This is a genomic window from Sulfitobacter sp. SH24 (genome assembly GCF_965641895.1).
GTDB classification, from domain to species: domain Bacteria; phylum Pseudomonadota; class Alphaproteobacteria; order Rhodobacterales; family Rhodobacteraceae; genus Sulfitobacter; species Sulfitobacter dubius.
Genome location: NZ_OZ282575.1, coordinates 335087 through 389205 on the forward strand (window position 1 = coordinate 335087; position 54119 = coordinate 389205).

Here is a 54119-nt window from a genome sequence, read left to right on the forward strand (position 1 = left end):
GCTTTACTGGATCGACGCAGGCTCAAGCGATTTCTTTACCGATTGGGAAGCGGGTCCAGCTCAGACCGAAGGCGGTTTTTGGACCGCGCCGGGGGTTTTCTCGGCGGATGGGGTTGATCTGGCCTCGGCGCTGCTGGTCGATGTGCTTCCTGACAACCTTGGGGCCGAGGTGGCCGATTTGGGTGCGGGCTGGGGCTTCCTCTCGGCGCATATCCTGACGCGGCCCAAGGTGAAGACCGTGCATTTGGTCGAGGCCGGGCATCTGGCGCTGGAATGCGCGCGCCACAACGTGACGGACAGCCGGGCAGTGTTTCACTGGGAGGACGCGACCCATTGGGAACCGCCACACCGGATGGATAGCGTGGTGATGAACCCGCCGTTCCACACAGGCCGCGCGGCAGAGCCGCAGATCGGGCAAGCATTCGTCGCTGCCGCCGCAAGGATGCTATCGGTGCAGGGCGACCTATGGATGGTTGCAAACCGGCATCTTCCCTATGAGGCGGAACTGAAAAAACGCTTTGCGCAGGTGGCGGAACTGGGGGGCGATGCGCGGTTCAAACTGTTCCATGCCACGCGCCCGCTGACCCGCCGCCGCTAAGCCTTTAGGGGGTATCCCGATGTCTTTCTCGATCTCTGGTAAAACAGCCATCATCACCGGCGCGGCAGACGGCATCGGCCTTGCCATTGCCCGGCATCTGGCCGACCGGGGCGCCAATGTAATGTGCGCCGACTCGAATGAGAAAAAGCTCATGGAAGAGTTGGGCGATACCCCTGATGAGGGCAACATCCGGGTCTTTGCCGGTGATCTGCGTCAGCGTTTGACCATTGCCAACCTCGTCTCTGCCACCATCGATGCCTTTGATGAAGTGGATATCCTTGTGAATGCCTCGCGGCAGGTGATGCCCACCGATCCGCTGGATATCGATGACAGTTCGGTGGAAACGCTGCTGCAGCAAAACCTGATGACGGCGCTGCAATTGTCGCAACAGGTGGCGCGGCGCATGATGAAACAGGCCGAAGGTCAGACCGAGGGACAGGTGGGGTCCATTATCAATCTCAGCTCCATCGCTGCGCGGCAGCACCAGCCGGATATGATGGGCTATTCCATCGCTTCGGCAGCGGTGCAGCAGATGACCCGTTCACTTGCGCTGGTTTTGGCACCGCATCGGATACGCGTGAACGCGATCTCTTTTGGATCGGTAATGAGCGCCTCTCTGCGCGCGGCTGTCGCGGAAAACCGTGACTGGCGCGATAACATCCGCGCCCATACGCCGCTTGGCCGGATCGCAGGCCCGAATGAGCTTTGCGAAGCGGTGCAGTTCCTTGCGGCGGAGAGTTCAGGTTTTATGACCGGCGAGATCATGACTATTGACGGCGGACGCACTCTGCTCGACGTGGTGTCGGCTCCGGCGCATTAAGACGGGGCGGCACTTTTCTTGGGCAAAAACGGAATGATCCGGTTTTCGCCCTTGACCCCAATGCGAAGCTGCCTTATCCGACGCGCCACGGCGTTATAGCTCAGTTGGTTAGAGCGAACGACTCATAATCGTTAGGTCCCTGGTTCAAATCCAGGTAACGCCACCATCCTCCTCCTTGTTTACAAAATGAATTCAGCATTTTGCGGCCGCATGGGCGTTGCTTCATCGGAGCAAGCCCGTGGGTTGCACGCAGGGCTGGAAGGGGTAGAACTGGCGCAACGCCCCAGCGGGCTTGAGCAGTTGAAAGCAGCCTTATGACCACGGAAAACTTCGTTCACGAGATCAACGTCACTTGGGGTGATTGTGACCCGGCGCAGATCGCCTATACGGCGCGGCTGCCCTATTTCGCGTTGGATGCGATCAACGCGTGGTGGGAGGCGCATTTCGATGGCGATGGTTGGTTCCAACTGCAGATCGACCGCAACATCGGCACGCCTTTCGTGAACCTTTCCATGGATTTCCGCAGCCCGGTCACGCCACGGCACAAGCTGATGTGCGAAACCTATCCGACGCGGCTCGGCAACAAATCCATCACCTTCGGCATGAAGGCGCGGCAGAACGGGGCGCTGTGTTTCGAAGGGTCGTTCACCTGCGTCTTTACCATCGCGGATGTGTTCAAAAGCCAATCCGCCCCCGAAGAGCTGGCCCGTGTGATTAAACCACTGGTCCGCGCCGACCTCGGCTGAGGCTATCGCCCCGCAAGCAGTTGAAGTTCCCCTGATTGCAGCGTCTTATCGCGCGGCATATCGAGGGAGACAGAGATGACGATCAGGACTGCGGTAATCGGATTGGGGATCATGGGGCGGCGCATGGCCGAGAACATGGTGCTGCACCCCGACTTCACGGTCACCACCATGTGGGATCCCGACCCCGCGGCCTGCGCCGCCGCGCAAGAGGTCGCGCCGAGTGCGACAGTGTCTGCCACGGCGTCCGAGGCGATGGCCGATGTCGATCTGGTCTACCTCGCCTGCCCCCCGGTGCCGCGCAAAGCCTATGCGCTTGAGGCCGCGGCAGCGGGCAAGGCGATCTTCCTCGAAAAACCGCTTGGCGTGGACATCGCGGAAAGTCGTGCGTTGGTGGCCGAGTTGCAGGCTGCAGGCGTCCCGGCGGCGGTGAATTTCACCCAAGCAGCAGGGGCGGCGCTGACCGATCTGACGCGGTCGATCAAAGAGGGTGCGCTAGGGGATCTCTGTGGTATCGACATCATCGTGACCTATCCGGCGTGGCCCCGCGCATGGCAGGTGGATGCGGATTGGCTGCGCTTTGCCGCTGAGGGGGGAATGACCCGCGAGGTGATCTCGCATTTCCTCTTCCTGAGCGAGCGGGTATTGGGGCCGTTGACCCTGCAATGGGCCCATGCGGAATACCCTGACGACAAGCTCTGCGAGACCCATGTGGCGGCGCGGCTGGTCAATGCAGAGGGCTTGCCGGTTTCGATCCTCGGCAGTATCGGCGGCGCGCAGCCGGACCGGCAGGAGGTAACGGTGAAAGGTGCGAAAGCCAGCCGCCGCATCTCGGAATTCTCCATCGACACCGTCTCGACCGGAGAGGCATTCGCGCCGACCAACAGCAGCCCCACCGACACCCGCGCCACCAGCCTCAAAGCGCAGCTTGACGACATGGCGCTTCTGATGCACGGCGGCCCGAGCCGACTGGCCACACCAGAGGAAGCACTGCGGGTGCAAGAGCTGATCGAAGGCATCTTGGCCAACCGGGGGGCGCAGTCATGACCGTCACGCTGCAGTCTTCACCCGAGACCTGCCATTGGGGCTATTTCGAGGCCAGCCGCCCGCCCGCGCTGACCATCCAAAGCGGCGAGGAGGTGGTGATCGAGACCGTCTCGGGCGCGCCCAACTGCCTGCCGCCTGAGGGCTTTCACGTTCCGCCCGAACTCTACGACATCCACAAGGCAGGCCCGCCGCCGATGCCGGGCCATATCCTGACGGGCCCGGTGGCCGTCGAAGGCGCGATGCCCGGGGATGTGCTGAAGGTCGAAATCCTCGGCGTCGCGCTGCGGCAGGACTGGGGGTATAACTTCATCCGCCCCTTGGCGGGCACGCTGCCGCAGGATTTCACCGAGACCTATCACAGCAACATCCCGCTCGACGCAGAGCGGGGCATCGCCCGCCTGCCTTGGGGGCTGGAACTGCCCTTGGCGCCGTTCTTTGGCGTCATGGCCGTGGCACCGCCGCCGGAATGGGGCCGGATCGCCACCATTGAGCCGCGCAAACATGGGGGCAATCTGGATAACAAGGAACTGGTGGCGGGCAGCACGCTTTACCTACCCATCTTCAACGAAGGGGCGCTGTTTTCCTGCGGGGATGGGCATGGCTCGCAGGGCGATGGCGAAGTCTGTGTCACGGCGATTGAAACGGCGCTACAGGGGCGCTTTCGTCTGACCGTGTTGAAGGACCGCACACTCAGCTATCCGCAGGCCGAGACGCCGACCCACGTTATAACCATGGGCATGGCCCCCGACCTTGACCGCTGCGCTGAGATGGCCTTGCGGGACATGATCGCATTGGTGTCTGAGCGCGCGGGGATCAGCCGTGAAGACGCCTATGTGCTCTGTTCGCTGGCCGGTGATCTGCGCATCACCCAGACGGTGAACCGCGAGAAGGGCGTGCATATGATGATGGCGAAAGAGTTGATTGGCGGGTAACTGCGCCGCCGCGCAAAGAAAAAGGGCCGCATCGCTGCGGCCCTTTCGCGTTTCTACCTAGTGGCAGATCACTCTTCTGCCCAGGCCATCCGCGCCGGGTGGTATTCAAACCCGATGTGGTGCGCGGCACCCACCAACCCTTCGCGGGTGTGGTTGTAGAGCGAGCGCCAGTAAGGCTGGATCGTGACGCCATCGTCTTGCAGCATCTTCTCACCCTTCGCCATGATCTCGCGGCGCGCGTCGACATCGGCTGTGGCCAGCGCCTCAGATAGCAGGGCGTCGAACTCAGGGTTGGCATAGCCAAACTCGTTCCACGCCTCGCCTGAGCGGTAGGCCAGCGCCCAGATTTGCACGCCCAGAGGCCGCGCGTTCCAGTTGGTGGAGGAGAAGGGATATTTCACCCAGTCGTTCCAGAACGTGGAGCCGGGCAGGATGGTGCGTTTGACCTTGATACCCGCGTCGCGCAGCTGTGCGGCCACGGCATCGGTCGTGTCCTTGCGCCACGCATCGTCGATCGAGAAGAGCTCATGCTCGTAATCCGCCATTCCGGCCTCTTCCATCAGCGCGCGGGCGGCTTCGGGGTCGGTCTTGGGCGGTTCAATCTCTGCATATTCGGGGTGCATCGGGCCGACATGGTGGTTTTCGGCCACAATCCCGCGCCCGGCATAGCCCAGTTCCAGCAGCACGGCATTGTCGACCGCCAGTTGCAGCGCGTTGCGCACGCGCTTGTCCTCGTAAGGCTTAATGCCGTCGATTTCGGCCAATTGGTTAGGGCGGATCACGATGGTCGCCGCGGTGGCAATCTCGTTCTCGATCCAACCGTCGAGCGTGCTCATCACGTCGATGTATTCGCCTTCCATGGAGTAGAAGGCGTCGACCTCTTCGGCCTCGGCGGCGGCGATCCATGCGGAAGGGTCGGTGCCGTAGTCGATGTATTCCAGACGGTCGATGTAGGGCCCGCCGAAGATTTCAGTGCCCCACCATGTGTGGTCTGGGTTCTTCACTAGAACGCTTTTCACGCCGACTTCCAGCGATTCCGGCAGGTAGGGGCCGGTACCCTTGGGGTTGTCCAACATGGTGTCGGGGTCGAACCCTTCGGGTGTGATCGCGGCCGGGTAGTCGGCCATGCCGGGGATCAGCGTGATGTCGGATTTGGGCAGCTTCAGCTTAACGGTGTGATCGTCGACCACCTCGATCGCGCCCTCGATGGCCTTGCCGGCTTCTTCGTCCACCAGCGTGGCGAAACGGCCCGCCATGGAGTTGCCTTCGAGCGATTTGTCGCACCAGCCTTCGATGTTGCGCGCCACGTCCTGCGCGGTGAAGGCGGTGCCGTCGTTCCATGCCACGCCCTTGCGGACGTTCAGCGTGTATTCGGTGGCATCGTCGTTGATCTCCCAGCTTTCCAGCAGGCCGGGGGTGAAGGTGCCGTCATTCTCCCAGATGGCGAGGTATTCCAGCCAGCCGCGGCTGAAGTTGGCGATTTGCGACCAGTCATAGGTGCGCGGGTCTTTCAGGGCACGCACCTCCATCTGCATCCGCACGGTGCCGCCTTCCTTGAGGTTGGCATGGGCCGCCGCACGCGCGGGCGCGGCCATGCCCAGCATCCCGTAAGCTGTGGCGGACGTGGCCCCGAACGCACTCGCAATCGCCAGAAACTCGCGTCTGCTGACGGGGTCTTTCTTGGCGTTCTCGGCTGATGTCAGCACGGATTGCGGCAGCGGTTTTCCGGTGCGTGTCAAAAATTCCATGATTTTCCTCTCTGTTGGTGCGCTGGCCGGGCCATCGCGAATCCCCACTTTTCACGGTGGGGCAGGTGATGCAGTTGACCTGCTTTCAACGCCTCTTGAGGTGGGCGCGGGGTGTTTAGTCTGCCGATCAGGCGCGTTGCGTCAAGCCTGCCGCGGGAAGTTGAGCAGCAAGCTAGCGCAGGAAAACGGCCCGGCAAGCGCAGGCATGGAGGAAAAGCGCGGTGAGGCTGGCGGGTTAGGCTAGATCGCGCGCAGCTTTGAAAAGCGCCGCAAGCCGCGTCGTGTCGCCGAGTTCATTGGCCAGCATCAGAACCAATCGGGCGTTGAGGGCGTGGCTTTCGGCCTCGCTCAGCCCTTCGTGCGCGGCCATGAGGGCGGCATAGACGCTGTCGCCCTCGGCGCCGAGGTTGTCTTCAAGGATCATGCGGTGGCTCCTTTCGCACGGTCAAAGGCGCGGGCAATCGCGGCGCTGTCGGGCTGGTCGAAGACGGCGCAGACATGGCCATCGGGGCGCAGCAGATAAAGGAACCCGCTGCCATAGCGCCGCTGCGCGTGGCCGTCCTTGCCTTGAAAACAGGGGTAGGCCTCCTGCGATTGATCGATACCGATCCGGGCAAGGCCTGGGAGGTCGGGGGCGGTGATCTCGCCCACGGCGAGGAGGGTGAACTGACCCTGAACCGCGCCCAGCAGCCAGCTATCCCCCGCAGGCCCCGTCAGCGGCGCGTCGATCAGTGCGCTGCCGGGGCGCAGGGGCGCGTCGCCTTCGGTTTGCAGCGGGCTATGGGCCAGCGTGCAGGGTTGTGACAGGCGGCCTGAGTTAATCAGTTTGCGGGCGAAAGGATGACGCGCGGCAAGGGTTAGCACCTCATTGCGAAACAGGGTCTCGATGGCGGATTTCGGCGTCATGAAATTGGTCGCGCGGGCGGAGTTGCGCATGTTCTCATCCGCGCCATGGCCGCGTTCGCTGTCATAGGTGTCGATCAGGCTTGGCGGCGCTTCGCCCTGCACCACAGCCGCCAGTTTCCAGCCAAGGTTGTCGACGTCCTGCACCCCGCCATTGCCGCCCCGCGCCCCGAAGGGGCTGACCACATGGGCGCTGTCGCCGACAAAGACGACGCGATCATGCACGAACCTCTCCAGCCGCGCGCAGCGGAACTTATAGACGCTCATCCAATCCAGCCGGAACGGCGCATCGCCCAGCATTTGGTTCAAGCGCGGTACAACCTTTTCTTCGGTCGCCTCGGCCTTCGGGTCGGTTTCTGGCCCCAGTTGCAGGTCGATGCGGTAGATATTGTCAGGCTGTTTGTGCAGCAACGCGGATTGGCCGTTGTGGAAGGGCGGGGCGAACCAGAACCAACGCTCGGGCGTGTCATGGTCGCCGAAGGGGGAGGTTTCCATCTCTACGTCTGCGATCAGGAAATGTTCGTCGAAGGTTTGGCCCTCGAAAGGCAGGTTCATGCGTTTGCGGGTGGCGGACCCCGCGCCATCGCAGGCGATGTACCAGTCGGTCTCAAGCCGGTAGGGGCCATCCGGCGTCTCGACCGTCAACTCAACATGGTCGGTATGGCCCTTGTGATCGGTCACCTTGTTGAGAAACCGCAGGTCGATCAGGTCGGGGAAATCTTGTGCGCGTTCAACAAGGTACTCTTCGACATAGTATTGCTGGAGGTTCACGAAGGCCGGGTATTTATGCCCCGGCTCGGGCAGCAGATCGAAGTTATAGACCTCCTGTTCCCCGTGAAACTGGCGGCCCACTTTCCATGTCACGCCTTTTTCCAGCATTCGCTCACCGATGCCCAATCGGTCAAAAATCTCCAACGTCCGTTTGGCCCAGCAGATCGCGCGTGAGCCGAGCGAGACGACGTTGTTATCGTCCAGTACCACGGATTTCACGCCCTTCAACGCCAGATCCACCGCCATAGACAGCCCGATGGGGCCGGCGCCGACGATCACCACTGGGTGCCGTGCCTCGGGTGCGGTCAGACCGGGCGGGGGGCTGTAGGGGAAGGGAGTATAGGCATAGGCCATGGTGGTATCCTCAGAGAAAGGCGCGCAAGAGCAGCAGGGCCAGCAAGGCCAGTGTCACCAACGCCACCCTTCGGCGCGCACCGCGGTACTCGGGCGCGCGCAGCATCTTTGTCCAAACCTGCGACGCATCGCGCAGCCCGGCGTAGGGCTGCCCGCTGCGGCGTGCCGCGTGGCGGCGGTGCTCCATCACTAGCGTGAAGACCAGATAGAACCAGAGTGCCAGCGCCAGGACGATCAGGGCAGGAAGAAGCGCAGGCAGGGACATCAGTCCGCCAGCGCCTCCCACATTTCCTTGTCGCGGGCCGCCGTCCAGATGCGCGGCGTGTCGATGTCGAGCGCCTCGTCATAGGCGCGGGCGACGTTGAAGGGCAGGCAGTGCTCATAGATCGCATAGTCCCCGAACTTGGGGTCGCATTCGGCGCGCACGGCGTCCCATGCCTCTTTCAAGGTGCCGCCGCGCAGGGCCACGCGGGCCGCCGGACGGTAGGTTGAGCGCACGAAGTCTGCAGTGCTGTCGATCGCCGCGTTGACCATCTCGCGGCCAATCAGCGCGTCGCCGCGACCGGGTGCAATGGCATCAAGGTCAAAGGCGCGGATGCGCTCCAGCGTGCCGGGCCAGTCGTGGAAATGCCCGTCGCCGCAGTAGCAGGCGGAGTGGTATTCGACGATGTCACCGGTGAACATGACGTTCTGATCGGGCACATAGATCACCGCATCCCCCGCCGTATGGGCGCGGCCCAGTTGCATAATGTCGACCCGACGCTTGCCGAGGTAAACGCTCATGCGGCCGTTAAAGGTGGTGGTGGGATAGGTCAGGCCGGGGATGCTTTCATGGCCTTCAAACAGGCGGGGGAAGCGTTCAAATTCGCTGTCCCAATCTTCTTGGCCGCGCTCGGCGACCATGGCACGTGCTTTCTCGGACATGATGATTTGCTGCGCGCCAAAGGCCGAGGCCCCCAACACGCGCACCGCGTGGTAGTGGGTCAGCACCACATGGCTGATCGGTTTGTCGGTGACGGAGCGAACGCATTCGATGACCTTATTCGCCAGACGCGGGGTGGCCTGCGCTTCGATTATCATCACGCTGTCGTCGCCGATGATGACGCCAGAGTTTGGATCGCCCTCGGCGGTGAAGGCGTAAAGTCCCTCGCCCACCTCGGTGAAGGAGATTTCCTTTTCGGTCATGTCGCCTTGGGATGCGAATTGCTTGGCCATGTGATGTCCTTCTGTCTTGGTTTGCCTGCGATGCCGCAGGGCGCGTTCATGTGTTCAGGAAAAGTCGATTGCCGGGCGAATTTTGCCGGTGCAACTGCCGAAACCCACGCGGAAGCCGTCGCCCTGCGCGTGGCCGGTAAGGGTTAGCGTGTCGCCGTCTTCGACAAAGCTGCGGCGGCTGCCGTCTGCGAGGGGGATCGGCTCCTTGCTGCCCCATGACAGTTCCAGCAGCGACCCGCGTTGTGATTTTTCGGGGCCGGAGATGGTGCCGGACCCGAGCAGATCGCCCGCGTTCATCGCGCAGCCTGAAGAGGCGTGATGGGTCAACTGCTGCGCGGCGGAATAGTACATCTCGCGGTAGTTCGTCCGCGCAATCTCCTCGGCCTCGCCGCCTTCGGGCTGGATCAGCACCGACAGGTCGATGTCATAAAGGCCGGGTTTACTCTCGCGCAGGTAGGGCAAAAGGTCTTTCTCCCTCTCAGGTGTCGAGGTGCGGAACGGCTCAAGCGCGTCGCGGGTCACGATCCAAGGAGAGATCGAGGTGGCGAAGGCTTTCGCCTGAAACGGGCCGAGGGGTTGGTATTCCCAAGCCTGAATGTCCCGCGCCGACCAATCGTTGAGCAGGACGTAGCCAAAGATCATCTCGTCTGCTTGGTCGATGGTGATGGGCTGGCCCATCTCGGTCGAGGTGCCGACGATCGCGCCCATCTCCAACTCAATGTCGAGTTTCTGGCAGGGACCGAAATGGGGCATCTCGGCGTCGGGAGCTTTCAACTGGCCATTGGGCCGCGTGATCTCGGTGCCTGAGACGACCACGGTGGAGGCGCGGCCATTATAGCCAATTGGAATGTGCAGCCAGTTCGGCGGCAGGGCATTCTCGGCCCCGCGAAACATCGTGCCGACATTGGTCGCGTGATGCTTGCCGGCGTAGAAATCCGTATATTCCGAGACCATCATGGGCATGTGCAGCCGCGCTTCGTCCATCGGCACCAGATGCGGTGCGACGGCGGCCTGATCCGGGGCATCGGCGCTGAGCAGCTCCACCAGCCGCGCACGCAACGACGCCCATGCCGCAGGGCCAAGGTCCATCACATCGTTCCAATAGGGCACATCGAACACCGGCTCTTCGGCGAGGGTAATCAGCCCCTCTTCCTCCAAAGCGGCCATGTCGAGGATCTGATCGCCAATCGCCACGCCACAGCGCGCTTCCAGCCGATTGGTCGTGAAAACGCCATAAGGCAGGTTGTTGAGGGGGAAATCGGTATCAGCGCTGTTGGCGCTTTCCACCCAAGAGTTCATCAGGGTCATGTCGGTCCTTTCAGGGGGCAGGCGGGTCACTTCTTGCCCGGTGTGCCGTCGAATTTCTTCTCAAGGCTCTCCCAGCAGTCGATGTAGTCATCCTGCAGGGGCGCTTCTTTGGCGGCGAATTCGGTCAGATGCTGCGGGAAGCGAGTCTCGAACATGAAGGACATCGTGTTGTCGAGCTTATGCGGAGCAAGCTCGGCGTTTGACGCCCCTTCGAAGGCATTCCGGTCCGGCCCATGCGGCAGCATCATATTGTGCAGAGACATCCCGCCGGGGATGAAACCCTTGGGCTTGGCGTCATACTGACCGTGGATATTGCCCATTAGCTCAGACATGATGTTCTTGTGGTACCACGGCGGGCGGAAGGTATCTTCGGCCACCATCCAACGGTCGCGGAACAGCACGAAGTCGATATTGGCAGTGCCTTCGACGCCCGAAGGCGCGGTCAGCACGGTGAAGATTGACGGGTCTGGGTGATCGAACAGCACGGCGCCCACGGGGCAATAGGTGTTCAGGTCGTATTTCACCGGCGCGTAATTGCCATGCCATGCCACCACGTCGAGCGGCGAATGCCCGATATGGGTCTCGTGGAACTGGCCGCACCATTTGATGATGACGGTGGAGGGCACCTCGCGGTCTTCAAAAGCCGCCACGGGAGTCTTGAAATCACGCGGGTTCGCCATGCAGTTGGCGCCGATCGGGCCGCGGGCTGGCAGGTGGAATTTCTGGCCGTAGTTCTCACAGACAAAGCCGCGCGCGGGGCCGTCCAGCACCTCGACACGGTAGACCAGCCCGCGCGGGATGATGGCGATCTCCTGCGGGGCGACGTCCATGACACCCAACTCGGTGCAAAAGCGCAAGCAGCCCTCCTGCGGGACGATCAAAAGCTCGCTGTCGGCAGAGTAGAAATAGCTGTCCACCATGCTCTCGGTCACCAGATAGATATGGCTTGCCATGCCGACTTGGGTGTTCACATCCCCCGCCGTGGTCATCGTGCGCATGCCGTTCAGCCAAGTCAGCGGCGTGTCGGAATGCGGCACCGGATCCCAGCGGTATTGGCCAAGGCTGGTCACATCCTGCGGCTGATGCGGCGCGGACTTCCAATAGCGCAGGTCGATCCGCGTGTAGCGCGACGAATGTTTGACCGAGGGCCGGATGCGGTAGCACCACGTACGCTCGTTCTGATGAGAGGGCGCGGTAAAAGCCGTGCCGGAAAGCTGTTCGCCATAGAGCCCGTAGTTGCATTTCTGCGGGGAGTTCATGCCCTGCGGCAGGGCGCCGGGCAGGGCTTCGGTTTCGAAATCATTGCCGAAACCGGGCATGTAGCCCGGATGCGTACCCGAGGTGGTGGCCGCGGTTGTCATCGTCGATGGCTTTGAATTGTTGGTCATCTGCACCCCCTTGCGGAATCTGTTGCAACTGTAATAGTTGTATTTGTAACTAACAAGCGGCGTGATATGAAAACTGACGAATTTCAATTGCAGCAATTCCTGCCCTATCTTCTAAACCAAGCGGCAGAGGCGTCCTCTCTGGAGTTTCAGCAGATCTATAAGGATCGCTACGGCATGCTGCGTACAGAGTGGCGGGTGCTGTTTCATCTTGGCCTCTATGGGCGTCTCACGGCGAGCGACATCGGCCAGCGTGCACGGATGCATAAAACCAAGATCAGCCGCGCCGTGCACCGTTTGAATGAGCGCCGCTTCGTTGACCGCACTCGCAATGAGGATGACCGCCGGGTTGAATATCTGTCGCTGACCCGGCAGGGCCAAGCCGCTTATGACGATCTGCGCGCAGTGGCACGGCGCTATGATGCGGCATTGATGGATGCACTTGATCCCGCCGAGGCCGAGGTGCTGCGGCGGGCGCTGCTCAAATTATCAGAGGCAGGTCCGGGGGGCTTTACTTAGGCGGCGGAAAACGCCACCGATGGCGCATGACCGATCAAACCAAAGGCCTCCTGCTCACCTTTCTCGGGGTGATGTGCATCGTTCCCGAAGCGCTTTTCGTGCGGGTCATCGATGCGCCTATGCTGACGCTGGCTTTTTGGAAGGTCACATTGGTGGGGCTGGCAATTGGCACGGGGCTGTTGTTGGCGCAGGGCACCGCCCCCTTCCGCGCTTTGCGGTGCGCCGGATGGGCCAGTGCGATCTATGTTGGCGGAGTCGCCTGCGCAGGCGTGGGGTTCGTGTTGGCGGTGCGGCTGACGTCGGTGGCGAATGTGGTGTTTATCCTTGCCTCCCTCCCAGTCTTTGCCGCGATCTACAGCAGGGTCTTTTTGGGGGAGCCGATCACCCGCCGCATGTTCTTTACCATTGCGGCGGTGCTCGCCGGGCTGGCAGTAATCGCTTTTGGATCAGGCGAGACCGAAAATGCGTCGCGCGCGGGCGATCTCTTGGCATTGGCGATCTCGGCAATCTTCGCGGGTGCGCTGACAGCGGCGCGGCATGCGCGGGCGGTCTCCATGGTGCCGGCGGTTGCGCTGGCCTATCTGCTGGCGGGGTTGGCGCTGCTTCCCGTGGCACAACCTTTGCAGATGCCGGTAGAGGAACTGCCGCAGATGCTGCTCTATGCTATCTTCATGGCGGCCAGTGCTGGGCTTATCGCGCTTGGCCCGCGTTATATTTCAAGCGCCGAAGTGGGCCTGCTGGTGCTTTTGGAATCCGTGCTTGCTCCGCTGCTCGTCTGGGCCGTGCTGGACGAAGACCCGGGCATCTATGCATTGATTGGCGGGGTGATTGTGGTGGGCGCTCTGTTTTTATCGAACCTCGTCGCCCTCGCGCGCCGCCGCCGCGTGGTGCCGCCGCTACCTCACCACTAACCTTAAAAGTCGGCGGTGACGCCCGGCAGATCCAGCGCTTTGATCAGATCGCGCAGTTCTTGCCGCGCGGCGATGTTTGAGATGTTCAACTGCTTCACCCCGATGTCTTTGAGGTCAAGCAGAGTCAACCCGCGCGGAAACAGCTCGCGGAAGATCACACGCTCATTGAACCCCGGCGCGGTGCGGAATCCGATCCGCTTGCTGAGGTTGCCAATCGCCCGCTCCATCTTTTCCTTGTTGACCATGCGCTGCGCACCCAAACGGTTGCGCACTACGACCCAGTCAATGGCAGTAAGCCCCGCCTGCGCACGCAATTGCCGCGCATTCCAGACCATTTCGGAATAAACAGACGGCCCGGTGATTTTTTCCCCATTGGCGTCGATATGAGCCAAAAGGTCAAAATCGATGAAACTGTCGTTTAGCGGCGTGATCAGCGTATCGGCGAGCGAATGAGCGACTTGGCTCAGGCGCGTGTGCGAACCAGGGCAGTCGATCAGGATGAAATCATTGTCCGGTTCCAGCTCCGCCACGGCGGCGCTCAGACGGTGATCATACATGTTCTCACCGGGGCGTAGGGTGCTGGCCTCTACATCCGGTAGCTCACACAATGTAGGGCTTGCCAGCGTCAGACCAGACTCGCGCATGAAATCGCGGCGGTTCTCAATATAGCGGCCAAAGGTCCGTTGCCGCAGGTCAAGGTCCAACCCGCTGACCTTATGCCCAAGTCGCGCCAGCGCCGTTGCCACATGCATGGAAACGGTCGATTTGCCTGCGCCGCCCTTTTCGTTACCGACGACGATGATATGCGCCATACTGCTGTCCCTTCGCGCCTGCCGTTCATGCAGAATATTGTTGAACCGCACTATATGTAGGGTTCACAACTTTGGAAAGTGGTGAGGCCGCGAGTTCGGCCCGACCGTGGCCGCACTGCCGCTTTTGGACATCACGTACATTTACGCTATTTTCAAGGTAGGACCGGCGGTGTACCACCGCTCTTCGCTGCCCCTCAGGGGTGGCCCCAAGCAAGCGTTAAGGCGAGGCACCCCATGGTAAAAAACACTCCCGGCAAACCAAGCGCCCCCAAAGCTGCCCCCGTCCGCGGCGTATTGCCCTCGCTGGGCGCGGTATTTGCTGAATTGGTGCTGGTCTGCGTTTTGGTGGCGCTGGTGCCGGTCACTGTCTACCTTGATACAGCGGTATGGGGCGAAGGTGTCACCGAAGACTCCCTGACCGAGCATCTGCACAATACCCTTTTGGCCATCGCCGCGGGCATTTTTGTGTTGGGTGCCTATCAAAACATTGCGATGCGGGGCTATCTTGCATTGGCGGCAACCCTCTTTGCCTGCATGTTTCTACGAGAGTATGACGCGGCGCTGGATCGAATCCGGCATGGTTTCTGGCTCTATCCCGCGCTTGCGACGCTGGCGGTCGGCACCTTCGTGGCTTGGTGCAACCGGGGCACCACGCTTCTGCCGATGCTGCATCATCTACAAACCCGTTCTGCCACCTTTGTCTATATTGGCGTGGTGCTGTTGCTGTTCTTCTCGCGCACTTTCGGTACCAGCACCTTGTGGGAAGCAGTGATGGGAGCGGCCTATGATCCGCAGGTCAAAACCACTGTCCAAGAAGGTACTGAACTTCTGGCCTATCTGCTGATTGCCTACGGCGCGGTGCTGTCCCATCTTCACGGCTTTGGTGCCCAAGCCGCCCTGCAAGAACGCCGCCTGTAACCCACGCAACCAAACACGCGCCTGCTTTATTCCGCACGCTGTCCCCCCTCCATTCATCCTTTCACAAATACCGTGCACAACCCTAGCCCCAAACGCCCGGTCTCGCCCCCATCCCAACAAGATCTTTAGAACGCAAAAGGCGCGACCCGCAGGGGCCGCGCCTTTGTTTTCGTAACGACGGAAAAGGTTTAGAAGCCCAGACCAGCGTATTTGTTCTTGAACTTCGACACGCGGCCGCCGGTGTCCATGATACGGCCAGTGCCGCCTGTCCACGCGGGGTGCACGGAGGGGTCGATGTCAAGCGACAGCTGGTCGCCTTCTTTGCCCCATGTCGATTTCATTTCCACAACAGTGCCGTCGGTCATTTTGACGTTGATGATGTGGTATTCGGGATGTGTATCGGCTTTCATCGACCTGTCCTTTAAGCTTTCGCGCCCGAGAGCGGCTTGTAGTGGGCGTTTTCGACAATACGTGCGGATTTGCCGCGACGGCTGCGCAGGTAGTACAGCTTGGCGCGACGCACGCGGCCACGGCGCACAACGGTGATGCTGTCGATGTTGGTCGAATGCAGCGGGAACACACGCTCCACGCCTTCGCCAAAGGAAATTTTGCGCACAGTGAAAGACCCGGCAATGCCGTGGCCGTTTTTGCGCGAAATGCAGACGCCTTCGTAGTTCTGCACACGGGTGCGGGTGCCTTCGGTGACTTTAAAGCCAACACGAATGGTATCACCGGCACGGAAGTCGGGGATCTCTTTCCCCAGTTCGGCGACTTGTTCCGCCTCGATCTCTGCGATCAGGTTCATCTGACCTATCTCCTATGATGTTCGCGGTATTCCACGAAATTATGTCGCGACCCAGAGCTTCGGGTTCTGTCGGGCAGCGCTGTGATCGTAAGATGACAGGGCCCCCGCCGGAGGTATCGTCGTCATTGCTTTATTCGCTTGCGCCGTAACGCAAAGCACCGGAGCCGCCAAAGCGATTCCGGATGCGCGGGGTATAGGGGGCAATCGTTAAAGGATCAAGGGGGCTCTCGCCGCCTTGATCCCCAGTTTTGAAGCTCAGCGCGTCAGGCCAGCGCAATCACGCCCAAGACAACGAGCAGGAAAAGCACCAACACGATGCCGATCAGCACTTTTGCTCCGGTCATCGCAGCCCCCGACACACGGCCAAAGCCCAAGAGAGCCGCCACAGCGGCGACAATCAGCAGAATGAGAATAAGTTCAAGCATTTGGTTTCTCCCTCCAATATGGGGGATCAACGCGCCGCGCGGGGGCGGGTTCCGCGTGCCTAGTCTTTGCTCTCACGCGCCGCCCACATGTCGGGACGGCGGCTGCGGGTCAGGTCTTCGGCCTGCGCCTGCCGCCATTTGGCGATCTCGCCATGGTTGCCAGACATCAGAACGGGGGGAATCTCGCGCCCCTCCCATTCGGCGGGGCGGGTGTATTGCGGGTGTTCCAGAAGTCCCGAGGCATGGCTTTCTTCTTCGATGCTCTCGGCATTGCCCAAAACGCCGGGCAAAAGGCGCACGGTGGCATCAATCATCGCTTGGGCTGCCAGTTCGCCGCCCGTCATGACGAAATCGCCCAAACTGACCTCGGTGATGCCGAAATGCTCGATCACCCGTTCGTCCACGCCCTCAAACCGCCCGCAGAGCATGGTGACACCTGCGCAATCGGCCAGATCGCGCGCCATTGCCTGATCGAACCGTCGCCCGCGCGGTGACATATAAAGGATCGGCCAGCGCCCATGCGCATGGCTTTGTGCGCGGGCCAAGGCCGGGCCAACCACATCAGCGCGCATCACCATGCCCGCCCCGCCGCCTGCGGGGGTGTCGTCGACATTGCGGTGCTTGCCAATGCCAAAATCACGCAGGTCATGGGTGTGCAGCTGCCAGCGCCCGTCTTGCAACGCCTTTCCGGTCAGACTGGCCCCCAGCACCCCGGGGAAGAGATCGGGAAACAGCGTGACGATCCGCGCCTGCCAGACATCAGCGTAATCGGGCGTATCTTGCAGCAGGGCACGAGGTTTCATGCTGGGGCGTGCGCTTTGGCGTCCGTGGGAGCGGGTGGGTTTCATGCGGTTCCTGCCTGTGTCAGTAGGGCGGTCTTGGCGCGGCGGCGCGCCTGAGGGTCATCGGCGTGTCGGCGGTTGGCGTCAAGCAGAGCCTGCAAAAGATCCGCAGGCAAGCGTTGGTTTGCGGGCGGTGGCAGGGTTAACTGCTTCAAAAGGTCTTGCGGTAGCTCACATAGGCCGAGGAGCGGAGTCGCAGGCCCGAGCGGCAGATCGCGGCAATCCTCCAGCCGTGTATGGTGCACCGGGCAGGGTAGGCGGTGGGTGATCTCTTGAACCATCGCGTTTAAGTCCGCCGCCGGGGCATAGCGGGCAGTAAAGTCAGCAAGGTTGAGCGTCATCGACGAGGCTTTGACATGCTCCCAATAGGCCGAGGCGATCCAGTCCGCCGGGGCTCGGGTGGAGAGGTAGACTATAATCTCGGCTTGGGGAAAACGCTGGCGCAGGCTGCGGATGAAGATCTCCAGCAACTCGGGTGCGGCGCTGTAATCGGCCAAATCGCCCCGACCCGGCAGGTGGCCCGCCAACTCCTCAGCCGAGAGGATCAACGTGCGGCCCAGCATCTGGGGCAGGCCGTCGATTAGGGTCTCGAACCGATGTTCGGCTTTCAACAGCGACAGCGGATCGCGCCATGTGGAATAGCCACGCGTGGCGTGCAGCAGGTCTTTCATATGCCAGCGCAAGCGCAGCGCGATATGGGGTTTCAAGGCGGTGCGGTTGGCGCGGAGGGTGGCCTGAAGGGAACTGGTCCCGGTCTTGTGAAAGCCGGGGTGCAGGATGATCCGGCGGGGCATCATCCGGCTCCGGTCTCAGCCATCCGTACCATCCGGCAACACGCCCAGGGGCGGGTCGGCGACGATACGGCCTGAGGCAAGATCAACAGTCGGCACGGCGGCCTTGGTGAAAGGCAGGAAGGTGGTGGCAGAGGTGCCCGCCAGTTGCAACTCCAACAGATCATCGGCACCGTGGTTCTGTACGGTCTTCACCCGCCCCAGCAGTGTGCCGCCAGTATCATAGACCTCAAGTCCGATCAGATCGGCGTGGTAGAATTCATCATCCGGCAGGCTTGGCAGTTGGTCGCGCGCCGCAAAGAGAGAGACACCGCGCATGTCGTCGGCCTCTTCCTTGGTGGTGATCTCGGCGATGCGGGCGGCAAAGCCGTTCTTGACCGGGTGCAGCAGAGCAAGGGTGAAGGTCCGGCTGCCATCCTCGGTGCTCAGCGGGCGGTAGTCTTCAATGTCTTCGGGCACAGCACAGTAGCTTTTTACGCGCACTTCGCCGCGCACGCCGTAAGCGCCCGCGATGGCACCGACGCAGATCAGGTCTTGGTCACTCATTGCAACAACTCCGAATTGACACAGATCGTCCCGGTCCATTCCCCGGCACCGGTTTTGCATTCGTCCTGCATTAACTGCCGGTCATAGCGGATGCCAAGGACAAAGCCGAGTACCAGCACGGTCACAAGGAACAGTAGTTTTCTCATCAACGGGTCTCGATCTTCAGGCTTGGGGCGCGGGTCTCCCAGCCCTTGGTTTCCAGTTCCGGCGTCAGGCTGTTGTCTTCGGGCCAGCCCATGCAAAGATAGGCCACCAGCGACCAGTCCCTTGGAACGGCAAGATCACGGTTCAGCCGCGCAGGGTCAAGCACGGAAACCCAGCCCAGCCCAAGGCCATGGGCGCGGGCGGTGAGCCATAGATAGTTGATCGCACCCACCACGGAATAGCGGCGCATCTCGGGCATTGTCCCGGCACCAAGGCCGCTGCCCTTGTCGGTGCTGTCATCACAGTAAACCGCCAATTGCTCGGGCGCATCGCTCATGCCCGAAAGCTTGAGCCCGGCATAAAGCGCGGCCTTCTCGCCGTCATATCCGGCAAGGGCGCGGGCATTGGCTGTCTCGAAATTCTCAAGCGCGGCTCGGCGCGCGGTGTCAGATTGCACGCGGATAATCCGCCATGGTTCCGACAGGCCCACAGAAGGGGCGAGGGTGCAGCTGTCGAGGCAGGTTTGCACCAGCGCCTCGTCCAGCGGGTCTGTGCGAAAGCGGCGCACGTCGCGCCGCCATCGCATCAGGTCGTGCAGCCCGGCACGGAAGTCTTCAGAGAATGCATCCATGCCGGGCGCTCGCGGCTTATTCTGCGGAAGCTTCTTCGGCAGGTGCGTTGGCAGCTTCGGCAGCGGCAGCGGCTTTGTCGGCTTTTTCCTGCACGCGCTCTTGGGCTTTCTTGCCCGGTGTGCCCTTTTTGGGGTTGTTACGCTCGGTCTTTTCGCGAACGCCAGCGGCTTCCAGCATGCGGACAACGCGCTCGGTCGGCTGTGCGCCCTTGGCGATCCATGCTTCGATCTTTTCAACGTCCATTTTCACGCGGTCTTCGCTGTCTTTGGGCAGCAGCGGGTTGTATGTGCCCAGCTTCTCGATGAAGCGGCCATCGCGCGGCATGCGGCTGTCAGCAGCAACGATACGGTAGAAGGGGCGCTTTTTGGAGCCGCCGCGGGCGAGACGAATTTTCATAGCCATGGTGAGTAATCCTTTAGGTTGGTTGGGGGGACGGGAGGCCGTCCTATTCTTGGTGGGTTTTGTGGTGCCGAATGACTTCGGCGATGATGAAGTTCAAGAACTTCTTGGCGAATGCGGGGTCTAGGTCCGCTGCTTCCGCCAAATCTTCGAGCCGCTCGATCTGGGCCGCTTCGCGGGCCGGATCGGACGGGGGAAGGTCGTGTGTAGCCTTGAGTTTCCCCACGGCCTGCGTGTGTTTGAACCGTTCGCCCAGCGTATAGACGAGGATCGCGTCGAGCCGGTCGATGCTTGCGCGATGCTCTTTCAATAGCTCGGCGGCGCGAGCGGCGGTATCCATATCGGTCGCGGTCATTTCTTTTTCCCGAAACCGCTGAGGCCGCCGGGCAGGCCCATGCCGCCGCCGCCCATGCCGCCCAGACCGCCGGGCAGCTTACCGCCCATCTGCTTGGCCGCTGCTTCGAGCGCCTTGGGGTCCATCTGGGAGGGGTCCATGCCGCCGGGCATGCCGCCCTTGCCCATCATGCCTTTCATGGCCTGCTTGAGCATGCCGCCTTTGCCCATTTTGCCCATCTTCTTCATCATGTCGGACATCTGGCGGTGCATCTTCATCAGCTTGTTGAGGTCGGAGACCTCCATGCCGGCACCCTTGGCGATACGCTTCTTGCGGCTGGCCTGCAGCAGGGCAGGGTTGGCGCGCTCTTTCTTGGTCATGGACTGAATGAGGGCGATCTGCTGCTTGAGGACCTTGTCGTCGAAACCGGCGTCTTCGACCTGTTTCGCCATTTTCCCCATGCCGGGCATCATGCCCATCATGCCCTGCATGCCGCCCATCTTGATCATCTGTTCAAGCTGCATCTTCAGGTCGTTCATGTTGAACTGACCCTTCGCCATGCGCTTCATCATCTTCTCGGCCTGTTCGGCCTCGATGGTTTCTTGGGCCTTCTCGACCAGCGCGACGATGTCGCCCATGCCAAGGATGCGGCCCGCGATGCGCTCGGGCTCGAAGGTTTCGAGCGCGTCCATCTTTTCGCCAAGGCCGACGAATTTGATCGGCTTGCCGGTGACGGCACGCATGGACAGCGCCGCACCGCCACGGCCATCGCCGTCCATCCGGGTCAGCACGACACCGGTGATGCCGATACGCTCGTCAAAGTTCTCGGCCGTGTGCACGGCGTCTTGGCCGGTCAGCCCATCGACGACCAGCAATGTTTCACGTGGATTGGCCACGTCGCGCACGGCCTTGACCTGCTGCATCAACTCTTCGTCGATAGACAGGCGGCCCGCGGTGTCGAGCATATAGACGTCATAGCCGCCCAAACCCGCCTGCGTCTTGGCGCGTTTGGCGATCTGCACCGGGGTCTCGCCCTTGACGATCGGCAGCGTGTCGACACCGATCTGCACGCCGAGAATCGCCAGCTGCTCCATTGCCGCCGGGCGGTTCACGTCGAGCGAGGCCATCAGAACGCGCTTGCCGTCACGCTCTTTCAAACGCTTGGCCAGTTTCGCGGTGGTGGTCGTCTTACCGCCACCCTGTAGGCCAACCATCAGGATCGGGGCGGGCGGGCTGTCGATCTTGAGCGCGCCGGGTTCGCCTTCGCCTTTCAGCGTGTCGATCAGCGCGTCATGGACGATCTTCACAACCTGCTGGCCGGGCGTGACCGATTTCGTCACCGCTTGGCCGGTCGCCTTGTCCTGCACTGCTTTAACAAAATCACGCGCCACGGGCAGCGAAACGTCAGCCTCCAGCAGGGCGACGCGCACTTCGCGCAGGGCGGTTTTGACATCTTCGTCGCTGAGCGCGCCTTGTTTGGTCAGGCGGTCAAAGACACCAGAGAGCCGTTCGCTGAGATTTTCAAACATGGGCACAGGGCCTTTCGGGTCGGTTGCACTTGCCCCTACTTAAGGACGCGCGCGAAAATGCACAAATGCCCCAGTGGGCGCAACGCGCTGACTGGGGGCGATCCCGACGCCATGCCGGGACCGGAAGGCAATGCTTCCGGAGATTGAGGGGCGTTTACGCGCTGGCGCGGCGCGAGTCAAGCCGGGCAGGGCGGGCGGCAAAAGCTAGCCCAAGCAAAAGCCGCGCCCCGGTGACGGAACGCGGCTGTTTCTGAGCGCGGGGCTGCTTAGGCCGCGTCGCGCAGCGCGTCGATCTGGGCGTTGGCGCGGGCGATGGTGCCTTCGGCGTCCATAGCCAATTGGTCAGCCGCGACAAAGGTCACATCGGTGATGCCCAAGAACCCCAGCACAAAGCGCAGGTAGCCGCTGGCGAAATCGGCGGCGGAATCGATGCCCGTCCCGCCAGAGGCGAAGGCGACGATCACGCGCTTGTTCTCCAGCAGGCCGACGGGGCCTTCTGCGGTGTAGTTAAAGGTCACGCCGACGCGGGCGATCAGGTCGATCCACGCTTTTAGCGACGCGGGAATGGTGAAGTTGTAGATCGGCGCGCTGATGACGATTGTATCGGCGGCCTGCACTTCGGCGACCAGTTCGTCTGACAGGGCGAGGGCTTCTTGATCCAGCGCTGTGCGCTCTTCGGCGGGCTTTACACGGGCGCTGGCCCATGTGGAATCGATCAGCGGCAGCGGTTCGGTGGCGATGTCGCGGGTCACCACGTCACTGTCGCCGAGCGTTGAAATGATGCGGTCTGTTAGCCTGCGGGTGACAGAGTTTTCGCGGTTCACGGAAGTTTCGATGCGCAGAGTGGCCATGGTGCTGGTCCTTGTTCCAAGGGTAAATCTGATGACATGGAATTGGCCATTGTGCTCGCGAACGCAACTGCCAGAATGAGCGTGACCATGTTCGTAAATGCACAAGTCGGGAAGGCAGGGTGAGTGAATGGACAATTGGGATGAGATCAGGACGGCCTATCAGGTTGCGCAGCTCGGCACGGTAAGCGGCGCGGCCGAGGTACTGGGAGTCCACCATGCGACGGTGATCCGTCATATCGACGCGCTGGAAGGGCGGCTGGGGGTCAAGCTGTTTCAGCGCCACGCCCGCGGCTACACGGCGACCGAGGCTGGCGAGGATCTGCTGCGGGTGGCGCGGGCCACGGACGATCAGTTCAGCCAGTTGGCCGGGCGGATCAAGGGGCGTGGCAGTGATGTGTCGGGCGAATTGGTGATTACATCGCTTGATTTCCTTGCCCCGCAACTGGCGCCATTGTTGACTGAGTTCCAGCGCCAGAACCCTGAGTTGGTCGTGCGTTACCTGATCGGGGATCGACTGTTTCGCCTTGAGTACGGCGAAGCGCATGTCGCCATCCGCGCAGGGGCCGCGCCGGACCAGCCGGACAATGTGGTGCAACCCTATGCCCAGCTTGCGGTGGGGGCCTATGCCAGCCGGGACTATGTGGCGCAATACGGCATCCCGAACGGGCCGGAGGACTACCACAAACACCGCTTCATCGCTGCCGATAACCGCGACAGCCGCGCGCCCTATCACAAGTGGCTCTGGGCCACGGTGCCAGAGGAAAGCGTGACGTGGCGCAGCACCAGCGGCGCAGCGATGGAGGCGGCGCTGCGGGCGGGGGCAGGAATCGGTGGCCTGCCCGCCGCCATGGGGCGCAATGATCCGCAGTTGGTCGAGATTCACGCCCCACGTCCAGATTGGAGCAGTGCCCTATGGCTGGTCACCCATGTCGATCTGCACCGGACCAGCAAGGTGCAGGCGGTGCTGCGTTTCCTCAAAGACCATGCCGAGGATGCCGTCACATGTCCCGACTGAGCGCTTCGGCGCAGGGACATCTGGCGATGCTGTGTTTTTCGGCGCTGGTGGCAGGGTCATTCTCGCTCGGGGCGCAGGTGGCGAATGAGATCACCCCGACGGCGCTGAATGCAGTGCGCTTTGCCTTGGCGACGGTATTGGTTGGCGCGCTGGCGTGGGGGCGGGGCGATATCAGCCGCGCGGGCTTTGTAGCACCTTGGCGGTATTTCGTGCTGGCGGGGCTGTTCACCCTCTATTTCGTGCTGATGTTTGAAGGGTTGAAGACCGCGCCCCCGGTGGCTGCGGCGGCTGTCTTTACCCTCGTCCCGATCATGGCGGCGGGCTTTGCATGGATTTTGATGCGGCAGATCATGACGCCGCGCATGGCGCTGGCACTTGCGATCGGCGGGGCCGGGGCGCTTTGGGTGATCTTTCGCGGCGACCTCCCGGCGCTTTTGGCATTCGATGTTGGACGGGGGGAGACGATCTATTTCGTCGGTTGCATCAGCCACGCGCTTTATACGCCGATGGTGCGGCGGCTAAACCGAGGTGAAAGTGCGGTGATGTTCACCTTTGGCACGCTGTTGGCGGGGACGGTACTGCTGGGGCTGTACGGTTGGCAGGATATCCGCGCAACGGATTGGAGTGCGCTGCGGCCTTTGGTTTGGATCACTATTCTATATGTCGCGGTCTTTGCCACTGCGGCCACGGTGGTTCTGTTGCAATTCGCGGCGCTGCGTCTGCCTTCGGCCAAGGTGATGGCCTATACCTATCTTACACCAAGCTGGGTGATCCTATGGGAATTTGGCTTTGGCAATGCTCTGCCGGGTGGAATGGTCTGGGGTGGCGTTCTACTGACCATTCTGGCGCTATACCTGCTGCTGCGCGACGATAGCGCGGAAAAAACACAAAATTTCAAAAAGATGCAGATTTGATGGAACCGGAGCGCGTGATCCCGCGTTGGGGCGTGAAATCAAAGTGAAGGACACAACCATGCGTAGTATTATTTACCTTATCGGGTTGATTGTAGTGGTATTGGCTATTTTACGTTTTGCATTCGGCGTCATCTGACCGTCGATTGATCCTCCCCTTGTCTTATTTACCTCGTGGCAAGGGGGGATCACTCTACTCTGACCCTGAGCGCGGCGCGCCTTCGCCCGCATCAGGCAATTCGATTTCTAAGAAACGTTCAAAGGCATCTAGGTTCACCGGCTCAAACTGCCCGAACCCCTGCATCCAGACCGACGCATTCCGCAGCGCATCCGGTTCAAGCTTGCACCATTTCACCCGCCCCCGCTTTTCCTGACTGATCAGCCCTGCCGCCGTCAGCACGCCCAAGTGTTTTGAGATCGCGGCAAGCGACATCTCAAATGGCTCGGCCACATCCGTCACGGCCATGTCATCCTCCAGCAACATGGCGAGGATGGCACGACGCGTGGGGTCGGCAAGGGCAGCAAACACCTGATCTAAGTCTTGGGTCATGAGCCTGCATAGCGCGGGCTATGGAAGGGGGGAAGCGGGCATTGTGCGTAACTTAACCATTGAGTTGAATAAGTCCGGGGCGCAGTTTTACTGGCATTTTAGCTCCGCATTACAAGTCACGCGCGGGGGGTATCCCTGTAAGGCATTGAATTCCATCTATAAGTCACGTTGTCCATCGCGGTTGACTCTAACCCGCCCTGACAGTAGCACCGCAGCAGATATTCCTAAGGGGATTTTGGTGTGACCAGCCCGGACCAACGGCAGCAGATGGAGCAGCTTGAGGCCAAACTGGCGGCTGCGAAACAACGCGGCGCACCTAAGCCCCGAGCGGATGAGCATTATTCTCAGGCCAATATGGCATGGCGGATGGTGATCGAACTTGTGGCCGGTCTTGGGATCGGTTTCGGCATCGGATACGGGCTTGATGTGCTCTTTGGCACGCTGCCCATCTTCATGGTGCTATTTGTAATGCTGGGCCTTGCGGCGGGGGTGAAGACGATGCTCCGCACCGCTGAGGAAATCCAGGGCAAACAACAGGCCGAACCGGCCGAACAGGATACGCCCCATTCGGGCAAGGACGAGGGAGCCTGAGATGGCAACAGAGACAAACGGCGCTGAAACAGGCGGTCTGGAATTCCACCCGATGGACCAGTTCATCGTATCGCCGCTCTTTAGCGATGATGCTTCCGTTGCTTGGTACACCATCACCAACGCGACCTTCTGGATGGCGCTGGCGGTTCTGGCCACTTTCGCGATGCTCGTTCTGGGCAGCGCGCGCCGCTCGGTCGTCCCGGGCCGGATGCAATCGGTTGCTGAGCTGGCTTACGGCTTCATCCACAAGATGGTCGAGGACATCTGCGGCAAAGAGGGGCTGAAGTTCTTCCCCTATATCATGACCCTGTTCATGTTCATCGTGATGGCCAACTTCCTCGGCCTGATCCCAACAGCCTTTACCCCCACCGCGCATTTCTCGGTGACTGTGGTTCTGGCGCTGGCGGTGTTCATCACCGTGACCGTTGTCGGCTTCGTCAAGAACGGCGCAGCTTTCCTGAGCCTCTTCTGGGTATCCTCGGCGCCTCTGGCGCTGCGCCCGGTGCTGGCGATCATCGAATTGATCAGCTACTTCGTGCGCCCGGTAAGCCACTCCATTCGTCTGGCGGGTAACGTCATGGCGGGCCACGCGGTTATCAAAGTTTTCGCCGGTTTCGCTGCCATCGCAGTGATCTCGCCGGTGTCGGTGCTCGCGATCACCGCGATGTACGGTCTCGAAGTGCTGGTGGCCTTCATTCAGGCCTATGTTTTTACCATTCTGACATGCGTGTACCTCAAGGACGCGCTGCACCCCGCACACTAACAACCCCAACAACGGCGGGGTTTCCCGCCAAAGTTTTAACTTCCAATCGTAAGGAGATACCCCCATGGAAGGTCAACTCGCACATATCGGCGCAGGCATTGCAGGTCTCGGCACGGGCATCGCAGCCCTGGGTGTCGGCAACGTTGCCGCCAACTTCCTGTCCGGCGCACTGCGCAACCCATCGGCAGCCGCAAGCCAGACAGCGACCCTGTTCATCGGCATCGCGTTTGCAGAAGCTCTGGGGATCTTCTCGTTCCTCGTCGCTCTGCTGCTGATGTTCGCTGTCTAAGCTCTCGGAACTGTAATCCTTACGAGCGGGCAGGCGCGCATCGCCGTGTCTGCCCGGCTGTAACGGCAAAGTTTCCAAGGAGAAGCCACGATGGCAACTGTAACAACCAGCGACGGGCTGGCCGACGCGACCGGCATTGCGACCCATGCTGCCGAAACGCCGGGCATGCCGCAGCTGAACTTCGATCACTGGGGCAACCAGATTTTCTGGCTGATCCTGGCACTGATCGCCACCTACCTGATCCTGTCGCGCGTGGCTCTGCCTCGTATCGGTGCGGTTCTGGCCGAGCGCCAAGGGACCATCACCAATGACATCGCGGCTGCCGAAGACCTGAAGGTCAAGGCACAGGAAGCCGAAGCCGCCTATGACAAGGCCCTGATCGACGCCCGTGCTGAGGCACAGCAGATCGTGGCCCAAGCCAAAGCGGACATGCAGGCTGATCTGGATGCCGAAATGGCCAAGGCCGATGCCGAGATTGCCGCGCAAGTGGCGGAATCGGAAAAAGCCATCGCCGAAATTCGCGCGGGCGCCATGGACAACGTACAAGCCGTTGCCAAGGACACCGCAGAAGCGCTTGTCGCCGCCCTTGGTGGCACGGCAGATGCTACAACCGTTGATGCCGCCGTCGATGCGCGGATGAAAGGATAAGCCATGACCAAATCCATGCGCCTGACACTTTCGACCCTGCTCGCTGGCATGGTGGCTTCGCCTGCTTTTGCGGCCACCGGACCTTTCTTCTCGCTGCGCAACACGGACTTCATCGTGCTGCTGGCCTTCCTGCTGTTCCTCGGGATCCTGATTTATTTCAAGGTGCCGACGCTGTTGATCGGCATGCTCGACAAACGCGCCGACGGCATCAAGACCGAGCTGGAAGAAGCCCGCGCCCTGCGTGAAGAAGCGCAGACTTTGCTCGCCTCCTATGAGCGCAAGCAGAAAGAGGTGCAGGACCAAGCGGACCGTATCGTGTCTTCCGCAAAGGAAGATGCCCGTCTTGCTGCCGAACAGGCGCGGGCGGATATGGCCAAATCGCTTGAGCGTCGCATGGCCGCCGCGAAGGACCAGATCAGCTCGGCCGAGGCCGCCGCTGTGAAGGAAGTCCGCGACCAAGCCGTGACCATTGCTGTGGCCGCTGCCCGCGACGTGATCGCCAAGCAGATGACCGCCGCACAGGGCAACAAGCTGATCGACGATGGCATCGCCCAAGTCGAAGCCAAGCTGCACTAAGCCAGCGCCCCATCGAATTTAGAAGGCCCCGGTTTTGCCGGGGCTTTTTTCGTTAGATGGTAGGGTTTTGTTAACTCTCTAACTGCAGGCTAAAGCCATGCGGTTCTTCTTGTTCATCACGATGCCTATCTGGCTGACGGCCTGCAATGCACCCAGCCGGGATTTTCGCGGCGTAGCCGCCCAACAGGTCACGGTTGATGGATCGGTTTTTGACGTGCGGATCCGTGGCGAACGGGCAGAGGCGATGCGCGTCAACGTGCAATATGCCCCGCGGTTTGGTCCGATCCGGGGGCGGGCAGGCCGGGCGATGGCCCTAGCCAGCGGTTGCGATGTCAAAGAGGTGCTGGGCGATCAGGCATTGGCAATTGGTGTGTTGGACTGTGATTAGGCCTTAGCTCGGTTTGGACGGCCTACGCCTTATGGCTCCGACAATATCTTGTGGATAACCGCTCATTGCCCCCCTTCCCTTGGGGCTTTTGATTGACTCGGACCCTCCCAAAACGGCAAGTTCGCCGCTCAGGCAAGAATCAATTACGGCAGGGCTAACTTGCGCTTTTCCAAACTCAGACTGACCGGCTTCAAAAGCTTCGTGGACCCGACCGACCTCGTCATCTCTGACGGGCTGACGGGCGTTGTGGGGCCGAACGGCTGTGGCAAATCCAACTTGCTTGAAGCACTGCGGTGGGTCATGGGTGAAAACCGCCCGACCGCAATGCGTGGCGGTGGTATGGAAGATGTGATCTTTGCCGGGGCCGCCTCGCGCCCGGCGCGCAATTTTGCCGAAGTCTCGCTGCATTTGGATAACAGCGATCGGTTGGCGCCTGCGGGCTTTAACGAACAAGACGCACTAGAGATCGTGCGCCGCATCACCCGCGATGTGGGCAGTGCGTATAAGGTGAATGGCAAAGACGTGCGGGCGCGTGATGTGCAAATGCTTTTCGCCGATGCGTCCACCGGCGCCCATAGCCCTGCGCTGGTGCGACAGGGGCAGATTGCTGAATTGATCAACGCCAAGCCCAAAAGCCGTCGCCGTATTTTGGAAGAGGCGGCTGGAATTTCTGGGCTTTATCAACGCCGGCATGAAGCCGAATTGAAGTTGAATGGCGCAGAACAGAACCTTGCTCGTGTCGATGATGTGATCGAACAGCTTGCCGCCCAATTGGCCACGCTGGCCCGCCAAGCCCGCCAAGCCGCGCGCTATCGCGAAATCGGCGAAGCACTGCGCCGTGCCGAGGGGCTGCTGCTTTACCACCGTTGGCGCGAAGCGGAGGATGCACGCGGCAAATCCGAAGAGGAATTGCGGGCCCGCGTCGCGTCCGCGGCCGAGGCCGAAGCGCAGGTGCGCCAGATCGCCAAAGGGCGCGAAGAGGCAGAAGCCGCTTTGCCCGCTTTGCGCGAAGAAGAGGCGATCTCTGCTGCCGTTCTTCAACGCCTTACCGCGCAACGCGACACATTGACCGAACAGGAATCCCGCGCTGCTGCGTTAATCGAAACGCTGTCCGGGCGGATCACGCAACTGACCCGCGATATCGACCGCGAAGATGGGTTGAACCGCGACGCCGAGGAAACGATTGAACGTCTCGAATTGGAAGCGCGGGAATTGGCCAAGGCGGGCGAAGGGCATGACAAGGCGCTAGAGGCTGCCGGAGAGGCCGCGCGTGAGGCCTCTTCCGTGTTGCAAATCCGCGAGGGGGATCTGGCCCAGCAAACCGAAGATGTCGCTCGGTTGTCGGCGCGTCACAGTTCGGCGGAACGTTTGCTACAGGACAGCCGAAAGACCCTACAAAAATCGGAAGCAGAGGCCGCAAAAGCCCGCGATGCAGTGGCCCAAAGCCAAGCGACGCTCGATCAGGCTGGATTGGATTTCGCAACGGCGCAGAAGGCAGAAGTTGCGGCCGTCGATGCCGCCGCGGCCGCGGATGCCGCCCTTTTGGCCGCCGAAGAAGCCCGCGCCGATACGCAGTCGCGCGAAGCCGACGCGCGCGCAGAGCGGTCAGAGGCGGAGGGCGAAACCAACGCCTTGCGGGCGGAAGCTGGAGCGCTGGCAAAGTTGGTGGAACGCGATACCGCCGAGGGCGGGCAGATCCTTGATCGGTTGCAGGTCGAACATGGCTTTGAGAAAGCGCTTGGGGCTGCTTTGGCAGACGATTTGCGCGCGCCTGAGGTTGATGCGGATGGGCCTTCCGGCTGGTCGGTGCTGCCGGGGTATCTGGAGGCGCAACCGCTGCCCGGGGGGGTGACCCCGCTGACGCAGCATGTGTCGGTGCCTGAGGTGCTTGAACGCCGTATGAGCCAGATCGGACTCGTCGATCCCGATGCGGGTACGCAGCTTCAGGCGCAGTTGTTGCCGGGGCAGCGTTTGGTTTCGCCCGAGGGTGATCTTTGGCGGTGGGACGGCTTCCGCGCTTGGGCCGAAGACGCGCCATCGGCAGCGGCCCTGCGCCTGCAGCAGTTGAACCGGCTTGAAGTGTTGAAGCAGGCTTTGGAGGAAGCAAGCCAACGTGCCGATGGCGCGCGGGCGGCTCACGAGACATTACAGCGCCAATTGGCAGAGCAGGCCGACGCCGACAAGCGTGCCCGTGAGGCGCGGCGCGATGCGGACAGGCAGGTCGCTGATGCGGGCCGCGCGCTGAGCCGTGCAGAGGCAGATCGAAATCTTGCGCAAAGCCGATTGGAATCCCTCGGCCTTGCGGTGAAACGCCACGAGGAGGCCGCGATCGCCGCCCGCGCAGAAGTGCTCGACGCCGAGCGTACTCTGGAAGGGTTGGACGACCTTTCTGCCGCGCGCGCTATGGTCGAAGAAATTCGCATGGCGGTCGAAGCTTCGCGGATCACCATGATGTCGCGCCGCTCCGCTCATGATGAGTTGCGCCGAGAGGGCGAATCCCGGGTCCGGCGCGCGCAGGAAGTGACGAAAGAGATAAGCGGTTGGCGGCACCGGCTAGAGACCGCAGGCAAGCGAACGGCGGAATTGGTCGAGCGCAAGACCGCCTCGGAGGTGGAACTTTCACAAGCAAGCGCCGCTCCCGCAGAGATTGCGGCCAAGCGCGAAGAGCTCATGGGCGCGATCACGGCTGCCGAAACGCGCCGTACCCGTGCGGTAGAAACGCTGGGCGCTGCGGAGAATGCGCTAAAGGCTGCGACAGAAGCTGAGCGTGACGCTGAACGTCAGGCCTCGGACGCGCGTGAAGCCCGTGCGCGGGCCGAAGCGCGCAGCGATGCCGCCCGTGAAACTGTGTCGCACGCCGCTGAACGCATTCAGGACGAGCGGCAGGTTACTCCCGAAGCACTACGTGATGCGCTTGACCTAGGTGCGGAGCAGCACCTCCAAGCCGAAGCATTGGAAGAAGAAGTAAACCGCCACAAACGCCAGCGGGATTCGCTGGGGGCGGTGAACCTGCGCGCTGAGGATGACGCGAAAGAGGTTCGCGAAGAGCATGACGCGCTTCTGGCCGAGAAGGCCGATCTGGAAGAGGCGATCAAGACCCTGCGAAGTGGTATCGCCGGGCTGAACCGCGAAGGGCGGGAAAGGCTACTGACGGCCTTCGAACAGGTGAACGCGAACTTCTCGATGTTGTTCACCCATCTCTTCGGTGGTGGCGAAGCGAACCTTGTGATGGTCGAAAGTGATGATCCGCTGGAAGCCGGGCTGGAGATCATGTGCCAGCCTCCGGGTAAGAAGCTCAGCACGCTGAGCCTCCTGTCGGGTGGGGAGCAGACATTGACCGCGATGGCACTGATCTTTGCAGTGTTCCTCGCGAATCCAGCGCCGATCTGTGTGCTGGATGAGGTCGATGCGCCGCTTGATGACGCAAATGTGACCAGATTCTGTGACCTCTTGGACGAGATGTGCCGTCAGACCGACACGCGCTTCCTCATCATCACGCACCACGCGGTGACGATGGCGCGGATGGATCGGCTCTTTGGGGTAACCATGGCAGAACAGGGTGTGAGCCAGTTGGTCTCCGTCGACCTTAAGAAAGCTGAAACGCTGGTGGCGTGAAGCCGCTTCGAAGCGAACACCGGAGTTGTTGCTTTGGTGACTGCTGCCTGCCGTGAAACCTGCGCCTTTCGTTGCCGCCTTCGGCGGGTGCGTCGGCGCGAGAAGCGGCAGCAGCCATCAGCCCCGGCGGGCGACCGTAACGCCTGACACGTCTTCAATAAACGTTAGAATACGGGCTCTTACGTTGTCATCCTTGATGGAGCCAATTGCGTTTACGATATCGAGCGCCGGGTCATTCTTGGTCTCTGGCGTATCATCATCAAGCCCTTCAAAGAAATATCCGGGGGTGACTTCGAGTATCCGAGCCAGCTCATGCAGGCGGCTGGCGGCGATCCGGTTGGAGCCGATCTCATACTTTTGGATTTGCTGAAACGAGAGTTTAAGTTCACGCGCAACGTCGGTTTGGGACTGCCGCCGCAGGGTGCGGGCTTGCTTGAGTCGCCGACCAACGTGAATGTCTACAGGATGGGACATGTGTAAATACCTCAGGTTGAGTACAATACATTCACTACCCTCAATGTATTGAGGATCAATTGCCTAGTTCTGACCCAATTGTGTTAACCAATTTACCTTAGGTGGATGGATTATGTTGCGTTGTTGGGTGATTCATGTACCATGCTTTGCCTATGAACCAACATATGTCCGATATTGCGCCGGTCGACGCCGCGCCAAAGCCCCGGCAAAAAGAGCCCGCGCCGGCGCTTTTGTTCGAAATGATCCGCTCGTTTGTAACGCTGGCGAGCACCTTGAATCTGAGCCATGCGGTCGCACAATTGTCCAGCACGCGTCAGACGGTTCGGCGGCATATTCAGCAACTGGAAGACACAATGGGCGCGGCGCTCTTTTCGATCGAGAACCGGCGCTATTCTCTGACCAAAGTCGGGATAGAGGCGCTGCCGGAAGCACGCGATATCCTTGATCGAGGCAAACTGTGGCTAGATGGTAAAACCCGCCATGCCGATGGAATGCTGCGTCTGTCTCATGAAGAGCCGAACGGTTGGTGCTTTCACCAGCAACAGCAGCCATTGTCGCTGATCTGGGACGGTGGGTCACCGATGTTGCAAGCCGCGCTTCAGGCTTGGACACAGAGCCAAGGGGAACTGGAAAGCGAAGCATTCCGCGCCATGCGCCCCTATATGCTGGTCTACCGCGATTCGCCCAACGGCTGGATTTGTACCGAGGTGGGGGAGAAATCGTTTTACACGCAGTGGTGGGGCTGGAGTAACGCGCGCAGCAGCATCGGGCGGCCGCTTAAGCTGTTTCCCGGCGGGCCGGAGTTTGAGAATATGTTGAACTTCCCCTTCCGTGAGGTTGAGGCGACCTATGGCGTTCGCCTGGACGAAGTGGTCACTCAGATCCCGCGAGAAGAGGGAGGAGCCCCCGTGCCTTTGGCCTATAAACGCTTGCTGATGGCGGGGCGCTATCCTGACAAGAGCTTTGCCTTGATCGCTGCGGTGGACCGTTCCGCATCAGTGAATATCGTTGGGGTGGATGAAACCTTCCTTCGGGAAATGCCGCTGGATGCGAAGGTGACTTTCGGTGGTTAGAGTATGCTGCGAGCAATGCAAAAAGGGCCGCCCATTGAGGCGGCCCTTGGTAATCCTGTTAAATTCGTAAAGCCTTAGCTAATTGCAGCGGCTTTCACATCTTCGTCGATATAGGGCAGATACTGCTCAAAGTTGTCCGAGAACATCTTGACCAGCTTGGCCGCCTGACGGTCATAGGACTCCGGATCGTCCCATGTGCGGCGCGGGTCAAGCAGGATGTCGGCGACGCCGTTCACCTCAACAGGGACATCGAAGCCGAAGTTCAGGTCTTTGCGGAACTCGGCATCGGCCAGACGGCCTTCAAGGGCGGCGCTCAGCAAAGCGCGGGTCGCCTTAATCGGCATCCGCGAGCCGGTGCCATAGGCCCCACCGGTCCAGCCGGTGTTAACCAGCCAGCAGGTGGCACCATGCTGGGCGATCTTTTCGCGTAGCAGGTTGCCGTAGACCTCCGGGCGGCGCGGCATGAAGGGTGCGCCGAAACAGGTGGAGAATGTGGGCTCAGGCTCGGTCACGCCACGCTCGGTGCCTGCGACCTTGGAGGTGAAGCCCGACAGGAAATGGTACATCGCCTGCGCCGGGCTCAGCCGCGCGATCGGAGGCAGAACGCCGAATGCATCGCAGGTCAGCATGATGATGTTCTTGGGGTGGCCGCCGACGGCTTTCTCGCTGGCGTTAGAGATATAGTGCAGCGGATAGGCCGCGCGCATGTTGGCGGTCAGCGAATCGTCGTCGAAGTCTAGCTCGAATGTGTTCGGGTCGAAGACCATGTTCTCGATCACCGTGCCAAACTTGGAGGTCGTCGCGTAGATCTCCGGCTCGGCTTCGGGGCTCAGGTTAATTGTCTTTGCATAGCAACCGCCTTCAAAGTTGAAGGTGCCGTTGTCGGACCAGCCGTGCTCGTCATCACCGATCAGCGTGCGCTCGGGGTCGGCGGAGAGGGTGGTTTTGCCAGTTCCCGACAGGCCAAAGAAAACAGCCGTATCAACGGGGTTTCCGGTGGCGTGGTTGGCCGAGCAGTGCATCGGCATGATGCCTTTTTCCGGCAATAGGTAGTTCAGCAGCGTGAAGACAGATTTCTTGTTCTCACCCGCGTATTCCGTGCCGCCGATGAGGATCATCTTGCGGTCGAAGTTCATCGCGATAACGGTTTCGCTGCGGCAGTTGTGCTTGGCCGGGGCAGCTTGGAAACTGGGGCAGTTGATGACGGTGAAATCGGCGGTGAAGTCCTGCAGCGCTTCGGCATCGGGGCGGCGCAGCATGGTGCGGATGAAAAGCCCGTGCCATGCCAGTTCTGTCACCATCCGCACATTGATCGCATGTTTGGGGTCGGCACCGCCAACGAGGTCTTGGACAAAGTAGTCTTTGCCCTGCATGTGCGCGACCATGTCTTTGTACAATGCGTCAAACCCTTCGGGCGACATCTCGGCGTTGTTTTCCCACCAGATGCTGTCGGCCACGCTGTCGGTTTTGACCACATGTTTGTCCTTGGGTGACCGGCCCGTGAACTTGCCCGTGGTAACAAGGAACGCACCGCCCTTGCCCAAATTACCTTCGCCCCGTTTCAACGCGGCCTCGACCAGCGCAGGCTCGGTCAGGTTGTAATAGACATCGCCAAGCCCGCTGATCTGTTGATCTTCGAGGCTGAACTGCGGGTTTACCCGTCCAAATGTCATGTGATGTCTCCTGTAGTAGCGCGTGAGCGGCGCAGAACGTGTCCGAGCGGGCGCAATTGCCCTGGGCATCGGGGGCCTTGAAAGCCTCTTAACACGGGCGTTTTAAGGTTGAACAGGCAGCTTTGTCACAGTTAGCGCCACCATCTAAAACTTTGTTTCGATGCGCATAGATCCCGACCCAATGCGACGACTGCAGAGCAGGGTTCAATCAATCTGTGAGGAATCAAAGTGCGGCAATTTAGCCATTCCTAACCAAATTATGACCGAATTGGTGCATCTCAATGGCACGATTCGCACTTAAGGATTGATTCGATCTCTAATATTGGGGATCACTGACTCCAAAAATAAGAACGAATTGAGCAGCATAAGGAAGCGGGCAATGTCAAAGATTGCATTGGTAGACGATGACAGGAACATCCTGACATCTGTTTCGATGACTCTTGAAGCTGAAGGCTTCGAAGTGGAAACCTACAACGACGGTCAGGCCGCGTTGGACGCATTCAACAAGAAACTGCCGGATATGGCGGTGCTGGACATCAAGATGCCCCGCATGGACGGCATGGATCTGCTGCAACGGTTGCGTCAGAAAACCGCGATGCCGGTCATTTTCCTGACATCCAAGGATGATGAGATCGACGAAGTGCTTGGCCTGCGTATGGGGGCAGACGATTACGTCAAAAAACCCTTCAGCCAGCGTCTGTTGGTCGAACGTATCCGCGCCCTTCTGCGCCGCCAAGACGCGGTGGAAACGAATGAGGTTGGGGATACAGAAGAAACCAAAGTGATGGAGCGCGGCGAACTGCGGATGGACCCGCTGCGCCACGCCGTCAGCTGGAAGGGCAAAGACGTGTCCCTGACCGTGACCGAATTCCTGCTGTTGCAAGCGCTCGCGCAGCGCCCCGGTTTTGTAAAATCGCGCGACCAGTTGATGGACGTAGCTTATGATGATCAGGTCTATGTGGATGACCGCACGATCGACAGCCACATCAAACGTCTGCGGAAAAAGATGCGCACCGCCGATGATGAATTCTCGGCGATCGAAACGCTTTATGGCATCGGCTATAGATACAACGAAGAGTAAACCCGGCGGTTAACGCTGGTCGAAAGGAAGCTTGTGCGGGACATGGCTGTGGGTAGGGACGGTGATGTTGTATTGGGGGATGATTGGGTCACCCCCGACAGCGCCGCGCCCGATGAGATTCTGGTCAAGCGCGAACGGCGAGGGCTGTTTTCGCTGCGTACCTCGCCGCTAACGCGCAAGATCATCACCTTTAACCTGATTGCGCTTAGCGTGTTGGTTGCGGGTATCCTTTACCTTAACTCTTCGCGTGACAGTCTGGCCATGCAGCGTGCCGCGGCGCTGGTGTCCGAAACTGAGCTGATTGCCGATGTGATCGAAGCGCAGCTTCCCGCAGGCGCGCCGGTGAACCTAACCACGGGCGATGGTGTCGATGTGGCCGCCACGCTTGATGGATTGGATTTGCGTGGCGGCATCGAAGTCTTTGTCTACGACCCTGCAGAAACGCTGGTGGCGCGCACCGCTGGCAGCCTCACAGTAGCCGAAGCGCTCGCCGCTTCAGAGGCAGGGGAGCGGACCCTGCTCAATGACGGCCTGAATTGGCTATGGGATCGCGTCTCTGCCCCCTTCAGTACTGAAGAAGTCGCTGCAACCCCACCGTTGGAAGAGCAATTCCGCAGCATGGTCGCGCCTAGCGTATCCGGCGGCACCCGGCTTGAAGGCACCCTCGCCATCGAAGGCGGCACATTGTTTAGCGTCGTGACGCCAATCATGCAGGGCGATACCCCGGTCGGCGTCGTCGCCGTGGCCAGCGCCGCAGGAGAGATTGACCGCCTGGTGCGCAGTGAACGTGAGCGCGTGTTGCAGATGTTCGTCATCGCGACGTTGGTCTCGATCGGGCTCAGCCTTGTGTTGGCGTCCACGATCGCCAATCCACTGGCTGACCTGTCGGCGGCTGCCGAGCTCGGCCGTGACAAAGACGCGCGCAAGATGAACCCAGGCCGCATCCGCATCCCCGATCTGACCGCACGCCCCGATGAGATCGGCCGCCTCTCCGGCGCGTTGCGCGGGATGGTTTCGGCGCTCTACAACCGTATCGATGGCAATGAACAATTCGCCGCCGATGTGGCCCATGAGATCAAGAACCCGCTCGCCTCTCTGCGGTCTGCTGTGGGAACCCTGCGCATGGTCAAACGCGATGATCAGCGCGAAAAGTTGCTTGATGTCATCGAACATGATGTACGGCGTCTGGACCGGTTGGTTAGCGATATTTCCAATGCTTCACGGCTTGATTCAGAATTGGTCAAGGAAGAGGAAGAGCCCTTCGATCTGCTGCAAATGCTGGGCAATCTTGGCCAGTATCTGGGTGAAGATGCGAAATCTAAGGGCATTGATTTCATAACCGATCTGCCTGCCGCGCCGATCACCGTTCATGGGCTTGAAGCGCGCCTTGCGCAGGTTTTCGTGAACCTTATCACCAACGCGATCTCCTTTTGCGAAGACGGCGATGCGATCCGCGTTTGGGCGCGTAAACGCGCCAATCGCGTGTTGATCGTGGTCGAAGACACCGGCCCCGGCATCCCCGAACAGGCCCTTGGCAAGATCTTCAAACGCTTCTATTCGCAGCGCCCGGAAGAGCATTTTGGCAATAACTCCGGTCTTGGCCTCGCAATCTCCAAACAGATTGTCGAAGCGCATGGCGGCGTGATCTGGGCCGAAAACATTCGCCCAACCGAAGCTGACATCACATCTGAGCCCCTAGGCGCACGTTTCGTTGTGGGCCTGCCGACCTAAACGCGGCTTGAGGCCGAGAAATGACCATTAAACGCGAGAACCTCCACGCAAGCTGCGTGGCCATCGGCGGGCGCGGGGTGCTGATCCTTGGCCCTTCGGGCGCTGGCAAATCGGCGCTTGCGTTGCAACTGATCGCCCTCGGTGCCAAGCTGGTGGCGGATGACCGCACCGATGTAATCCGCAGGGGGGATGACGTAATCGCGAGCGTTCCCGAAAATATTCGTGGCCTCATCGAGGCGCGCAACGTGGCAATTTTGCGGCTTGAGGATCACGGCCCGGTGCCCTTGGCCCTTGCTGTTGATCTTGCCCTTCCCGAAGAGCAACGCCTGCCCGAGGGCCATACCCACTTGATACAGGGTGTCACATTGCCCTGTTTTCACAAATGCGATAGCGCTCATTTTGCGGCAGCAATTCATCTGTATATGTCAGCTGTGAAAGAACCGAATTGATCAGTCAGACCCCCTCCACAGACCATGCGCCTCGGCGGCTGGTCCTTGTCACCGGCCCCTCGGGCGCCGGGCGTTCCTCTGCACTCAATGTGTTGGAAGACGCGGGGTTTGAGGCGATCGACAACCTACCATTGCGGCTGTTGCCTGCGCTGCTCGACCGACCCGGCGATGCGCAATCGGTGGCCTTGGGCATTGATGCGCGCAACCGTGATTTTTCAACCGAGGGCGTGCTGGAGCTGATGGGCCGCCTCTCTGCCGAGCCGGGGTGGAGCGCAGAACTGCTCTATCTCGACTGCGCGCCAGACGTACTGTTGCAGCGCTTTTCCGAAACGCGCCGCCGCCACCCGCTGGCCCCCGCCGATCGCCCCGCCGACGGCATCGCCCGAGAACAAGAATTGCTCCACGCAATTCGCGCCCGCGCGGACGTTCTGATCGACACGACAACGCTCAACGTACATGAGTTGCGCGCCGAGGTGGAGCAATGGTTCGCTCCTGGCGGCCAACGCCATCTTACCGTTTCGGTACAGAGCTTCTCTTACAAACGTGGTCTGCCCCGTGGTGTCGATGTGGTGCATGACTGCCGCTTTTTGCGAAACCCCTATTGGGTGCCTGAACTGCGCAGCGGCAATGGCCGGGACGCGGCTGTGGCGGCCCATGTGGCGGGCGATAAACGTTACACGGATTTCGCGGATAAAGTTCTCGATCTCAGTCTTTTACTGCTGCCCGCTTACCGCGAAGAGGGAAAATCCCATATCTCCATTGCCTTTGGCTGTACTGGCGGGCAACACCGCTCTGTCGCCATGGCGGAAGACCACGCTTTGCGCCTTGCAGAGCAGGGCTGGCAGGTGTCAATTAGGCACCGTGAACTGGACCGCCAGCATCGTGAAGGAAGCAAGCCGTGATCGGGATCGTCATCGTCGCACATGGGGGGCTGGCGCAAGAATATCTTGCCGCCATCGAACATGTCGTGGGATCCCAATTCGGCGTGCGCGCCATCGCGATTGAGGCAGACCACGACCGCGCCAATAAAGAACGCGAGATCTGCGCCGCCGCCGATGCGGTGGATCAAGGCGCAGGCGTTGTGGTCGTCACCGATCTTTTTGGTGGATCACCATCAAACCTCAGCCTCTTGGCATGCCGCCCCGAAAACCGGCGCATTATCTATGGCGCGAACCTGCCAATGCTGATCAAACTTGCCAAGTCACGGCAATTGGATGTGCCCGATGCCGTGCGCGCGGCACTCGAAGCTGGTAAGAAGTATATCGACAGCCAGAATGTCAGCGCAGGTTAAAAGGCCCCAAGACGTCATGCCCGAATTTTCTCTTAAGATCGTAAACGAAAAAGGCCTGCACGCGCGCGCCTCCGCCAAATTGGTTGAGGTGGTAGAAGCTTTCGATGCCCGCGCCGAGGTCAGCAAGGATGGTATGTCCGCTTCAGGCGACAGCATCATGGGGCTGTTGATGCTTGGCGCCTCGCGTGGCACCACGATTGAGGTGCAAACCTCTGGTCCCGATGCCGATGCCTTGGCCGACGCTTTGACTGCCCTGGTGGCGGATAAGTTCGGCGAGGGATACTAACCCCGCATCGCGGGAAAAAGGATCCTCCGATCAAATGGATGACGCGCAAAAGATGGCGGCCCATAAGGCTCAGACAGGCGACGGTACGGTGACTTTCACCAAATACGACCGCCGCAGCCTCTCCTATGCGTCAACCTTTGATGATCCCTGGAAAGCCCGGGTCATTTCCGCGATGGAACTGTTTACCGGAAAAATCAAAATCCTACGCTTGATCCGCAAGTTCGAGCAACGCGGCACACCATCGGGCCAAGCCTTCTGGCGCGCGGCGCTCGACACGATGGGGATCGACCTGACCACCCCGCAAGAGCAGTTGGACCGTATCCCCAAAAAGGGGCCGGTGGTCGTTGTGGCAAATCACCCTCACGGTATGGTCGACGGCATGATTTTTGCCGATCTAATCGGCCGCGTGCGCCCAGATTACCGCATTCTCACCCGGTCGCTGCTCACGTCTATCGACGAGGTGGCCGGCAGCTATATGATCCCGGTGCCTTTCCCGCATGACCCCGACGCACAGCGCAAGGGCGTGGAAATGCGGGCCAAGGCCATGGTCCACCTTAAAGAAGGCGGCGTAGTCGCGCTTTTTCCTTCAGGGGTTGTCGCCTCATCTGAACGCTTCTGGGGCCCGGCGGTCGAAGCTGAATGGAATGTCTTCACTGCCAAGATGATCCGCCGTTCTGGCGCGCAGGTCGTGCCGATGCGCTTTCCGGGCCAAAACAGCCGCGCTTACCAGATTGCAAACCAGATCAGCCCGATGCTGCGCCAAGGCCTGCTGCTACACGAAATTGCCCATGCCTGCGGCAAACCCCAAGGCCCAATTGTCGGCCATCCCCTCAGCCGGGAAGAGATCGACCGCTGGGCAGAGGACCCACGCGGGTTTATGGCGTGGCTGCGCGCCCATACTCTGGCACTGACCCACTAAGCTTCATTCTTTCAAAAATACCCGCGGGGGAATCGCGCCTTTGGCGCGATGGGGGCAGCGCCCCCATCAACGTTCCCGTTTAGCGCGTCGGTACCGGTTTCTCGCCGCGGTAATCATAGAACCCGCGCTGAGTCTTGCGACCCAGCCAACCGGCTTCGACATATTTGGTCAGCAGTGGGCAGGGGCGATATTTCGTATCCGCAAGCCCATCATGCAGCACATTCATAATCGCCAGACAGGTGTCCAAACCGATGAAATCCGCCAGTTCCAGCGGACCCATCGGATGGTTCGCGCCCAGTTTCATCGAACTGTCGATCGACTCTACATTACCGACCCCTTCATAAAGCGTATAGACCGCCTCGTTGATCATCGGCATCAGAATGCGGTTCACGATGAACGCAGGGAAATCCTCGGCCGAAGCGGCGGTTTTTCCCAAGCGGTCCACCACGGCTTTGCAGGCGTCATAGGTCTCCTTATCCGTGGCGATGCCGCGGATCAGTTCAACCAATTGCATCACCGGGACGGGGTTCATGAAGTGGAATCCCATGAATTTCTCAGGCCGGTCAGTGCGGCTGGCCAGACGGGTGATCGAGATCGAAGAGGTGTTCGAGGTCAGGATCGTCGTCGGTTTCAGATGCGGGATCAGGTCTTCGAAAATCGCCTGTTTCACCGTTTCTCGTTCCGTAGCGGCTTCGATCACCAGATCGCTCTGACCCAGATCGCTCAGCGTCTGGGTCGTGGTGATCCGCGCCATTGCGGCATCGCGGTCGGCGGCGGTGATTTTCTCGCGGCTGACTTGGCGGTCCATGTTGCCCGTGACGGTTTTCATCCCTTTAGCCAGCGCATCGGCGCTGACATCGTTCAGCAGCACATCATAGCCCGCCAGCGCCATGACATGGGCAATCCCGTTACCCATTTGCCCTGCGCCCACGATGCCGATTGTCTGGATATCCATGGCCTGTCCTTTACTTGAGTTCGGCGCACAATAGGGCGCGTCGCGGGGGTGCCGCAAGGGCACCTCTTTACGAAATCTATCGGCAAATTTGCCCGTTAAGAGAATCGCAGCCCCTCCTGTGCAATCTGGCTTTGGGTGAACAATAAAGGTGGGTTCAATGACCTATGATGCACCGGGGCCAGAGCCTCTGGATTATCTACCGTGCCGCTATGGCACTTCAAAGTTGATGTTTCGCGGCCCCCGCCGCCGGTTGGAGGCGCCTTACATCGCCTTTCTTGGCGGGACAGAAACCTATGGCAAATTCATAGAACAGCCTTTCCCGGCGCGGGTCGAGGCTGCGGTAGGAAAGACTTGTGTAAATTTCGGTTTTCCCAATGCAGGGATCGACGCATTCGCCCATGACCCCTTTGTCGCACAGGCGGCGTCGCAGGCGGATGTAACGGTGGTTCAGGTCATGGGGGCACAGAATATGACCAATCGGTTCTATTCGGTGCATCGGCGCCGGAATGATCGCTTCGTCGGCGCTTCGGCCCTGTTGCAGACAATTTACCGCGAGGTGGATTTTTCAGAATTTCACTTTAATCGCCACATGCTGACCCATTTAATGCAGGTTTCACCTGAGCGGTTCGAGGCGGTGCGTACCGAGTTGCAGCAGGCGTGGATGGCACGCATGCGGTTGATGTTGGGGCAAATCCGAGGACGGACGCTGCTGCTTTGGCTAGCCGACCGCCCGCCGGTGGCCACTGATGAACAGCCTGTGGGGGACTTGGGCTATGACCCGCTCTTCGTCACCCGGGAAATGTTCGAAGCGGTAGCCCAACATGCGACCGCTAAGATTGAAGTCGTTGCCCCCAAATGCCCGTCTGTCGCACCCACCGCTGGGATGGTGGTAAGCGAGATGGAGGTGCAGGCCGCGTCAGAGATGCTCGGCCCGATGGCCCATGCCTCCGCTGCCGCTGCTTTGGCCGATGCATTGCAAAACATGTCCTGAAAGACTGCGGGGTGGGAGCGTCCGTAACAAAAAAGGCCCGCCAAATCTGACGGGCCTTTGGTGTTTCACGTGAAGAACTTTACAGTTTTTCGATCAGCTCAGGCACGGCATCAAAGAGATCGGCAACCAGACCGTAGTCCGCCACTTGGAAGATTGGCGATTCTTCGTCTTTGTTGATCGCAACGATGATCTTGGAATCTTTCATCCCGGCAAGGTGCTGAATCGCACCCGAGATGCCAACCGCGACATAGAGGTCGGGGGCGACAACTTTGCCGGTCTGGCCAACCTGCCAATCGTTCGGCGCATAGCCCGAATCGACCGCCGCACGCGACGCGCCAACGGCAGCGCCCAGTTTGTCGGCCAGTTTTTCGATCAGCGCGAAGTCCTCTTCGGAGCCGACGCCACGACCACCGGAAACCACCACGCCAGCGCTTGTCAGCTCAGGACGGTCGGATTCGGCAACCTTGTCTTCGACCCATGTCGACAGGCCGGGATTTTCGGCAGCCGAGATGGTCTCGACCGAGGCAGAGCCCCCCTCACCGGCCGCATCGAAGGTCGATGTGCGGAAGGTGATGACTTTCTTGGCGTCGTTGGATTTCACGGTCTGAACCGCGTTACCGGCATAGATCGGGCGCTCGAATGTGTCGGCATCGACAACACCGGAAGCATCCGAGATCACCATGACGTCCAAAAGTGCTGCCACGCGGGGCATCACGTTTTTGGCGTCGGTGGTGGCCGGAGCGACGATATGCTCATAGTCACCCGCCAGCGATACGATCAGCGCTGCGGTGGCCTCGGCCAGTCGGTGGCCCAGCATCGGGTCTTCGGCGACCAGCACCTTGGACACGCCGTCGATCTTGGAGGCCGCTTCGCCTGCCGCCGCGGCAGAGCTGCCCGCCGCCAGAACGGTCACGTCGCCCAGAGCCTTGGCTGCGGTTACCGCCTTGGCGGTGGCATCCATGGACAATTCGCCATCGGAGATTTCGGCAATCAGAAGAACAGCCATTACACAGCCCCCACTTCTTTGAGTTTCGCCACAAGCTCGTCAACCGAACCGACCTTGATACCAGCGGCACGCTCGGCAGGCTCTACGGTTTTGACGATTTCCAACCGGTTGGAGACATCGACGCCGTAATCTTCGGCGGTCTTTTCGTCCAACGGCTTTTTCTTGGCTTTCATGATGTTCGGCAGCGAAGCGTAGCGCGGCTCGTTGAGGCGCAGGTCGACAGTGACGACTGTCGGCATGGTGACCTCGATGGTCTGCAAGCCGCCGTCGACTTCGCGGGTGACCTTCGCCTTGTCGCCTTCGATGGCGATTTCAGAGGCAAATGTCGCCTGCGACCAGCCCATCAGCGCCGACAGCATTTGGCCGGTAGCGTTCATGTCGTTGTCGATCGCCTGTTTGCCGCAGAGTACGAGGCCCGGCTGCTCTTCGTCGACGATGGCTTTGAGGATCTTTGCCACGGCCAGCGGCTCGATGTCCTTGTGTACATCGTCCGAGGCCACCACGAGGATCGCGCGGTCTGCACCCATGGCGAGCGCGGTGCGCAGGGTTTCCTGCGCTTGCTTCACACCGATGGAGACGGCGACGATCTCTTCAGCCTGACCGGCTTCTTTCAGACGAATCGCCTGTTCGACGGCGATTTCGTCGAAGGGGTTCATCGACATTTTCACATTGGCAAGATCAACACCCGTTCCGTCCGCTTTCACACGAACTTTCACGTTATAGTCGATCACGCGTTTGACAGGTACCAGTACCTTCATGAGCGGTCTCTCTCCTCAGTTTGCGACGCGGGCTGGTTGGCCCGGTCTCCCTAATTCTCTAGACGGGTGTAACGAAGCGGATCGGATCAAAACAGGCCAAAATCGGCAGATAGGCAGTTTTGAACGCGGCGTTTTCCCGGTTTTTCGTCTGTTAGCGCTATTTTCTTAACGGTTCGCGCCCGGCACCCACAACACGTCTTCTTGGCCCGCGTTGTTGGCCATACGCGCGGCGACAAAGAACCAGTCGCTTAGACGGTTTAGGTAGGTGACGGTAGCGGGGTTGATTGTGGTCTGTTCCGACAGCAGCACTGCCAGCCGTTCGGCGCGGCGGGCTACAGTGCGGCAGACATGCAGATGTGCGGCCAGCGCGCGGCCACCGGGCAGGATGAAGCTGCGCAGTGGCTCCAATTCGGTGTTCATTACGTCGATTTCGCGCTCAAGCCGGTCGACTTGTTCTTGGGTGACCCGCAGGGGCGGGTATTCCGCATCGCGATCAGCCGCCATATCAGGGCGGCAGAGGTCGGCACCGAGGTCGAACAGATCATTCTGGATGCGCGCCAGCGCTGCATCGGTGTCTTTCGTGGCCTCAAGTCGGGCCACGCCGACAAAGCAGTTCAACTCATCCGACGTGCCATAGGCTTCGACCCGCGCGTCGTGTTTGGCCACGCGATCACCGTTGCCAAGCGCGGTGGTGCCCTTATCCCCGGTGCGGGTGTAAATCTTGTTCAGTACAACCATCAGATCGTCCCCCCTCGGAAATAGACATAAGCAAGTATCAGCAGCACGGCGATAAACTGCGCGATGATCCGCCAACGCATCAACTTGTTGGCGTTACGCTTGTTGAACTTGCCCCCCGTAGCAAATCCACCGAGGCCCATCATAAGCACAACGGCAACCGCCACGACGGAAAGCAGGACGATCACGAAAAACGGATCATTTGGCATGGGCTGTCCTTTCGTTGCCCCGAGATGTAGCGGCGCGGCGCAGTCGCGCAACCAAAATCAGCGGCTGGTGACCCAATCCAGCGCCCGCGTCGGCAGGATGCGCCGCAAAACATTGGCGATGTGGGTGGGGGTTGTGACGAAATAGCGCGGACGGGGGCGAGGGGATTCCACGGCGTGAACCAATTTTGCCACCACCGCTTCGGGGGGCAGTTCAAACCGGTCTTTCTTGCCGCTGTTATCATAGAGCCGGGGGCGCATGGTCGCATCGTATTCCGCCGCGCGGGGGCTATTTTGCCAGTCGATCCAACGTTCGAACCGCGGAATTGCTTTGGCACGCAGTTTGGACGTGACCGGGCCGGGTTCGATCAGGATCAACTCAACCCCCGTGCCGCGCATCTCAAGCCGCAGGGTATCGGTCAGCCCCTCCAGCGCGAATTTAGTGGAGTTATACGCCCCGCGCCACGGCATCGCCACCATGCCAAGCACGGAGGAACATTGCACGATCCGCCCATGCCCCTGTGCGCGCATAACGGGGATCACCGCGCGGGTCAGGCTGTGCCAGCCAAAGAAATTCGCCTCGAATATCTCGCGCAGGGCATCTGTGGGCAGGTCTTCGACCAATCCGGGCGTGGCGTGGGCACCGTTGTTGAATACTGCATCAAGCGTACCGCCCGTCTGGTCCAGCACATGGGCGAGGGCAGATTGGATGCTGGCCTCATCGGTATAATCGATCCGGGGTGCGTCGAAACCTTCGGCGCTGAGGCGGTCGCAATCCTCCTGTTGCCGACAGGCTGCGAAAACCCGCCAGCCCCGTGTGCGCATGCCATGAGCGGCGGCGTAGCCGATGCCGCTGGAACAGCCAGTGATTAGGATGGAACGGGTCGCAGACATGCAAAGGGGCCCTTCGATTGAAAGGCCCTTCATCGCGCGATGCTATTGAATTGGCAAGTTAGCCATTGTTGAGCAGGAAGTCGGCCATCCAGCCAGTTTCCGTGCCATCCACGCTGCGGAACCGGACCCAACCTGCGCCGTTGTCTTCGATCACCTCAATGGCATCTCCTTGGCCTAGTTTGCCGACCACATCAAAACTGGTGCCGGGCCCACCGCGGACATTAACGCGGGTGCCGCTGACCGTGCGGATCTCAGCTTGCGTGGTGCTTACATAGGTTGCGGCGCTATCAGCGCCATCTATTAGGCTGGGGAGGATAACGGGCGTCTGCGTGGTTGTGACCGAATAGGATGCGTTTTGCACTATTTCGCCAGAAGTCTTCGCCGGCTTGGATTTAACGACCTTTGCACCGGCACGGTCAGCCGGTGAGGCAACAGCCTTTTGCACCACGGCGTCATTGGCCTGCGGCAGATCGCTCAATGTGGTCAGGTTCAACGCCACGCGGGTAGCTGCGTGTTCGGGCGCTGAGGATTTTGGGGCGAAGGGGGTGACCGGGCTTTCAGCTTTGCTTGCCGCGTTCGCGGCGGCAGCCGTAACAAGATCTGAAGAAGGTGCCGCAGCATTCGCGCTGGCAATGAGCGCCGAATCGCTGGCTTCGGCGCTTACCATTTGTGCGCCCGCGGGTGCGAAATCTGCGCCGCCGCTCATCTCATAGAAAGCCCAGCCCATGAAACCAAATGTCAAAAAGATGAACCGTTTCATTGTGCTGTTCCCCGTCTCTATCAAATCGTGTCTCTGTTGAAAGACCAACGCGAAACTTCGCGAATGGTTCAATTTCAATTGGCAAGAAACCGCATAGCACAAAAGTATTGCTTTTTTCTCTCTTGAAACCGTGCAAGCGGCATATTTCCAGAACTAGGCTTGCGGAATCTGTCGCTTGCTCGCCCTGCTAGGCTTGGCTAAAAGACCCGTCATGTCAGACACAACCACACCCCCAGAACTCGACCCGAATGACCTGTCCGAGCCGCTGCGCCGCGCCTTGGGGGAACGCTATCTGACCTATGCGCTGTCAACCATCATGCACCGTGCATTGCCAGACGCGCGTGATGGGCTGAAGCCGGTGCACCGCCGCATCCTGTTTGCGATGCGCGAACTGCGGCTGTCGTCCACAGGTGGTTTCCGTAAGTCCGCGAAGATTTCCGGTGACGTGATGGGTAACTATCACCCGCACGGTGATGCCGCGATTTATGATGCGATGGCGCGTTTGGCGCAGGATTTTAACGTTCGTTATCCGCTGGTCGACGGTCAGGGTAATTTTGGCAATATCGACGGCGATAATCCCGCTGCCTCGCGCTATACCGAAGCGCGGATGACCGCCGTGGCCGAGGCCATGCTGGAAGGGCTGAACGAAAACGCAGTCGACTATCGCGAGAACTATGACGGCACATTGACCGAGCCTGTCGTGCTGCCCGCGCAGTTTCCGAATCTGTTGGCCAATGGGTCTTCGGGGATCGCGGTGGGCATGGCGACCAATATTCCGCCGCATAACATTGCCGAGCTTTGCGATGCTTGCATTCACCTGATCAAGGTGCCGGATGCCCGCGACGATACGCTATTGAACTATGTGCCTGGCCCCGATTTTCCCACGGGCGGGATCATTGTCGAACCTGCGGAAAATATCGCCAATGCTTATCGCACGGGCCGTGGTTCATTCCGTCTGCGCTGCCGATGGGAGGTCGAGGACCTTGGCCGGGGCGCGTGGCAGATCGTGGTCACCGAGATTCCTTATCAGGTTCAGAAATCCAAGCTGATCGAAAAGATCGCCGAACTGATCCAGACCAAGAAGATACCGATTCTCGCAGACGTTCGCGATGAGTCTGCCGAAGACATTCGCATGATCATCGAGCCGCGCTCGAAGAACGTCGATCCGGCAGTGTTGATGGGGATGCTATTTCGCAACTCCGATCTTGAGGTGCGGTTCTCACTCAACATGAACGTGTTGATCGACGGGCAGACGCCCAAGGTCTGCTCGCTCAAGGAAGTGCTGCGCGCTTTCCTCGACCACCGGCGCGAGGTGCTGCAACGCCGCTCGCGGCACCGGATGGACAAGATCGATCACCGGCTTGAGGTGTTGCAGGGCCTGATCACGGCCTTCTTGAACCTCGACCGGGTAATTGAGATCATCCGTTATGACGACGATCCCAAAGCCGCCTTGATGTATGAGGACTGGAGCCGGGTGCATCAAGATACGCTGGCCCGTGCCATGGATGAGCGCGCCTATGTCTCGCCACTGGCGGGAGTCGACGTCTCCAAGCTGGCGGTGATCGCGGATGCCGAAGCACAGGCAACCGGTGTCTTGACCGAAAGCGGTGACACCCGTGCCGTGCCGCACAGCTATGCGGGCCGCGAAAACGGACTGTCCGATGTGCAGGCAGAGGCAATCCTTAACATGCGCCTGCGGTCATTGCGGCGTTTGGAAGAGGACGCGCTGGTACGTGAGCGCGACACGTTGATGTCGGAACGCGCGGGTCTAGAAGACCTGCTCGACAGTGAAGACCTGCAATGGACCACAATCGCCGACCAGTTGCGCGCGACGAAAAAGCAGTTCGGCAAGGACTGGGTGATCGACGGGGTCAAACGCGGCCAGCGACTGACGACCTTTGAGACTGCGGGAGAAGTCGAAGACGTGCCGATCGAGGCGATGATCGACCGCGAGCCTATCACGGTGGTCTGCTCTCAGATGGGCTGGATTCGTGCGATGACCGGCCATATCGACTTGAACCGCGAATTGAAGTTCAAAGACGGCGATGGCCCTCGTTTTATCTTCCACGCTGAGACGACGGATCGTTTGTTGGTCTTCGGCTCGAACGGGCGCTTTTACACCGTATCCGCCGCTAATTTGCCCGGTGGGCGTGGCATGGGAGAGCCGCTGCGTCTGATGGTCGATCTACCGAACGAGGTGCAGATCGTATCGCTCTTTATTCACAAGCCGGGGCGTAAGCTGCTGGTCGCATCCACAGCGGGTGATGGCTTTGTCGTGCTTGAGGATGAGGTCGTGGCGCAGACCCGCAGTGGTAAACAGGTGCTGAACGTGCGCGGCGAAGGTGTCGCGGCGCTGGTCTGTCATCCGGTGTCGGGTGACAGCGTGGCCACCGTGGGCGAGAACCGCAAAGTGCTGGTCTTTGGCCTTGATGAGCTGCCTGAAATGGGCCGCGGTAAGGGCGTTCGCCTGCAAAAGTACAAGGACGGCGGCCTTTCGGATGCCACCACCTTCGAACGTGCGGCGGGGCTAAGCTGGCAAGACCCCGCAGGGCGAACCCGCACAGAGGTCGACCTCGCGGAATGGACCGGCAAGCGCGCTGGTTCTGGCCGGATGGCGCCGCGTGGCTTCCCGCGCGACAACAAGTTCAACTGATTTGCTTGACCCCGCTTTGCGATGGGGTCAATCCAGCGGCTCTGCCGTCATCCAGACACCGCCCTCGGGGCGCAGGGTCAGGATCATCACAGGCTCAGGGTCTTTGCCCGGCACCGGGGTGAATTTGAACCGCCCGAGTAGCGTGGCAAGAACGATGACCGCTTCTTGCAACGCAAAGCTCGCCCCGATGCAGATGCGCGGGCCATCCCCAAAGGGCAGATAGGCATAGCGGTCAATCGCCTTGCGGTCGGCAAAACGCTCGGGCCGGAAGGCGTCGGGCGCGTCCCACAGCAGTTCGTTACGGCCAAGCGCGTAAATCGGGATCATCACTGTGTCGCCGGGGCGGATCTCGCGGTCGCAAAGCGTGTCGTGCTTTTGCGCCGTGCGTGAGATGATCCCGGCAGCCGGGTAGAGGCGCAGTGCTTCGTCGACGATCATTCGGATCAGGGGCAGTTGATCCACGTCCTCCCCGCTGCACGCGCGGCCCTGTAGCACCGATTGCACCTCTGCCCGCGCGCGGTCCTGTATGCCTTGGTCAAAACCCATCAAGTACATTGACCACGCCAGCGTCAGCGCGGTGGTCTCATGTCCCGCGACGATGAAGGTCAGCAGATTGTCACGTAGTTCTGCGGTATTCATCTTGCGCTTGGTCTTGGGATCAACACCTTCGAGCAGCAGATCCAGCAAGTCGGGCGTGCCTTCATGCCCACGCGCAACGCGTGCCTCGATGGCGCTGTCGGCCATGGCCTTCATCTGCTTTAACGCTTGGCCCGACATCATCCGCCCCGGTCGCGGCAGCCAGTCGGGAAAGCCCAAGATGTCGAACAGGCTGATTTTGCCAGCCTCGGCAATATAGTCGTCAATCGCAACGTGCACCTTATCGCGGTCAAAGGTGCCGTCGCCCGAAAAGGTCACGTCACCGATCACGTCAAAGGTTGTTGTCACCATCTCGTCGAGCATATTTACCGCGCGCGGGCCAGCAGCGGCGATCCGGTCGGCTGCGCGGGTCGCGGCATGAGACATCACCGGGGCAAGGTTGCGCACATTGCGTTGCGAAAATACCGGGGCGGCGGCGCGTCGTTGCCAGCGCCAATGCGCACCTTCGGCGATAAACAGCGATTCCCCGATGGCCGGGCGCAGCAGGTTCTTGGTCACGTCCGACTTGGGGTAATCCTCTAACCGGTCGAGCAGGATTTCCCGAATAGCACTGGGATCGATCACCATGTGCCAACGCTTGCCGGTTTTGCCCGAAACGATGGGCTGGGTCGTGGCGATCTTGGGGATGATACTCAGCACATTGCGCCGCGCCATTTGCAAGCTGCCAAGCAAGCCAACGGGCTGGGTGACAAGTGGTACGCGAACGGGCAGGGGGCCGGGCGATTGTTCTGGCTGGGTCATGATGATGTCCTCCCTCTTTGCCAAGGTAGGGCGGAGCGGCAGGGGCGCAACTGCGGCAAATGATTGCGCCGGCTCTGGCCATCGGCTACCCCTTTGCCGATATTAACGCCTTGGGGATGTGCCAATGATCCGTGTTCTTGCCGTGCTGATGACTGTTGCGACGCTGGCCGCCTGCAATGGCGCATCTGATTTGGGCGACGCGCCCACGCCGCTTGGCGATTTTAACCTGCACCACAATATCGTCGTCGCCCCCAAGGCTCAAAAAGGCCCGCTGAGCCGTGAGGTCAGTAAGGATGAATTGGCCGCCGCTGTTCAGGCCGCCACCGCCGAGCGGTTTGACCGCTATGATGGGGAGCGCTTCTATCATTTCGGCATCAGCGTCGAAGGCTATGTGTTGGCCCAACCCGGCGTCCCGCTGGTCTTTGCGCCGAAATCCATTCTGATCCTTAATCTGACCGTTTGGGATGATGCCAAGAACAAGAAGCTGAACCCCGAGCCGCATCAGATCACTGTGTTCGAATCCTTGGATCAGGGGCCGGTCGTTGGGTCGGGCTATACAAAGTCTGCCGAAGAACAGTTGAAAAATCTCAGCCAGAATGCTGCCAAGTCGATTGAGAATTACCTTGTGAAACAAAACCGCGAAGAGGGCTGGTTTAACGGCGGTAGGGCAGTGGCGTCCCCCTCGGAGCCAGAGGATAAATAACCCCGGTCACGGCGGTTTGAATTGGGCGGCAATCAAGGGGGAGCGGGTTTTAAGTGGCACCAAGGCACAAGTCCCGCTTGATTTTACCGCCCAGACCCAATACATCGCCCGCCAGATAGGGTTCGGGTCCCCGTTGGGTCCCCTCAAATAAAAGGGCGCCACCATGGCAAAGGCAAAGTTTGAACGTAACAAGCCACACGTCAACATCGGCACAATCGGCCACGTTGACCACGGTAAAACCACGCTGACCGCGGCGATCACCAAATACTTCGGTGACTTCCAAGCGTATGACCAGATCGACGGCGCGCCCGAAGAAAAGGCCCGCGGCATCACCATCTCGACCGCGCACGTTGAGTATGAAACCGAAGCACGTCACTACGCCCACGTCGACTGCCCCGGCCACGCTGACTATGTGAAAAACATGATCACCGGTGCGGCTCAGATGGACGGCGCGATCTTGGTTGTGAACGCGGCTGACGGCCCGATGCCCCAGACCCGTGAGCACATCCTGCTCGGCCGTCAGGTTGGCATTCCCGCCATGGTCGTCTTCATGAACAAAGTTGACCAGGTTGACGACGAAGAGCTGCTTGAGCTGGTTGAGATGGAAATCCGCGAGCTGCTGTCTTCCTACGACTACCCCGGCGACGACATCCCCGTTGTGCCCGGTTCCGCTCTGGCGGCGATGGAGGGCCGTGACGAAAACATCGGCGAGAACGCGATCCGCAAGCTGATGGAAGAAGTCGACAACTACATCCCGACACCTGAGCGTGCTGTTGACCAGCCGTTCCTGATGCCCGTCGAAGACGTGTTCTCGATCTCCGGTCGTGGTACCGTTGTGACCGGCCGTGTTGAGCGTGGCGTGATCAACGTTGGCGACGAAATCGAAATCGTCGGCATCCGCGACACCAAGAAAACCACCTGCACAGGTGTGGAAATGTTCCGCAAGCTGCTGGACCGTGGTGAAGCTGGCGACAACATCGGCGCGCTGCTGCGTGGCGTTGAGCGTGACGGCGTTGAGCGCGGTCAGGTTCTCTGCAAGCCCGGTTCCGTGAACCCGCACACCAAGTTCGAAGCCGAAGCCTACATCCTCACCAAAGAGGAAGGTGGCCGTCACACGCCGTTCTTCGCGAACTACCGTCCACAGTTCTACTTCCGTACAACTGACGTGACCGGCACCGTTCAGCTGGCAGAAGGCACCGAGATGGTCATGCCTGGCGACAACGTGTCCTTCGGCGTTGAGCTGATCGCACCGATCGCCATGGAAAATGGTCTGCGCTTCGCGATCCGCGAAGGTGGCCGTACGGTTGGCGCCGGCGTTGTGTCGAAGATCACTGAGTAATTATGGGCCGGGCCTTTGGGCCTGACTTGTAAGACTTTCGAAAGGCCGCAGCATTTGCTGCGGCCTTTTGCGTTTGCGGGGGATTTGTTGGGCAATCCCATGATAAGGGGGGCAGGCGGTTCTCGCCTTGGTCAAAGCCCTAAGAATAAAAAAGGCCGGCTCGTGTTGAGCCGGCCCGTGTTAATTCCTGCCAATAGTGCTTATGCCGCGTCAGCGTTCACACCACCTCTTGTCGCAATCTCAGTCATTCGGCGATCACCGTCATAGGTATGATCAAGTTGCTGCTGAAGTTGCGCACCGTCTTCATCCTCACCCAGACGGTTGGCAAAAGCCACCACACAGCCGTATCCGGCCAACGCGTAATGCACCATCCGCTGGTATTGCGTGATGATCATTGCATCGCGCGCATCGCTGTCGCCAAAGTCTTCCTCCAGCACATGTTTATGAGCCTCTTTCACAAGACCTTCCATGCCGTAACAATGCTCAGCATCTGGGTCCAAATCATGTTTGGCGCAGATGGATTTCAGTACATCCATGCCCTTGGAAATTCCATTGCTGCCATCAATCAGCGCTTCTGACAGTTCTTTATCTTCCGCCGCACGTCCCAATGCGTTGGTCGCCTCCAGCGATTGCTTGCAGGCCGAGTAAAGGTCTTGCAGTTGGTCGGTGTAGACATCTTTGAGGTTGTTCATGGTCATAGGTCGTCCTCCAATTTCGGGCTTGGTTCGACGGGAAAACGTGAGCCGGGCATGCAATGTTCCATTGATTGCAGAATATCGCCGGAAAGGTCAGATCTTGTCTTGATCCGGCGACCGTTTGCGACTACCCAGACCCCCGGCATAGGGGTTTAGCTCAGTTGGTAGAGCATCGGTCTCCAAAACCGAGGGTCGTGGGTTCGAGTCCCTCAGCCCCTGCCACATCCTTCCAGTGATCTGATGATGACTTACAGTGATCTGATGATGAACGCGCGTGCTTCTCGGATCGCGCTCCGCTAGGGCGCGTTCGCTGTTTGCGTTTCGGTTTTTGTGAAAGCAATGCAGGCTACGCCACGCGGGTCAGACTGGCGTGTACAGGCGCATCCTCTTGTTCGGCTCCTTCTCAGACCAGTTAGCGAGT

Annotated in this window: 61 protein-coding genes and 2 tRNA genes (1 of these 63 cut by a window edge); 31 read left to right on the forward strand and 32 right to left on the reverse strand. The window is 60.2% G+C overall.

The window, feature by feature from the left end; translation table 11 throughout:
* From ACSQ16_RS04045 to ACSQ16_RS04070, 6 genes are all read left to right on the forward strand, one after another.
* Positions 1-598 carry the 3' portion of a class I SAM-dependent methyltransferase gene (locus ACSQ16_RS04045; RefSeq protein WP_243261584.1) on the forward strand. Its footprint begins 395 nt before the window's first position, so only the last 598 of its 993 coding nucleotides appear in the window; the start codon falls outside the window, past its left edge; it ends in the stop codon at positions 596-598.
* 19 nt (positions 599-617) lie between these two features.
* On the forward strand, positions 618-1418 hold the full coding sequence (locus ACSQ16_RS04050) for an SDR family NAD(P)-dependent oxidoreductase (protein WP_093927326.1): 801 nt from the start codon (positions 618-620) through the stop codon (positions 1416-1418).
* An 89-nt stretch (positions 1419-1507) separates the two neighbouring features.
* A tRNA-Met gene (locus ACSQ16_RS04055) sits at positions 1508-1584 on the forward strand.
* 148 nt (positions 1585-1732) lie between these two features.
* Entirely contained in the window at positions 1733-2164 is a 432-nt protein-coding gene (locus tag ACSQ16_RS04060) for an acyl-CoA thioesterase (protein WP_243261583.1), read from the forward strand.
* A 75-nt stretch (positions 2165-2239) separates the two neighbouring features.
* A complete protein-coding gene (locus ACSQ16_RS04065) occupies positions 2240-3208 on the forward strand; it encodes a Gfo/Idh/MocA family protein (RefSeq protein WP_243261582.1) in 969 nt (322 codons plus the stop codon).
* Complete coding sequence (locus ACSQ16_RS04070; RefSeq protein ID WP_243261581.1) at positions 3205-4140, forward strand: acetamidase/formamidase family protein; 936 nt, start codon at positions 3205-3207, stop codon at positions 4138-4140. Before ACSQ16_RS04065 ends, ACSQ16_RS04070 begins: the two co-directional genes overlap by 4 nt.
* 68 nt (positions 4141-4208) lie before the next feature.
* Here the strand turns inward: ACSQ16_RS04070 and ACSQ16_RS04075 are convergent, their stop codons facing one another.
* The 7 genes from ACSQ16_RS04075 to hmgA form a co-directional block, all read right to left on the reverse strand.
* Positions 4209-5888, reverse strand: a complete 1680-nt coding sequence (locus tag ACSQ16_RS04075; RefSeq protein ID WP_243261580.1) for an ABC transporter substrate-binding protein — start codon at positions 5886-5888, stop codon at positions 4209-4211.
* Positions 5889-6123: 235 nt separating this feature from the next.
* Positions 6124-6312: a DUF2783 domain-containing protein gene (locus ACSQ16_RS04080; protein WP_243261579.1), complete on the reverse strand. Its 189-nt coding sequence runs from the start codon at positions 6310-6312 to the stop codon at positions 6124-6126.
* Complete coding sequence (locus ACSQ16_RS04085) at positions 6309-7916, reverse strand: FAD-dependent oxidoreductase (RefSeq protein ID WP_243261578.1); 1608 nt, start codon at positions 7914-7916, stop codon at positions 6309-6311. Before ACSQ16_RS04085 ends, ACSQ16_RS04080 begins: the two co-directional genes overlap by 4 nt.
* Before the next feature lie 10 nt (positions 7917-7926).
* Positions 7927-8181, reverse strand: coding sequence for a hypothetical protein (locus ACSQ16_RS04090; protein WP_243261577.1), 255 nt, complete (start codon positions 8179-8181; stop codon positions 7927-7929).
* Positions 8181-9131, reverse strand: coding sequence for an MBL fold metallo-hydrolase (locus ACSQ16_RS04095; protein WP_243261576.1), 951 nt, complete (start codon positions 9129-9131; stop codon positions 8181-8183). The genes ACSQ16_RS04090 and ACSQ16_RS04095 overlap by 1 nt, the downstream gene beginning before the upstream one ends.
* A gap of 54 nt (positions 9132-9185) precedes the next feature.
* Positions 9186-10439, reverse strand: coding sequence for a fumarylacetoacetase (gene fahA, locus ACSQ16_RS04100; RefSeq protein ID WP_243261575.1), 1254 nt, complete (start codon positions 10437-10439; stop codon positions 9186-9188).
* Between the two features lie 26 nt (positions 10440-10465).
* Positions 10466-11827, reverse strand: a complete 1362-nt coding sequence (gene hmgA / locus ACSQ16_RS04105; protein WP_394805057.1) for a homogentisate 1,2-dioxygenase — start codon at positions 11825-11827, stop codon at positions 10466-10468.
* Positions 11828-11893: 66 nt separating this feature from the next.
* Here hmgA and ACSQ16_RS04110 point away from each other — a divergent pair, with 66 nt between their 5' ends.
* Together ACSQ16_RS04110 and ACSQ16_RS04115 are read left to right on the forward strand one after the other, a co-directional pair.
* The gene (locus ACSQ16_RS04110; protein WP_093927315.1) at positions 11894-12343 is read left to right on the forward strand and encodes a MarR family winged helix-turn-helix transcriptional regulator; all 450 of its coding nucleotides are present in this window, start codon (positions 11894-11896) and stop codon (positions 12341-12343) included.
* A gap of 26 nt (positions 12344-12369) precedes the next feature.
* Positions 12370-13254, forward strand: a complete 885-nt coding sequence (locus ACSQ16_RS04115; RefSeq protein ID WP_243261574.1) for a DMT family transporter — start codon at positions 12370-12372, stop codon at positions 13252-13254.
* Between the two features lie 2 nt (positions 13255-13256).
* Here the strand turns inward: ACSQ16_RS04115 and ACSQ16_RS04120 are convergent, their stop codons facing one another.
* Positions 13257-14066 (reverse strand): division plane positioning ATPase MipZ, encoded by an 810-nt coding sequence (locus tag ACSQ16_RS04120; RefSeq protein WP_243261573.1) that lies wholly within the window; start codon positions 14064-14066, stop codon positions 13257-13259.
* A 234-nt stretch (positions 14067-14300) separates the two neighbouring features.
* On the opposite strand from ACSQ16_RS04120, the gene ACSQ16_RS04125 reads away from it, so the two are divergent.
* Positions 14301-14984, forward strand: a complete 684-nt coding sequence (locus ACSQ16_RS04125) for a hypothetical protein (protein ID WP_243261572.1) — start codon at positions 14301-14303, stop codon at positions 14982-14984.
* A gap of 188 nt (positions 14985-15172) precedes the next feature.
* Here ACSQ16_RS04125 and rpmE read toward each other — a convergent pair whose 3' ends face one another.
* The 12 genes from rpmE to ACSQ16_RS04185 all read right to left on the reverse strand — a co-directional run bounded on the left by rpmE (position 15173) and on the right by ACSQ16_RS04185 (position 22282).
* Positions 15173-15394, reverse strand: coding sequence for a 50S ribosomal protein L31 (gene rpmE, locus ACSQ16_RS04130; RefSeq protein ID WP_093738122.1), 222 nt, complete (start codon positions 15392-15394; stop codon positions 15173-15175).
* A gap of 11 nt (positions 15395-15405) precedes the next feature.
* Entirely contained in the window at positions 15406-15789 is a 384-nt protein-coding gene (gene rplS / locus ACSQ16_RS04135; RefSeq protein WP_243261571.1) for a 50S ribosomal protein L19, read from the reverse strand.
* Between the two features lie 263 nt (positions 15790-16052).
* A complete protein-coding gene (locus tag ACSQ16_RS04140; protein WP_082849512.1) occupies positions 16053-16214 on the reverse strand; it encodes a DUF1328 family protein in 162 nt (53 codons plus the stop codon).
* Between the two features lie 59 nt (positions 16215-16273).
* A complete protein-coding gene (trmD, locus tag ACSQ16_RS04145; RefSeq protein ID WP_243261570.1) occupies positions 16274-17017 on the reverse strand; it encodes a tRNA (guanosine(37)-N1)-methyltransferase TrmD in 744 nt (247 codons plus the stop codon).
* Positions 17018-17058: 41 nt separating this feature from the next.
* Positions 17059-17850, reverse strand: coding sequence for a sulfotransferase (locus ACSQ16_RS04150; RefSeq protein ID WP_243261569.1), 792 nt, complete (start codon positions 17848-17850; stop codon positions 17059-17061).
* A gap of 15 nt (positions 17851-17865) precedes the next feature.
* A complete protein-coding gene (gene rimM, locus ACSQ16_RS04155; RefSeq protein WP_243261568.1) occupies positions 17866-18393 on the reverse strand; it encodes a ribosome maturation factor RimM in 528 nt (175 codons plus the stop codon).
* Entirely contained in the window at positions 18390-18539 is a 150-nt protein-coding gene (locus ACSQ16_RS04160; protein ID WP_243261567.1) for a hypothetical protein, read from the reverse strand. The genes rimM and ACSQ16_RS04160 overlap by 4 nt, the downstream gene beginning before the upstream one ends.
* On the reverse strand, positions 18539-19168 hold the full coding sequence (gene bluB / locus ACSQ16_RS04165; protein ID WP_243261566.1) for a 5,6-dimethylbenzimidazole synthase: 630 nt from the start codon (positions 19166-19168) through the stop codon (positions 18539-18541). The genes ACSQ16_RS04160 and bluB overlap by 1 nt, the downstream gene beginning before the upstream one ends.
* A gap of 16 nt (positions 19169-19184) precedes the next feature.
* A complete protein-coding gene (gene rpsP / locus ACSQ16_RS04170; protein ID WP_093927307.1) occupies positions 19185-19571 on the reverse strand; it encodes a 30S ribosomal protein S16 in 387 nt (128 codons plus the stop codon).
* 43 nt (positions 19572-19614) lie between these two features.
* Positions 19615-19923 carry a chorismate mutase gene (locus ACSQ16_RS04175; protein WP_093927306.1) on the reverse strand — a complete coding sequence of 103 codons (309 nt, stop codon included), beginning with the start codon at positions 19921-19923 and terminating at the stop codon, positions 19615-19617.
* Positions 19920-21431 carry a signal recognition particle protein gene (gene ffh, locus ACSQ16_RS04180; RefSeq protein ID WP_243261565.1) on the reverse strand — a complete coding sequence of 504 codons (1512 nt, stop codon included), beginning with the start codon at positions 21429-21431 and terminating at the stop codon, positions 19920-19922. Before ffh ends, ACSQ16_RS04175 begins: the two co-directional genes overlap by 4 nt.
* Positions 21432-21697: 266 nt before the next feature.
* Positions 21698-22282, reverse strand: a complete 585-nt coding sequence (locus ACSQ16_RS04185) for an FMN-dependent NADH-azoreductase (RefSeq protein ID WP_243261564.1) — start codon at positions 22280-22282, stop codon at positions 21698-21700.
* 127 nt (positions 22283-22409) lie between these two features.
* Between ACSQ16_RS04185 and ACSQ16_RS04190 the strand changes: the two genes are divergently transcribed.
* Together ACSQ16_RS04190 and ACSQ16_RS04195 are read left to right on the forward strand one after the other, a co-directional pair.
* Positions 22410-23297, forward strand: a complete 888-nt coding sequence (locus tag ACSQ16_RS04190; protein ID WP_243261563.1) for a LysR family transcriptional regulator — start codon at positions 22410-22412, stop codon at positions 23295-23297.
* The gene (locus ACSQ16_RS04195) at positions 23285-24211 is read left to right on the forward strand and encodes a DMT family transporter (protein WP_243261562.1); all 927 of its coding nucleotides are present in this window, start codon (positions 23285-23287) and stop codon (positions 24209-24211) included. Before ACSQ16_RS04190 ends, ACSQ16_RS04195 begins: the two co-directional genes overlap by 13 nt.
* Before the next feature lie 190 nt (positions 24212-24401).
* Here ACSQ16_RS04195 and ACSQ16_RS04200 read toward each other — a convergent pair whose 3' ends face one another.
* Entirely contained in the window at positions 24402-24758 is a 357-nt protein-coding gene (locus ACSQ16_RS04200; RefSeq protein WP_243261561.1) for an ArsR/SmtB family transcription factor, read from the reverse strand.
* Between the two features lie 240 nt (positions 24759-24998).
* On the opposite strand from ACSQ16_RS04200, the gene ACSQ16_RS04205 reads away from it, so the two are divergent.
* The 7 genes from ACSQ16_RS04205 (at position 24999) to ACSQ16_RS04235 (ending at position 31628) form a co-directional block, all read left to right on the forward strand.
* Positions 24999-25349, forward strand: a complete 351-nt coding sequence (locus tag ACSQ16_RS04205; RefSeq protein ID WP_067627199.1) for an AtpZ/AtpI family protein — start codon at positions 24999-25001, stop codon at positions 25347-25349.
* Position 25350: 1 nt separating this feature from the next.
* Positions 25351-26112: a F0F1 ATP synthase subunit A gene (locus ACSQ16_RS04210; protein ID WP_067627201.1), complete on the forward strand. Its 762-nt coding sequence runs from the start codon at positions 25351-25353 to the stop codon at positions 26110-26112.
* Positions 26113-26176: 64 nt separating this feature from the next.
* The gene (locus ACSQ16_RS04215) at positions 26177-26401 is read left to right on the forward strand and encodes a F0F1 ATP synthase subunit C (RefSeq protein WP_007118046.1); all 225 of its coding nucleotides are present in this window, start codon (positions 26177-26179) and stop codon (positions 26399-26401) included.
* Positions 26402-26491: 90 nt separating this feature from the next.
* Positions 26492-27049, forward strand: coding sequence for a F0F1 ATP synthase subunit B' (locus ACSQ16_RS04220; RefSeq protein WP_120351898.1), 558 nt, complete (start codon positions 26492-26494; stop codon positions 27047-27049).
* A 15-nt stretch (positions 27050-27064) separates the two neighbouring features.
* On the forward strand, positions 27065-27625 hold the full coding sequence (locus ACSQ16_RS04225) for a F0F1 ATP synthase subunit B (RefSeq protein WP_093927931.1): 561 nt from the start codon (positions 27065-27067) through the stop codon (positions 27623-27625).
* A 97-nt stretch (positions 27626-27722) separates the two neighbouring features.
* A complete protein-coding gene (locus ACSQ16_RS04230) occupies positions 27723-28013 on the forward strand; it encodes a hypothetical protein (protein ID WP_243261560.1) in 291 nt (96 codons plus the stop codon).
* 159 nt (positions 28014-28172) lie between these two features.
* Positions 28173-31628 (forward strand): chromosome segregation SMC family protein, encoded by a 3456-nt coding sequence (locus tag ACSQ16_RS04235; protein ID WP_243261559.1) that lies wholly within the window; start codon positions 28173-28175, stop codon positions 31626-31628.
* A 117-nt stretch (positions 31629-31745) separates the two neighbouring features.
* On the opposite strand, the gene ACSQ16_RS04240 is transcribed toward ACSQ16_RS04235, so the two are convergent.
* Positions 31746-32102: a helix-turn-helix domain-containing protein gene (locus ACSQ16_RS04240; RefSeq protein WP_093927298.1), complete on the reverse strand. Its 357-nt coding sequence runs from the start codon at positions 32100-32102 to the stop codon at positions 31746-31748.
* Positions 32103-32266: 164 nt separating this feature from the next.
* On the opposite strand from ACSQ16_RS04240, the gene ACSQ16_RS04245 reads away from it, so the two are divergent.
* Positions 32267-33175, forward strand: coding sequence for a LysR family transcriptional regulator (locus ACSQ16_RS04245; RefSeq protein ID WP_243261558.1), 909 nt, complete (start codon positions 32267-32269; stop codon positions 33173-33175).
* 74 nt (positions 33176-33249) lie between these two features.
* Here ACSQ16_RS04245 and ACSQ16_RS04250 read toward each other — a convergent pair whose 3' ends face one another.
* Complete coding sequence (locus ACSQ16_RS04250; RefSeq protein ID WP_435988596.1) at positions 33250-34848, reverse strand: phosphoenolpyruvate carboxykinase; 1599 nt, start codon at positions 34846-34848, stop codon at positions 33250-33252.
* Positions 34849-35227: 379 nt separating this feature from the next.
* On the opposite strand from ACSQ16_RS04250, the gene ACSQ16_RS04255 reads away from it, so the two are divergent.
* From ACSQ16_RS04255 to ACSQ16_RS04285, 7 genes are read left to right on the forward strand one after another with little or no spacing between them, the layout of a single operon-like run.
* Positions 35228-35929, forward strand: a complete 702-nt coding sequence (locus ACSQ16_RS04255; RefSeq protein ID WP_093927295.1) for a response regulator transcription factor — start codon at positions 35228-35230, stop codon at positions 35927-35929.
* A gap of 42 nt (positions 35930-35971) precedes the next feature.
* Entirely contained in the window at positions 35972-37660 is a 1689-nt protein-coding gene (locus ACSQ16_RS04260) for a sensor histidine kinase (RefSeq protein ID WP_243261556.1), read from the forward strand.
* A 20-nt stretch (positions 37661-37680) separates the two neighbouring features.
* Positions 37681-38109, forward strand: a complete 429-nt coding sequence (locus ACSQ16_RS04265) for an HPr kinase/phosphorylase (protein WP_243261555.1) — start codon at positions 37681-37683, stop codon at positions 38107-38109.
* Positions 38106-39011: an RNase adapter RapZ gene (rapZ, locus tag ACSQ16_RS04270; protein WP_243261554.1), complete on the forward strand. Its 906-nt coding sequence runs from the start codon at positions 38106-38108 to the stop codon at positions 39009-39011. Before ACSQ16_RS04265 ends, rapZ begins: the two co-directional genes overlap by 4 nt.
* Positions 39008-39400 (forward strand): PTS sugar transporter subunit IIA, encoded by a 393-nt coding sequence (locus ACSQ16_RS04275; RefSeq protein WP_093927291.1) that lies wholly within the window; start codon positions 39008-39010, stop codon positions 39398-39400. Before rapZ ends, ACSQ16_RS04275 begins: the two co-directional genes overlap by 4 nt.
* Positions 39401-39416: 16 nt before the next feature.
* Complete coding sequence (locus tag ACSQ16_RS04280; protein WP_093927290.1) at positions 39417-39686, forward strand: HPr family phosphocarrier protein; 270 nt, start codon at positions 39417-39419, stop codon at positions 39684-39686.
* Between the two features lie 34 nt (positions 39687-39720).
* Positions 39721-40605 (forward strand): lysophospholipid acyltransferase family protein, encoded by an 885-nt coding sequence (locus tag ACSQ16_RS04285; RefSeq protein WP_243261553.1) that lies wholly within the window; start codon positions 39721-39723, stop codon positions 40603-40605.
* Positions 40606-40684: 79 nt separating this feature from the next.
* On the opposite strand, the gene ACSQ16_RS04290 is transcribed toward ACSQ16_RS04285, so the two are convergent.
* A complete protein-coding gene (locus ACSQ16_RS04290; protein ID WP_243261552.1) occupies positions 40685-41560 on the reverse strand; it encodes a 3-hydroxybutyryl-CoA dehydrogenase in 876 nt (291 codons plus the stop codon).
* A 157-nt stretch (positions 41561-41717) separates the two neighbouring features.
* Between ACSQ16_RS04290 and ACSQ16_RS04295 the strand changes: the two genes are divergently transcribed.
* Positions 41718-42551, forward strand: a complete 834-nt coding sequence (locus ACSQ16_RS04295; RefSeq protein ID WP_243261551.1) for a DUF6473 family protein — start codon at positions 41718-41720, stop codon at positions 42549-42551.
* Between the two features lie 79 nt (positions 42552-42630).
* On the opposite strand, the gene ACSQ16_RS04300 is transcribed toward ACSQ16_RS04295, so the two are convergent.
* The 6 genes from ACSQ16_RS04300 to ACSQ16_RS04325 all read right to left on the reverse strand — a co-directional run bounded on the left by ACSQ16_RS04300 (position 42631) and on the right by ACSQ16_RS04325 (position 46910).
* A complete protein-coding gene (locus ACSQ16_RS04300) occupies positions 42631-43557 on the reverse strand; it encodes an electron transfer flavoprotein subunit alpha/FixB family protein (protein ID WP_243261550.1) in 927 nt (308 codons plus the stop codon).
* Positions 43557-44315 (reverse strand): electron transfer flavoprotein subunit beta/FixA family protein, encoded by a 759-nt coding sequence (locus tag ACSQ16_RS04305; RefSeq protein WP_093927286.1) that lies wholly within the window; start codon positions 44313-44315, stop codon positions 43557-43559. Before ACSQ16_RS04305 ends, ACSQ16_RS04300 begins: the two co-directional genes overlap by 1 nt.
* 165 nt (positions 44316-44480) lie before the next feature.
* A complete protein-coding gene (locus ACSQ16_RS04310; RefSeq protein ID WP_243261549.1) occupies positions 44481-45053 on the reverse strand; it encodes a cob(I)yrinic acid a,c-diamide adenosyltransferase in 573 nt (190 codons plus the stop codon).
* Entirely contained in the window at positions 45053-45259 is a 207-nt protein-coding gene (locus ACSQ16_RS04315) for a twin transmembrane helix small protein (RefSeq protein ID WP_243261548.1), read from the reverse strand. Before ACSQ16_RS04315 ends, ACSQ16_RS04310 begins: the two co-directional genes overlap by 1 nt.
* Before the next feature lie 57 nt (positions 45260-45316).
* Positions 45317-46150: an SDR family NAD(P)-dependent oxidoreductase gene (locus ACSQ16_RS04320; RefSeq protein WP_243261547.1), complete on the reverse strand. Its 834-nt coding sequence runs from the start codon at positions 46148-46150 to the stop codon at positions 45317-45319.
* 58 nt (positions 46151-46208) lie between these two features.
* Positions 46209-46910: an SH3 domain-containing protein gene (locus ACSQ16_RS04325; RefSeq protein ID WP_243261546.1), complete on the reverse strand. Its 702-nt coding sequence runs from the start codon at positions 46908-46910 to the stop codon at positions 46209-46211.
* Between the two features lie 211 nt (positions 46911-47121).
* Here ACSQ16_RS04325 and ACSQ16_RS04330 point away from each other — a divergent pair, with 211 nt between their 5' ends.
* Positions 47122-49563: a DNA topoisomerase IV subunit A gene (locus ACSQ16_RS04330; protein WP_243261545.1), complete on the forward strand. Its 2442-nt coding sequence runs from the start codon at positions 47122-47124 to the stop codon at positions 49561-49563.
* A gap of 27 nt (positions 49564-49590) precedes the next feature.
* On the opposite strand, the gene ACSQ16_RS04335 is transcribed toward ACSQ16_RS04330, so the two are convergent.
* Positions 49591-50961 (reverse strand): cytochrome P450, encoded by a 1371-nt coding sequence (locus ACSQ16_RS04335; protein WP_243261544.1) that lies wholly within the window; start codon positions 50959-50961, stop codon positions 49591-49593.
* A 124-nt stretch (positions 50962-51085) separates the two neighbouring features.
* Here ACSQ16_RS04335 and ACSQ16_RS04340 point away from each other — a divergent pair, with 124 nt between their 5' ends.
* Together ACSQ16_RS04340 and tuf are read left to right on the forward strand one after the other, a co-directional pair.
* Complete coding sequence (locus tag ACSQ16_RS04340; RefSeq protein WP_243261543.1) at positions 51086-51664, forward strand: hypothetical protein; 579 nt, start codon at positions 51086-51088, stop codon at positions 51662-51664.
* Between the two features lie 163 nt (positions 51665-51827).
* The gene (tuf, locus tag ACSQ16_RS04345) at positions 51828-53003 is read left to right on the forward strand and encodes an elongation factor Tu (protein ID WP_067622157.1); all 1176 of its coding nucleotides are present in this window, start codon (positions 51828-51830) and stop codon (positions 53001-53003) included.
* Between the two features lie 200 nt (positions 53004-53203).
* On the opposite strand, the gene ACSQ16_RS04350 is transcribed toward tuf, so the two are convergent.
* Complete coding sequence (locus ACSQ16_RS04350; protein WP_243261542.1) at positions 53204-53701, reverse strand: ferritin-like domain-containing protein; 498 nt, start codon at positions 53699-53701, stop codon at positions 53204-53206.
* Positions 53702-53844: 143 nt separating this feature from the next.
* On the opposite strand from ACSQ16_RS04350, the gene ACSQ16_RS04355 reads away from it, so the two are divergent.
* A tRNA-Trp gene (locus tag ACSQ16_RS04355) sits at positions 53845-53920 on the forward strand.
* Positions 53921-54119: the final 199 nt, after the last annotated feature.

Excerpts from the sequence above, each read along its gene's own strand:
- rpsP (WP_093927307.1), bottom strand. The coding sequence starts at position 19,571 with ATGGCTATGAAAATTCGTCTCGCCCGCGGCGGCTCCAAAAAGCGCCCC.
- ACSQ16_RS04295 (WP_243261551.1), top strand. The coding sequence starts at position 41,718 with ATGACCTATGATGCACCGGGGCCAGAGCCTCTGGATTATCTACCGTGC.
- ACSQ16_RS04080 (WP_243261579.1), bottom strand. The coding sequence starts at position 6,312 with ATGATCCTTGAAGACAACCTCGGCGCCGAGGGCGACAGCGTCTATGCC.
- ACSQ16_RS04245 (WP_243261558.1), top strand. The coding sequence starts at position 32,267 with ATGTCCGATATTGCGCCGGTCGACGCCGCGCCAAAGCCCCGGCAAAAA.
- rimM (WP_243261568.1), bottom strand. The coding sequence starts at position 18,393 with ATGAGTGACCAAGACCTGATCTGCGTCGGTGCCATCGCGGGCGCTTAC.
- ACSQ16_RS04115 (WP_243261574.1), top strand. The coding sequence starts at position 12,370 with ATGACCGATCAAACCAAAGGCCTCCTGCTCACCTTTCTCGGGGTGATG.
- ACSQ16_RS04220 (WP_120351898.1), top strand. The coding sequence starts at position 26,492 with ATGGCAACTGTAACAACCAGCGACGGGCTGGCCGACGCGACCGGCATT.
- ACSQ16_RS04160 (WP_243261567.1), bottom strand. The coding sequence starts at position 18,539 with ATGAGAAAACTACTGTTCCTTGTGACCGTGCTGGTACTCGGCTTTGTC.
- ACSQ16_RS04120 (WP_243261573.1), bottom strand. The coding sequence starts at position 14,066 with ATGGCGCATATCATCGTCGTCGGTAACGAAAAGGGCGGCGCAGGCAAA.
- ACSQ16_RS04240 (WP_093927298.1), bottom strand. The coding sequence starts at position 32,102 with ATGTCCCATCCTGTAGACATTCACGTTGGTCGGCGACTCAAGCAAGCC.
- rplS (WP_243261571.1), bottom strand. The coding sequence starts at position 15,789 with ATGAACCTGATCGCAGAGATCGAGGCGGAACAAGTCGCCGAACTGGGG.
- ACSQ16_RS04150 (WP_243261569.1), bottom strand. The coding sequence starts at position 17,850 with ATGCCCCGCCGGATCATCCTGCACCCCGGCTTTCACAAGACCGGGACC.
- tuf (WP_067622157.1), top strand. The coding sequence starts at position 51,828 with ATGGCAAAGGCAAAGTTTGAACGTAACAAGCCACACGTCAACATCGGC.
- ACSQ16_RS04175 (WP_093927306.1), bottom strand. The coding sequence starts at position 19,923 with ATGACCGCGACCGATATGGATACCGCCGCTCGCGCCGCCGAGCTATTG.
- ffh (WP_243261565.1), bottom strand. The coding sequence starts at position 21,431 with ATGTTTGAAAATCTCAGCGAACGGCTCTCTGGTGTCTTTGACCGCCTG.
- ACSQ16_RS04060 (WP_243261583.1), top strand. The coding sequence starts at position 1,733 with ATGACCACGGAAAACTTCGTTCACGAGATCAACGTCACTTGGGGTGAT.
- ACSQ16_RS04215 (WP_007118046.1), top strand. The coding sequence starts at position 26,177 with ATGGAAGGTCAACTCGCACATATCGGCGCAGGCATTGCAGGTCTCGGC.
- ACSQ16_RS04280 (WP_093927290.1), top strand. The coding sequence starts at position 39,417 with ATGCCCGAATTTTCTCTTAAGATCGTAAACGAAAAAGGCCTGCACGCG.
- ACSQ16_RS04255 (WP_093927295.1), top strand. The coding sequence starts at position 35,228 with ATGTCAAAGATTGCATTGGTAGACGATGACAGGAACATCCTGACATCT.
- ACSQ16_RS04250 (WP_435988596.1), bottom strand. The coding sequence starts at position 34,848 with ATGACATTTGGACGGGTAAACCCGCAGTTCAGCCTCGAAGATCAACAG.
- ACSQ16_RS04260 (WP_243261556.1), top strand. The coding sequence starts at position 35,972 with ATGGCTGTGGGTAGGGACGGTGATGTTGTATTGGGGGATGATTGGGTC.
- ACSQ16_RS04290 (WP_243261552.1), bottom strand. The coding sequence starts at position 41,560 with ATGGATATCCAGACAATCGGCATCGTGGGCGCAGGGCAAATGGGTAAC.
- ACSQ16_RS04285 (WP_243261553.1), top strand. The coding sequence starts at position 39,721 with ATGGATGACGCGCAAAAGATGGCGGCCCATAAGGCTCAGACAGGCGAC.
- ACSQ16_RS04340 (WP_243261543.1), top strand. The coding sequence starts at position 51,086 with ATGATCCGTGTTCTTGCCGTGCTGATGACTGTTGCGACGCTGGCCGCC.
- ACSQ16_RS04325 (WP_243261546.1), bottom strand. The coding sequence starts at position 46,910 with ATGAAACGGTTCATCTTTTTGACATTTGGTTTCATGGGCTGGGCTTTC.
- ACSQ16_RS04090 (WP_243261577.1), bottom strand. The coding sequence starts at position 8,181 with ATGTCCCTGCCTGCGCTTCTTCCTGCCCTGATCGTCCTGGCGCTGGCA.
- fahA (WP_243261575.1), bottom strand. The coding sequence starts at position 10,439 with ATGACCCTGATGAACTCTTGGGTGGAAAGCGCCAACAGCGCTGATACC.
- ACSQ16_RS04265 (WP_243261555.1), top strand. The coding sequence starts at position 37,681 with ATGACCATTAAACGCGAGAACCTCCACGCAAGCTGCGTGGCCATCGGC.
- ACSQ16_RS04125 (WP_243261572.1), top strand. The coding sequence starts at position 14,301 with ATGGTAAAAAACACTCCCGGCAAACCAAGCGCCCCCAAAGCTGCCCCC.
- ACSQ16_RS04335 (WP_243261544.1), bottom strand. The coding sequence starts at position 50,961 with ATGACCCAGCCAGAACAATCGCCCGGCCCCCTGCCCGTTCGCGTACCA.
- ACSQ16_RS04190 (WP_243261563.1), top strand. The coding sequence starts at position 22,410 with ATGGACAATTGGGATGAGATCAGGACGGCCTATCAGGTTGCGCAGCTC.
- rpmE (WP_093738122.1), bottom strand. The coding sequence starts at position 15,394 with ATGAAAGCCGATACACATCCCGAATACCACATCATCAACGTCAAAATG.
- ACSQ16_RS04110 (WP_093927315.1), top strand. The coding sequence starts at position 11,894 with ATGAAAACTGACGAATTTCAATTGCAGCAATTCCTGCCCTATCTTCTA.
- bluB (WP_243261566.1), bottom strand. The coding sequence starts at position 19,168 with ATGGATGCATTCTCTGAAGACTTCCGTGCCGGGCTGCACGACCTGATG.
- ACSQ16_RS04305 (WP_093927286.1), bottom strand. The coding sequence starts at position 44,315 with ATGAAGGTACTGGTACCTGTCAAACGCGTGATCGACTATAACGTGAAA.
- trmD (WP_243261570.1), bottom strand. The coding sequence starts at position 17,017 with ATGAAACCTCGTGCCCTGCTGCAAGATACGCCCGATTACGCTGATGTC.
- ACSQ16_RS04195 (WP_243261562.1), top strand. The coding sequence starts at position 23,285 with ATGTCCCGACTGAGCGCTTCGGCGCAGGGACATCTGGCGATGCTGTGT.
- ACSQ16_RS04050 (WP_093927326.1), top strand. The coding sequence starts at position 618 with ATGTCTTTCTCGATCTCTGGTAAAACAGCCATCATCACCGGCGCGGCA.
- ACSQ16_RS04200 (WP_243261561.1), bottom strand. The coding sequence starts at position 24,758 with ATGACCCAAGACTTAGATCAGGTGTTTGCTGCCCTTGCCGACCCCACG.
- ACSQ16_RS04095 (WP_243261576.1), bottom strand. The coding sequence starts at position 9,131 with ATGGCCAAGCAATTCGCATCCCAAGGCGACATGACCGAAAAGGAAATC.
- ACSQ16_RS04330 (WP_243261545.1), top strand. The coding sequence starts at position 47,122 with ATGTCAGACACAACCACACCCCCAGAACTCGACCCGAATGACCTGTCC.
- ACSQ16_RS04350 (WP_243261542.1), bottom strand. The coding sequence starts at position 53,701 with ATGACCATGAACAACCTCAAAGATGTCTACACCGACCAACTGCAAGAC.
- ACSQ16_RS04230 (WP_243261560.1), top strand. The coding sequence starts at position 27,723 with ATGCGGTTCTTCTTGTTCATCACGATGCCTATCTGGCTGACGGCCTGC.
- ACSQ16_RS04140 (WP_082849512.1), bottom strand. The coding sequence starts at position 16,214 with ATGCTTGAACTTATTCTCATTCTGCTGATTGTCGCCGCTGTGGCGGCT.
- ACSQ16_RS04075 (WP_243261580.1), bottom strand. The coding sequence starts at position 5,888 with ATGGAATTTTTGACACGCACCGGAAAACCGCTGCCGCAATCCGTGCTG.
- ACSQ16_RS04210 (WP_067627201.1), top strand. The coding sequence starts at position 25,351 with ATGGCAACAGAGACAAACGGCGCTGAAACAGGCGGTCTGGAATTCCAC.
- ACSQ16_RS04315 (WP_243261548.1), bottom strand. The coding sequence starts at position 45,259 with ATGCCAAATGATCCGTTTTTCGTGATCGTCCTGCTTTCCGTCGTGGCG.
- ACSQ16_RS04225 (WP_093927931.1), top strand. The coding sequence starts at position 27,065 with ATGCGCCTGACACTTTCGACCCTGCTCGCTGGCATGGTGGCTTCGCCT.
- ACSQ16_RS04185 (WP_243261564.1), bottom strand. The coding sequence starts at position 22,282 with ATGGCCACTCTGCGCATCGAAACTTCCGTGAACCGCGAAAACTCTGTC.
- hmgA (WP_394805057.1), bottom strand. The coding sequence starts at position 11,827 with ATGACCAACAATTCAAAGCCATCGACGATGACAACCGCGGCCACCACC.
- ACSQ16_RS04320 (WP_243261547.1), bottom strand. The coding sequence starts at position 46,150 with ATGTCTGCGACCCGTTCCATCCTAATCACTGGCTGTTCCAGCGGCATC.
- ACSQ16_RS04065 (WP_243261582.1), top strand. The coding sequence starts at position 2,240 with ATGACGATCAGGACTGCGGTAATCGGATTGGGGATCATGGGGCGGCGC.
- ACSQ16_RS04070 (WP_243261581.1), top strand. The coding sequence starts at position 3,205 with ATGACCGTCACGCTGCAGTCTTCACCCGAGACCTGCCATTGGGGCTAT.
- ACSQ16_RS04300 (WP_243261550.1), bottom strand. The coding sequence starts at position 43,557 with ATGGCTGTTCTTCTGATTGCCGAAATCTCCGATGGCGAATTGTCCATG.
- ACSQ16_RS04085 (WP_243261578.1), bottom strand. The coding sequence starts at position 7,916 with ATGGCCTATGCCTATACTCCCTTCCCCTACAGCCCCCCGCCCGGTCTG.
- ACSQ16_RS04310 (WP_243261549.1), bottom strand. The coding sequence starts at position 45,053 with ATGGTTGTACTGAACAAGATTTACACCCGCACCGGGGATAAGGGCACC.